Here is a 54,394-nt window from a genome sequence, read left to right on the forward strand (position 1 = left end):
GGTCCACCATTGCAGGGTGTAACCCATGAACTTCTGCTGCTTGCCCGGCTTGAGGGGCAAGCCTTGCAAACGCAGGTATTCGTACAAGTCGCTCTGCTACAACCGCACCAGGTATGGCGGTGCATCAGGCTGGGGCGCCTCGGCCTGGGCCGGCGACAGCTGGACATCGAGGGTCTTGCCCTTGGGGCTTTGCCACTGGCCCTGCCAGCCATTGGCAGTCTGCTGCAAGGTGAACCTGGGCAGCTGCGGCTGATGCTCGCCGTAGGATTCGTTCCCCTCACGCAACGCCAGCGACTGTCCCTGGCGCAGGCCGTTGAGCGCCAGGTCACGGTGATACTTGCGATAGAAGTAGCGGCCGGTGACCTGCTGGGCATCGCCGCGACTGATCTCCAGCACGATCGGCATCTTGCCCAGGGTGCCGCTGAAGACCTGTTGCGAGGACGAGGCCTGTACGCTCGACAGCAGGGCCGAGAACAGCAGGACGCCGACGATCTGGCGCATCAATCCTTTGAACATGGAAACTCCCTTGACTGAAAAGTCGGCACCGCCGCCAGCGAAGCCAGGGCCTTGCGCAAGCACTGGACAATTATGAACCGCAGATCCGCGACAATCGAGCCGCCCACCGTGACGCCCCTATCATTTCAGGCACATCGACAGCAGCACCATCAACAACAGGCCGACGTAAACCCGAGCATGCACGCGGTCAGGAATACGGCCGATCCAGGGCGTGGCCAGGCGTATGCCCAGCAACGAGCCGAGGGTCAGCAGCGAGAACGCCAGCAGGTCGACGTAACCGATGAACCAGGGCCCCAGATCGAATCGACTGAAACTCGCCAGGGCCATGTAGGTGGCAGTTCCCGCCAGGGCCACCGGCACGCTCAAGGGATTGGCCATGGAGGTGGCCTGGGTCATGCTCAGGCCACAGCGGCGCAGTAACGGGACGGTCATGACGCTGCCACCCACGCCGAGAAAGGTGGCGACCAAGCCTATGCCTGTACCCCCCAAGCAGGTTTCCCGGGCCCCCAGGCGACGCGCCGTCCGCCCTTCAGGCTGCTCAAGAAAGCCACGACGCAACAGGCAATCGACAATGGTGACCCCCAGGTAGGCGATAAAGGCATGGCGGATGACCTCACCACTGACCCACATAGCCACCGCCGCGCCGAGCATTGCTCCCAGGCCGATGTAACCGCCCAGTGGCCACAGGTAGTGACGAATGAGATTACCCGCACGCTGGTGCCGACGGCTGGCGACCAGGGCATTGACGATCATCACGCACGTCGAGGTGGCTACCGCGATGTGCATCGCCGACTGTCCCGCTGCCGAATCAGCACCCTGGCTGCCCAGCAGCATCCAGTACAGCAAGGGCACCACCACGAAGCCGCCGCCAAAACCGAACAGCACGGCGCTAATACCGGTCATGCAACCAAAGAGAGCCAGCAGCAGATAGAACATCGAGCAGCGTCCGTCGGGGAAAAGGTTGCCCACAATAGAACGCCCGCACTTGGCCGACTTCAGCAAGTTAGCCAATAATGTTTGCGTTTACGCCAGATAGGAGCCCTGTCGGCATGCGTAATATCTCCATCGAACACCTGGACCAGACTCCGCGCCCGGTGCTGGCCATCGGCACCGACTATGCCGACGGGCAGCGCCTGCCACGCCATCGCCACCGACGGGCGCAGTTACTGTATGGCGCCACCGGCGTCATGCAAGTGGGCACCGATCAGGGCAACTGGGTGGTGCCGCCACAACGTGCGGTCTGGATCCCGCCCGGGGTGGAGCATGAGGTACTGATGCTCGGGGTCAGCACCCGCAGCCTGTACATCGAGCCTCTCGCAGCGCCTCTGGACAGCAGCCAGTGCCGGGTCATCAACGTCTCGCCGTTGCTGCGCCAACTGCTTCTGGAGGCGGTAGAGATGCCTCTGGAATACGATCAGGACGGGCGCGACGGGGTTTTGGTGGCGTTGCTGCTGCACGAACTGCAGCGCAGCACCCCGTTGCCGCTGCACATTCCCTTGCCTGCTGCCGGCCCCCTGCTGGAGCTGTGCCAGGCCTTTCTCGCACGACCGAATATCCACCAGTCCCCCGAAGTTTGGGCAGACCGGCTGCACATCAGTGTGCGCACCTTCAACCGCTGGTTTCGCCAGCACACGGGTATGAGTTTCATTGAATGGCGACAACAGGCCTGCGTGATCCTGGCTCTGGCGCGGCTGGCGGCGGCGGAACCGGTGACACGAATCGCCCTGGACTTCGGCTATGACAGCCCCGGGGCATTCTCCACCATGTTTCGTCGCGTGCTGGGGCATTCCCCCAGTACCTACTTGAGTCAGGCGGACCCTGGCCGGGGCAAAACCTTGTGACCAAAGGCCCCCGCAAAGGCAAAAAATGAGTTTGATCCGGGACGCAAACAACTGTACAAATAACCAGTACAAACCCATTGCATTGCCCACCCTCCCGGAGAAAACCATGGCGTCTCTAGCGATGAAAATCACCCTGGAACGTATCGCCCTCTATCAGTTCACCCCGCAGCACTGTAGCCAGGCCCGCGACATGCTGGGCTGGGACATGGACCAACTGTCCCGCGAGTCGGCGGTCTCGGTGCAAGCCATCCAGCGCTTCGAGGCCGGTTACGAGGTCCGCGATGTCACCCGACTGGCCCTGGCATTCTGTCTTGAAGCCCGGGGCCTGGTGTTCTTCCCCGGCTTCACGCCTGGCCGGGGCATGAACATCAAGGGCGCCACCCCCAACCCTATGGAGCGCCCCGACTACGCCATGCTCGAGTGATCCAGCGCCTTGAGCAGTTGCTCACGCAGGGCCCGCACACCAAGGTCGGTCGAATCCAGGCGGATGACCGGGCAAACCAGGCTCTTGATCCAGGTTTCATGGCGACGCAGGCTGCGAGTCCCATGGCCCCCGGCGTCGTAACCTGCCGCCCAGTCGAGGAAAGCCTGGGTCGCGGCAAACCGCTCGCCGCCTTCGAAGATCTGCGCGCCGTAACGCTGAAACTCACGCGCACGCAAGCGTTGCAAACGGACCTCAGGGTCCAGCTGCACCAAGACTGCCAGGGTAAAGCTGGGAATCAGCAGGTCTCCCCAGCCACAGAGAGAGCCGGACAACACCCAGTCCGGCTCCACCAGCACCTGGGTCTGCAACCTGTGGACCCGTTCATCCCGGGGCCGCCGGCAACTGAAGGGCTGGGCGCTGGGTTGCCAGTAGAAATCGTCGGAATCAAAGTGCCGACAACGCAAGTGCTCGGCTAGCGCCCGGCCCAGGGTCGTGGTTCCAGACCCGGAGGCACCGAAGATATGAACTCTGTTGGCCATGAGGCAGCTCCGTGGCAGAGAACGTCCATCAGACTTCTACAGCCTTGGCCGATCCTTGCCCAGAGCACAAGCTTGCAAGCAGGATCAAGCGGACTCGACGCCCGCCTGCTCCAGTGCCCCCTCGACCTCCAGCCACCAGGCCCCTCCCCGCTGAGGCTGTGCCAGGCTGAAGGCCTCTCCCATCTGCGGCGTGGTGATGTTGATGCTGCGCTCCCAGGCCAGGGCCAGGATGCGGTCGAAGGGTTCATGCCAGGCGTGCATCGCCAGGTCGAAGGTACCGTTGTGGATCGGCAGCAGCCAGCGGCCTTGCAGGTCGATATGGGCCTGCAGGGTTTGCTCCGGCTGCATGTGCACATGGGGCCACTCGACGTTGTAGGCACCGGTTTCCATCAGGGTCAGGTCAAACGGCCCGTATTGCTGGCCAATGCGTTTGAAACCATCGAAATAACCGGTATCGCCACTGAAGAAGATCCGTGTCGGCCCATCGATCATGACCCAGGACGCCCACAGGGTGTGGTTGCCATCGAACAGGCCGCGCCCGGAGAAATGCTGCGACGGCGTGGCGACAAAACAGACGCCTTCGACTTCACAGCCTTGCCACCAATCCAGTTGCCGGACCTTGGCTGCCGGCACCCCCCACTTGATCAGGGTATCTCCCACCCCCAGAGGGGTCAGGAAGTGCCGAGTCTTGTTGGCCAGGGTCAGCACCGTCTGGTGGTCCAGATGATCGTAATGATCATGGGACAGGATCACCGCCTCGATCTCCGGCAGTGCTTGCAGACTGATGGGCGGCTGATGAAAGCGTTTCGGCCCGGCCCACTGCACCGGCGACGCACGTTCGGCAAATACCGGGTCGGTGATCCAGAACTTGTCGCGCATCTTCAGCAACACCGTGGAATGCCCCAGGCGGAAGACACTGTGATTGGGAGCCGCCAGCAACTGCTCGCGCGTCAGCGGCTGCACCGGGATGGCGCCCGCCGGACGGGTATTGCGTGGTTTGTGGAACAGCATGTTCCAGAAGATCCGCAGGGTCTTGCCAAAACCTGCACGACTCACCGGTGCATGATTGCGGTAGGCCCCCTGCTCCTGGCGAGAGGTTTGCGGGCGGGGAGCCTGGGCGGCTCGGGACGAAATAGTGGCCATGACTGAAATGACTCCATGGAACGCGGCAAGGTTCCTAGGTTGTTCTGCAAGAAGATCTATTGGCCAAGGCACGCAAGCATCAGCCGCCAATCGTCGTTTTCAAGATGAACTACACTACACAGTGTAGTTTCTACATTGCAACAGAATTAAGACGAAGTAGACTGCCGAGTGTTTTCACCGCCCACCCTCACCGAACCCAACTTATGACAGCTCCGAAGCGCCTCACCGACCGCAAGCGCCACGCCATCATCCAGGCGGCGATCAACGAATTCCGCAGCAGTGGTTTCGAAGTCACCAGCATGGACAAGATTGCCGCCACGGCCGGGGTTTCCAAGCGCACCGTGTACAACCACTTCCCCAGCAAAGAAGAGCTGTTCGCCGAAATCCTGCACAAGCTCTGGGCCAGCATCAGTGCTCAGCCAGACATCGTCTACCGCAGCGACCTGCCCCTGCGCGAACAACTGGGCAAGGTGCTCGGGGCCAAGTTGCAACTGCTTGCCGATGACAACTTCCTCGACCTGGCGCGAGTCGCCATCGCAGCAGCCATCCACTCGCCGGAGCGCGCGCAGAACATGGTGGCGCGCCTGGGCGAACGGGAAGAAGGGCTGATCCTGTGGATTCGCGCGGCCCAGGCCGATGGGCGCCTCAAGCCGGTGGACCCGGAGTTCGCGGCCCAACAGATGCACGGACTGCTCAAGGGCTTTGCCTTCTGGCCACAGATCACCCTGGGTCAACCGCCTCTGGAACCGGACATGCAGATCCGGGTCATCGAATCGGCTCTGGACATGTTCCTCCCCCACTACCAGGCTTGAGCCCGCACCGGCCTGGCTGGCCACCAGCCTGGCAGATTCCTCGAGCCACCGGTCCGGCGCTTTCGGCCACTGTGAAATGGCTTCGAAGGCCAGTGATTATTCTCACTGGAATAAATGACAATATTCACCAGACTGATCCGATAAACGGCCGAGCCGTAAAAACACCACAAGGTGTTTCAGTACAGAACCTGGTGCAGGAATTTATGGAAAACCAACGCGGCAAAGGGCTGTCATTTGCCCGACGCATTTATTGGCCAAGGATCATCGGCCTGGGTATCGGCGGTATCAGTGTCTTCGCCGCACTCTATCCCCTCGCACTGCCAGGCTGGACCTGGGCCTTGCTGCTGTTCCACGGTCTGCTCTGGCCCCATCTGGCCTATCAGCTGTCCACCCGCTCGGCCTTTCCCTACCAGGCAGAACGCCGCAATCTGCTGTACGACTCGATGCTGGGCGGGTTCTGGGCCGCTACCTTGCAGTTCAATCCCCTGCCGGCGGTCACCATCCTGTCGATGATGGCCATGAACAACGTGGCGGCGGGCGGCTTGCGCCTGTTCATTCGCGGCAGCCTTGCCCAAGGCATCGGGATACTGGCCTCATGGCTGCTGTTCGGAGCGCACTTCAACACCCAGATCAGCGCGCTGCAGATCTATGCCTGCCTGCCGATGCTGACCCTCTACCCACTGGCGGTGGGCATGGTCTGCTATCGACTGGCGATCAAGCTGTCCGAACACAAGCGAGCCCTGAGCGCCCTGAGCCGCACCGACAGCCTCACCGGCCTGCTCAACCACGGTTCCTGGAAAGACCTGCTGCACATCAAGTTCCACAAGTGCCAGCAGCGGCAAATGGAGGCCTGCGTCGCCCTGATCGATATCGATCACTTCAAGGCGATCAACGACACCTACGGACACATCATCGGCGATGCGGTACTGCGCCACCTGAGCAATGAATTGCGCCGCAACCTGCGCCACGATGACCTCGCTGGCCGCTACGGTGGCGACGAATTCTGCGTGATCCTGCCGCGCATGAACCCGCAACAGGCGCTGGACGTCATGGAGCGCCTGCGTCGAGTTTTCAGCCAGTATCGCCACCCGCAGGTACCTGAACTGAAAGCCAGCCTGAGCATCGGCCTGGCCACTTTCGACCCGGTCTACCAGGAACCGTCAAGCTGGCTCGACGCCGCCGACCAGGCCCTGTACCAGGCAAAAAACACCGGGCGCAATCGGATCGCCAGCAACGATGGGCCACTTCGTGTTTCACGAACGCAAATGGCATAAGGAACCAAAAAACTTATACAAAAAGGAAGTAAAAAACATTTTTGTACAAGTTTATTTGGCTTTGTTTTCGTAGTTGACATCATAATGCCGCCACTTCGGCGCAGCGCAAAAGCACCCCGGGCCACGCTGCCGTCGAAGCCAATCAACCCAACTAAATCGATTCGCAGTTGCCACGTCTCCTGTTGATACGGCCACTGACGCTCGCCCGAAGCGTTGGCCGCCTCACCACTGCGGATTTATCTGTCAGTCATGGAACGCTGACATTGAGCAGATAGTGCCGAATGCCGGGAGCATTCGGCATACCGGCGCACTCAATAGGGATCGACGCGACGTTTCTCCCATAGGGCACCAGCCAACATGCTATTCAACCGCCATAACAAAACCATCGATTCCCAGCAAAAGACCATCGCCGAACAATCCCGCCTTCTGGACGCCATCGACCGCTCCATGGCGGTGATCGAGTTCGACCTGCAGGGCTGCGTGCTGCGAGCCAACGACAACTTTCTCAAGACCATGGGCTATCGCGAAGAGCAGGTGCTTGGCCAGTCCCACCGTTTGTTCTGCACCGCAGACTATGCCCGCAGCAGCGACTACCAGCAGTTGTGGGCACGCCTGAAAAGCGGCCAGTTCGAATCGGGCACCTTCGAGCGCATCGGCAGCAATGGCCAGAGCCTGTGGCTGGAAGCCAGCTACAACCCTATCCGTGACGAGTCCGGTGCCGTGTACAAAGTGGTCAAGTACGCCCTCGACGTCACCGCCAGGGTGCAGGAGGAAGTGGAGGCCAGAAGCAAGCTGGAGGCCATCGACCGGGCCATGGCGGTGATCGAGTTCAACCTCGACGGCAGCATCATCAGTGCCAACTCGAACTTCCTCAGCCGCATGGGCTACAGCCTTGCCGAGATCAAGGGCAAGCATCACCGGATGTTCTGCAAACCCGAGCAGGCCAACAGCAGCGCCTACCAGGATTTCTGGAATCGCTTGAACAAGGGCGAGTTCTTCAACGGCCAGTTCGAGCGAGTCGACAAGCATGGCCGCACGCTGTGGCTGGAGGCCAACTACAACCCGGTGTACGACGCCAGCGGGCGCCTGTGCAAAGTGGTCAAGTACGCCGCCGATGTCACCTCGCAAGTGGAAAAACACGAGCAGGACGCCCAGAGCGCGAGCCAGGCTTATCACATCTCGGTCCAGACCCGTAAAGTCGCCGAGCAAGGCACCGGGGTGATCCAGCAGGCCGCCAGCGAAATGCGCCAGATCGCCAGCAACATCGAGGACTCCTCGTCGCTGATTGCCCGGCTCGGCGAGCGATCCGAGCAGATCACCGCCATCGTCAACACCATTCGTGCAATTGCCGACCAGACCAACCTGCTGGCCCTCAACGCGGCCATCGAAGCGGCCCGGGCCGGCGAGCAGGGCCGCGGCTTTGCCGTAGTGGCCGATGAAGTGCGCCAGCTGGCGGCACGCACCAGCGGCTCGACAGCGGAAATATCCAGCATGATCGAGATGATCCAGACCGAGACCCTGCAGGCCATCAAGAGCATGGACGGTACTCGCGAACGCGCGGCCATGGGTGTGCAACTGGCCGACCAGGCGGGCACGGTAATCCTGCAGATTCGCGACGGTGCCAGTGAGGCGGTGCAGGCCGTGAGCATGTTCGCCAGTGATCGCGGCGCACTCTGAGGGAGCATTTTCCCGACGTCGACATTGGCGTCGGGCGAAAGCCTGGAAGCTATAGTGGCCTGACGTCCAAGCGCCTGGCGGAGGCCATCATGAGTTCCAGCGACACCTCGAAGAAAACCACTCCGGTCATCGACCATCTGCGCTTTCACCGCGCCCACGCCCACCTGGCACCGACCTTTGGCAACGACAGCTTTGCCCTGAAGGCCGAGGCCTTTGCCCGGTTCTTTGGCACTCCAACCTTTCTCGGCGCACAGACCCTGATCGTACTGGTCTGGGTCGCCCTGAACCTGACCGGGGTGACTCACTTCGACGTCTACCCCTTCATCCTGCTGAACCTGGCCTTCAGCCTGCAGTCAGCCTACGCCGCGCCGCTGATTCTTCTGGCCCAGACTCGCCAGGCTGCGCGAGACAAGGCTCAGGCAGACGCCGATGCACAGCACCGTGAGGCCCTGGCCGTCGCCAACAGCGAGCGCCAGGCCCAGGCGGCCCAGACCACCAGCCAACTGCTCGAACTGCTGGAACAGAACACTCGCCTGACGGAAATGACCAAGCAGTTGACGGAACGCATCGAAAACCTCACCAGCGAGATGCACGCCCACTTCGTGCACAAGGAACAGCCACCGGCCTGAGGCATTCAGGGCCAGCGCAGATGGCACGCCAGTTCATCGAACAGCGTCACCACCGAACGCAGGGCCCGGCAGTCCGGGCGGGTCAGCAGCCACAGGGCGGTGTCATGCCCCAGCGGTTCACTCAAGGGCTCCAGCCCACCCTGGCCGATGAGAAAATCCGGCAGTGCGGCAACCCCGAGGCCGGCCCGCACCAATTCGCTCACCGAGAGCATGCTGTTGCAGCGGTAGCTGGGCTGCACGCCGGGCCATTGCTGACGGCGCCAGGCCACGGTGGGGTGATCGGGGAGAAAGTCATCCGGGGCCACCCAGGCCACCCGTGACAGATCGGCACAATCCACCCGCTGCCGATAGACCGGGCTGGCACAGACTCGATAGGCCACCTTTCCCAGGCAGCGCCCTACCAGATGTTCCGGTGGTGACGCGGTCAGACGCAGGGCGATGTCCGCATCGCGCCGGTTGAGGTTGGCAAAGTCGTTGGAGGTGCACAGCTCGATGACCAGGGCCGGGTAGTTCGGCATGAACTGCGCCAGGGCCGGCAACAACAGGCCTTGCAGCACCGAGTCAGTGCAGGTCAGGCGCACCGTGCCGCTGATCACTTCGCCGCCCTGGGCCACGCCAATGCGCGCCGCCTCAAGGGCCTGCTCCGCCTGTTCGGCCTGCAGTGCCAGGGCCTGGGCCAGGCTGGTGGGCAGGTAGCCAGCACGGCTCTTGTCGAACAACTGCCGGCCGAGCCCGGCTTCCAGTCGGCGCACTGCGCGAAACACCGTCGAGACATCGACCTTGAGCAGGGCGGCGGCGCGGGCCAGGGAGCCGCCACGGACCAAGGCCAGGATCAACGACAGGTCGGGATAGTCCAGCTGATAGTGCAGCGGTGCATTGATCACTTGGGTAAACGCCAATATTGATTGCGCAGACGCCAATCTATAGTGGCCCCAGGCAGGCGACAAGGCATTGCCATCACCGGAGAGCCCCATGCACGCACCAACCCTTCGCATCGCCCTGGTGGGAGACCAGGCCCCACAGATCACCGCGCACCAGGCGATTCCCCCAGCCCTGGAGCGGGCGGCGGCCGACATCGGGGCCAAGGTGAAATACCAGTGGCTGGCCACCCAGCAGTTGACTCACGCCGAACAGCTCGAAGGCTTCGACGGCATCTGGTGCGTCCCCGGCAGCCCCTACCGCAATATCGACGGTGCCTTGCTGGCCATCCGCATCGCCCGGGAGCGGCAGCGGCCCTTCCTCGGCACCTGTGGCGGCTTCCAGCACGCGGTGCTGGAATACGCCCGCCATGTCCTGGGCTGGGCCGATGCCGAGCACGGAGAGACCGCCCCCGATGCCAAGCGCGCGCTGCTGACCCCCTTAAGCTGTGCCCTGGTGGAAGAGCGCGACAGCATTGAACTGCACGCCGGCAGCCGGATCGCCCAGGCCTACGGCACACACAGCATCGAGGAAGGCTATCGCTGCCGCTATGGCGTCAACCCGAACTTTGCCAGCGCCTTGCTCAGCGGCGCCCTGCGCCCCTGCGGCCGGGACAGCGCCGGAGACCTGCGCGCCGTAGAGCTGCATGGCCATCCGTTCTTCGTCGCCACCTTGTTCCAGCCCGAGCGTGCCGCCCTGCAAGGGCGCACGCCGCCCCTGGTCAGCGCCTTGCTCCAGGCCTGCCTGGAGGTGCAGCAATGATCGGCCAGACGCCTGCCCCGCCCTACTACGCGGTGATCTTTAGCTCCCAGCGCCGCAAAGCCGACCCAGCCTACGATCAGGCAGCCGAGCACATGGTCGATCTGGCCCGCCAGCAACCGGGTTTTCTCGGGGTCGAATCGGCACGGGGAGCGGACGGCTTCGGTATCACCGTGTCCTACTGGAGCAGTGAAGCGGCGATCGTTGCCTGGAAGCAGCATGCCGAACACCGCGCAATCCGGGAGCGCGGACGTAGCGACTGGTATCAGCACTTTCATACCCGGGTGAGCAAGGTTGAAAGGGCCTACAGCTTTGGCGACTGAAGGTCATCCTGATAGATGCCCTGAACGGCCGTGAACAGCCGCTCAGGACCGCGGTCCCTCAGCCCTGCGCCGCCAGCAGGCTGCGCACGGCCTGGATTTCCGGCAGGTCGCTGCGGCGCATGTATACCCGCAGCGGTTCGCTGATGTTGATCCGGTCGTCGATGTTCTGGTCCAGCAGCAACTGGATCTGCTCGCGCTTGAGGCTCATGGCCTGGTCGGAAACCGGCGCCCAGACAAATTCATTGGCCGGCACTATGGCGTCATCGGCCACATCCATGCCGAAGGAGTCTTCGCTGAAGCGCACGATGTAGCGGCCGGTCTTGCGATTGAAGCCGACAAAACCCTTGAGCTGGTCGGCAGCCTGGCAGATGAGTTCGGAGGTGATGCTCATGGTAAACCTCACTGTAGGTCCCACAGGACTTGTGATCGATGGTCTACACGCGAGGCAAGGAAAGGGGTGTTTTCAGGCTTCCCTCTGACGGGGAAACTGCAGCGCCCAAGAGTACTGCAAAGCGCCGGAAAAAACCCTCAAACCTGCAAATGAGAGAGATTTATGTCGCTTCGCAGATAGCACAAGCGTCATCGAGTTGTTAAAAGATACCTCCTAGCCCCCGCCCCCACGAAAGGACCTCGAGCATGCCAGCGACCTTCACCCCTTGTACCCTGATGCTCGGCCTGATGCTCGCGTGCGGCCTGGCCCAGGCCGCCGAACAGCCTGACCCAGACGCCCTGGCCGCTCGCCAGGGGATTCCGCAGCCGGCGGTGATCGCCCACCGCGGCGCGTCCTTCGATGCCCCCGAATCCACCGCGGCCTCCTATCGCCTGGCCCGGGACCTGGGAGCCGACTACCTGGAGATGGATCTGCAGCGCAGCAAGGACGGTGTGCTCTTCGCCCTGCACGACAACAACCTGCAACGCACCACCGACGTGGCGCAAAAATTCCCCGAGCGCAAGGACAGCCCGGCCACGGCCTTCACCATGGCCGAGCTGAAAACCCTCGACGCCGGCAGTTGGTTCAACCAGGCCTATCCGGACCGGGCGCGGCCGGGGTTTGCCGGGCTGAAGATCCTCACCCTGGATGAGATCATCGACATCGCCCAGGGCAATGCGCAGCACAAGCCCGGGCTCTACATCGAGACCAAGGAGCCCCAGCTGTTCCCCGGCATCGAGCACGACCTCAAGGAAAAACTCCAGGACCGCGGCTGGCTGAGCCCGGCCGGTTCCACCCTGGCGAAAAGCGAGCTGGCGGTGGGTCAGGGCAAGGGCAAGGTGGTGCTGCAGACCTTCGATAAACACAGCCTGGAATTGCTGCACAAGGAAATGCCCAAAGTGCCCAAGGTCCTGCTGCTGTGGGTGGCCCCGGGCAGTATCGAGCCGGCCTCCGGCCAGAGTTTTGCCAGCAGCGGCGAAACCGACAAGGCGGCTTTCTATGCCAGGCAGCAACCCAAGGACCCGGCCGAGTTCAAGCGCTGGGTCGACTTCGCCAAGGCTCAGGGGGCCATCGGCACCGGCCCTTCCGCAGCACTCACCGCAGGCGGCGAGCAGAGCTATGCGGACCTGGTGCAGCCCTGGATGAATCAATACACCCACGATCAGGGCCTGCTGGTGCACGTCTACACCCTCGACGAAGCAGTGGATTTCAAGAAGGCCATGGACGCCGGGGTCGATGGCATCTTCACCAACCGCAGCGCCGAGCTGCTCAAGTACTTCAAGCGCCCGGCCAGCGCCAGCGTTGGCCAGTTGCTGGAGGCCAGCGGGTACTGAATGCCCGCCGTGCACTGGCAAGGCGAGCTCTGGCTGGGCCATGACTTCGGCCTGATCCACGGTGCCATGGGGCCCACCGCGCCCCATGCCCACTATGCCCACCAACTGATCATCGCCCCTGAGCAGCCGGTCACCGTGGAACTCGACGGCGTCCGCCACACCGGCCATTACCTGTTGATCGAAGCCCTGCGCCAGCACGCGATCATCCAGGCGCCAGGCCAGGCCTTCACGGTCTACGCCGAACCCCTGCTGATGGACGCAGCAAGCCTGCAGCGGAGCGTCAGCTGCAGCGAGCCCTCATTGCCCGGCCTGGAGGCGGCACTGCGCCGTTGCCCGCGCCAGCCGCTTGCCGACCGCCGGGTTGCCCGGGCGCTGGCGGCACTGGATGCCGCCCTGGGCGGCAAGGTCCCGGCCGCCCAACTGGCGGCCCAGGCCAATGTCTCCCTCAGCCAGTTGGAGCGGTTGTTCGCCCGTGACGTCGGCCTGCCCGTGCGCCGCCTGGTGCTGTGGCGGCGCCTGCGCCTGGCCATGGCCCTGTTGCTGGAGGGCCGGGCCATAACCGAAGCGGCCCATGGTGCGGGGTTCGCCGACAGTGCGCACTTCTCCCGCACCTTGAAGAGCCTGTTCGGTGTCACCGCCAGCCAGGCCCTGAAATCCCTCAGGCCCCGCCTGCTGGATTGACCGGGCGACGCAGGGCCTCGGGAACCTTGGGCTCAGCCTTGTAGCGCTGGGTCCTGAACGGCTCCAGCAACTGCGGCCAGTAATCGACGGGATAGTCCGGACGGCTGCCAATGCCCAGGTCGCCCTGGCGGATCGAGTAGTCGTGACGATAGAACGCCGTCCCCAGCAGCCAGTCCCAGAGGTTGAAGAACAGGCCGAAGTTCACGTCCCCGGCGCGGCCGTACTTCATGTGGTGGAAGCGATGCACCGGCGCCCAGGCAAACACATAACGCAACGGCCCCAGGCGCATGTCGACATTGGAGTGCTGCAGCAGCAACTGGATGGCGATGGCCAGGGCCAGCAATTGCGCCACCGGCAACGGGATGCCCAGTACCAGCAGCGGCAGCAATCCCGCCGAGGCTTCCAGCAACTGATGCAACGGATGCTTGAGCAGGCCATTGAAGCCATACAGGCGCACCACGCTGTGGTGCACCGCATGCAGGCGCCAGAGCCAGGCCCAGCGATGGCTGGCGTAATGGGCCAAGGTCACCCCGCAATCGGCAATCACGATCGCCAGCAGCAGTTGCCCCCAGAGCGGCCAAGCCTGGGGCCACAGCCCGTCGTGGGCCAGCAGCGCCACCAGGCCCGGCAACGCCAGCAGGCCCACGGCATTCAGGCTCTCATTGACCAGGGCATGCAGAATGTCCCGTAGCCGATCGCCCTGGGGGCGGTTCCAGGCGAGTTCATAGGGCAGGCTCCATTCCGCCAGGAACGACACCCCCAGCGCCGCCACGAACAGCAACAGCAACCCGCCCCAAGCCCCCTCCCCGGCCTCCATCAACCCCACACCGGCACCAATGAACCCGGCAAAAAACACCGGGGCATACAACCATCCAAGCACTCGTTTCATTTGCTCTGTCTCCTAAAGGGAAAACAGAGCGTGCGACACAATCCATGGACCCGGATTGAACAAACGGCGCAAAGCGTGACCTGTATTAAGGGTGAATTAAGTTGCAACGTCTAACCTGTGTCCATCGAAAGCCATCACCCTAAGGAAGCAACCCATGACCAAGTTCTCCGCTCTGTTCGCCGCTGCCGCCCTGACCCTGACCGCAGGCCTGGCCCAGGCCGATGTCCGCCCGGACCTGATCCCGGGCCTGCTCAAATCCGGTGCCATCATGGACCTGGAGAAACTCAACCAGGCCGCCCTGGCCCAGCACCCTGGCACCACCGCCGCCAACATCACCGACACCGAGCTGGAGCAGACCGCCACCGGCGCCTACGTCTACCAGGTGGAACTGCGTGACAGCAAAGGCATCGAGTGGGACGTGGACCTGGACGCCAAGACCGGCAAGGTCCTGAGCAACAAGCAAGACAAGTAAGCCCCACGGCACACACGGCCGCGCCCCCTTTCCAGGGGGCGCGGCCTTTTCGTGGGGGCAGGAAAACCGTCGCCGGCAACAAATTTTCCATCCGCCGCAGGTATCTGCCCCCGAGAGGCCCCCGGCTCGTTAGAATCTCCGGCAGTCGACGCGCCAGGGCGTCGACTGCCAAGGCAGAGACTGACATGGACCTTCTAGCAGCCGACATCGCCACCATTGGCCGGATCAGTGCAGTTCCGGCGATGCTTCAGGTCATCCGCGAAATGACCGGCCTGCGCTTTGCCGCGGTGGCCCGGGTCACCGAAACGTCCTGGCACGCCTGCGCCGTGCTCGATCAGCTGGACTTCGGCCTCAAGGTCGGCGGCGAACTGGATGTGGTGACCACCCTGTGCCACGAAATTCGTGCCGCCCATGTGTCGGTAGTGATCGACAAGGCCAGCGACGACCCGCTCTATCGCGACCATCACACTCCACGCCTGTATCGCTTCGAAAGCTACATCTCGGTTCCGGTGTTTCGCACCGACGGACGTTTCTTCGGCACCATCTGTGCCCTCGACCCCAGCCCGGCGGCGCTCAAGGCCAGTGCCATCCAGAGCACCATGGAAGCCTTTGCCCGGGTGCTGGCCCTGCAGATCGAGGCCGAGGAAAACCTGCAACAGACCGAGGCGGACCTGCAGCAGGAACGGCATACCGGGCAATTGCGCGAACAGTTCATCGCCGTGCTCGGCCATGACCTGCGCAACCCGCTGTTTGCCATCCAGGTGGGCGCCGAGCGCCTGTTGCGCAAGTACCCAAGTCCCGACACCGAGCCGCTGGTCCGGCACATCCTGACCTGCAGCAACCGCGCCTCGCGCTTGGTGGAAGACGTGCTGGACTTTGCCCGAGGCCGACTGGGCCCGGGCATTGCCCTGGACCTGGCGCCCTGTCCCGACCTGGAACCGGTGCTGCGCCATGTGATCGCCGAAGTGCAGAACGTGCACCCGCAGCGCTCCATCCAGTGCCGGATCGACAAGCTGCAAGGCATTCGCTGCGATCACCAGCGCCTCGCCCAATTGCTCTCCAACCTGGTGACCAACGCCATCAGCCATGGCACCGCGGATGGCGTGGTGGAGGTCGAGGCGCAACAACAGCCCGAACACTTCGTGCTGCGGGTGAAAAACCAGGGCTTGATCCCCGGGCACATCCTGCCCCAGCTGTTCCAGCCCTACTCGCGCCCGGCCAGCGATACGCCCCAGGCCGGGCTCGGCCTGGGGCTGTACATCGCCCAACAGATTGCCAGCGCCCATGGCGGGCAACTGCAAGTGATCTCCAACCCGCAGCAAGGCACGGTGTTCAGCTTCAGCCTGCCCCTGGGCCCGGCGGCTTAAGCCGTGGTGCTGACCAGCGATCCCGCGGCGCTGCCGTTGGAGTCCTGCAAGGCCTGGAGCAAGGCCGCGGTGGCCGTTTGCAACGAAGCACTGGTGCTGGCCACCTGAGCCTGGGCGGCGGCCACTTGCGCAGCCTTGGCATCGGCACTTTCCTGCTTGGCTTGCGCCGCCTGCAACTGCTGCTGTTGCTCCTGCAACTGCTTTTGCAGCTCGGCGATCTGCTTGCGCAGCGCTTTCACCGTATCGCTGCTGGAATCATCGCTGCCGGAACTCTCGCCCGCAGCCGCACCACCGGCAGCCGGGGCCTTGGTGGAATCGCTGGAAGCGGCACTGGAGGGCGGCGCGGTGGTCTCGCCGGCCACACTGTCCTGGCTGTCGCCGATGCGGGTCTTGCTCGAACTGACCTGGGCCTGGTTGATCGAGAGGGAACTGATGCTGACCATGATGGGTGTCCTGATGACGGGAAGATACCCGGTCATCGACACCCACCAGGGCCACTTGAGAGTGATCCTGTATCAGCCTGGTAAGCCAGCTGATACCGACTCGGCAGCCTCAGGCACTCAGGCGTGAGGTGACCTCGTTCAACTGCCCCGACAGACCATGCAGGTTACGGCTTGCCGCCTCGGTGCGCTGGACGTTGTCCATGTTGGTACTGGCGATGGTGGTGATCTCGGTGAGGTTGCGCGAAATGTCCTCGGCCACCGACGTCTGCTCTTCGGCGGCGGTGGCGATCTGACGGTTCATGTCACGGATCGCTTCCACCGCTTCGGTGATGCGCTCCAGCATGGCCCCGGCCTCGGTCACCTGCTGCACGCTCTGCTCGCTGCGGGACTGGCCGCTTTCAATCGCCTGGGCCGCATCCACGGCGCCGGTCTGCACGCTCTGGATGATCTGGTTGATCTCGATAATGGAAGCGGCTGTGCGTTGCGCGAGGCTGCGCACTTCATCGGCGACCACGGCAAAGCCGCGCCCGGCTTCACCGGCCCGGGCCGCTTCGATGGCCGCGTTGAGCGCCAGCAGGTTGGTCTGCTCGGCGATCCCCTGGATCACTTCCAGGACCTTGCCGATGCGTCCGCTGTCGGTTTCCAGGCGACGGATCACCGTGGCGGTGTTGGCGATCTCGCCGCGCATCTGGGTAATGCTGTGGATGGTGCTCTGCATCACCTGCTCGCCCTGCTGGGCCGACTGGTCGGCATCATCCGCGGCGCGGGCAGCATCGGCGGCGTGGCGGGCCACTTCCTGGGCGGTGGCGGACATCTCGTTCATCGCCGTGGCCACCTGGTCGGTGCGGCTGAACTGTTCGTTGGTGCCCTGGGACATCAAGGTGGCGATGGCGTTGAGCTCACCGCTGGAGCTGTCCAGGTCCGACGCGCTGCGCTGCAGGCTGCTGAAGGTCTGGGCCAGGAAATCACGCAGGGTATTGGCGGCCATCGCCAGCTTGCCCAGTTCATCCTGGCGCTCGCTGGCGACCCGCTGGGCAAACTGGCCACGGCTGAGCTGGGCGACATAGTCGATCAACTGGCGGATCGGCTGCACCAGGCTGCGGTTGACCAGCCACAGGCTGAGCAGGCCGATCAGCAGACCGGATCCGAGCATGACCAGAATCCCCAGCCAGACGGTGCGATCGGCCGCTGCGCTGATCTGCAAGGATTGCTGGTCGCCGTGCTTGCGCAACTCGCTGACCAGCTCGCTCATCTGTTCGCTGGTGGCCCGGTCCACGCCCTTGACCGCCCCATCCCCGGCACTCGGGTCGGCGCCCGCCGCCACGTAGGCGTCACGCCCCTTCTGGTAGGAAGCGCCGAGCAAGCGGTGCTCTTCGGCCAGGCGCTGGACCCGGCTCTTGAGCGTGCTGTCCAGTCCCGGGGTCTGGGCCAACTGCCCGAGGATGTTCTGCACATCCCGCTGACGGTCCTCGAACTGCTGCCAGTACTTGTTCATTTCCTGGGGCTGCTTGCCGCGCAACAGGACGTTTTTCCATTCCTGAACCTGGCTCTTGAACTGCAGGTTGGCTTCATCGATCAACTGCGAACTGTGCAGCGGGCCTTCGATCAATTCGCGGTAATTCTGCACGCCGCCAGACAGCAGATGAAAGCTCGCCAGGGCGATCAACAGCATCGCCAGCAGGCTACCGCTCAGCAGGGCAAGGACTTGCGCTCTCAGGGATTTTTGCAAGAACATCGAGGGGATCTCATGGCAGGGATAGAGCAGGCCCGCTGGGGGCATGCGTAGGTCCGGACTTCCCTGTCAGGTGCATTCGAAGAAGGTCGAATGCGTATTGCATGTGAGCGTGATCGGCTTTGGCCAGACAATCTTTAGCGCCGCCGACCGTCGGTATATCACGGCGGATTGTGCACTTTGAAACGTCACAAAACTGTCAAAAAGCCTTGCCATGATGGGGCACAAGTGAACCTGTGAAACCCGCGCCAGGCACTGCCCCCTCCGGCGAGACCCCATGAACCACAGCATCGACCAGAGTCACCGTGACGCCGACCTGTTCGGCCTGCTCTACGGCTTCAGCTTTCGCCCCGGCGAACGCGGCCGCGAACTGGATTCCGCCAAGGCCCTGCAAGCCCTGCAGCAACCCGAAGACAACGGTGAGTTTCTCTGGCTGCACCTGAACCTGGCCCACGCGGCCTGCGAACGCTGGATGAAGGCGCACCTGCAACTGCCCGAGGAGTTTTTCGAGGCGCTGCACGAAGGCTCGCGCTCGACCCGCATCGAACACGTGGACGCGGCCCTGCTGGCAGTGGTCAACGACGTGGTGTTCAACTTCAGCAGCATGGTCTCCTCGGACATCTCCACCCTGTGGGTCTGCGTCCGCAGCCGCCTGATCGTCAGTGCCCGCCTGCAGCCCCTGCACTCGGTGGACAAGCTGCGCTCCTCGGTCAAGGCCGGCGAGCGCTTTCGCTCGCCCCTGGAATTGCTGGTGCACCTGCTGCGCGACCAGGGCGAGGTGCTGACCCAGATCGTGCGCAGGACCAGCCTCAGTGTCGACCAGATCGAAGACCAGTTGCTGGCCGCCCGGGTATCCACCAACCGTGCCGAACTGGGGGCCATGCGCCGGGTGCTGGTGCGCCTGCAACGGCTGCTGGCCCTGGAGCCGGGCTCCCTGCTGCGCCTGCTCAACCGTCCGCCGCAATGGCTGCAGAAAGAAGACGTCAAGGAGCTGCGCAAGTCCACCGAGGAGTTCGCCCTGATCATCAACGACCTCACGGTGCTGGGGGAGCGGATCAAGCTGCTGCAGGAAGAAATCGCCGCCAACGTCAATGAGCAGACCAACCGCACCCTGTTCACCCTGACCGTGGTCACGGTGCTGGCGCTGCCGATCAACATCATCGCCGGCTTCTTCGGCATGAACGTCGGCGGCATTCCCTTTTCCGGCGACCCGGAAGGCTTCTGGATCCTTGTGGCGCTGGTGGCCACCTTCACCGTGATCGCCGGGCGCTGGGCCTTCCGCAAGCGTCAGGACTACTGAAACGCCCGCTGTAGGAGCTGGCTTGCCAGCGAAGGCGCCCGTCCAGGCGATGCAAGACTCAAGGGCCTCTTCGCCGGCAAGCCGGCTCCTACGCGATGATTGCGGTGATTGCGGTGATTGCGATGGCCGCAATGATGGCGGCGGGCGCGAACGGATCAACGGAGCCACTCAATCGCGCAAACCATGACTTGAGGCAGTCTCCTTGTAACAATTGGCAACGATCATGGGCGACACTCCTTCCAGCAACAGGATTGTCCAGCAATGGCCACCCCTTCCCTGACTGCCACCTCCCCCAACCTCGACGCCAAACCGCAGCTGGATAAAAAACCCGGCCCCTTCACCCTGGTGATGTTCTTCGCGGTATTGGCCATGGGCCTGCTATTCACCGCCTACAGCCTGGTGCACGACATGCACGAGCTGGGCACCACGGTCACCACCTGGACCCCCTTCCTGCTGCTGGGGGTGGCCTTGCTGATCGCCCTGGGCTTCGAGTTCGTCAACGGTTTCCACGACACCGCCAACGCCGTGGCCACGGTGATCTACACCCATTCGCTGCCGCCCCAGTTCGCCGTGGTCTGGTCCGGCCTGTTCAATTTCCTCGGGGTGCTGCTGTCCAGCGGCGCGGTGGCCTTCGGCATCATCGCCCTGCTGCCGGTGGAGCTGATCCTGCAGGTCGGCTCCTCAGCCGGTTTCGCGATGATCTTCGCCCTGCTGATCGCGGCCATCCTGTGGAACCTCGGCACCTGGTGGCTGGGCCTGCCCGCCTCGTCTTCCCACACCCTGATCGGCTCGATCATCGGCGTCGGCGTGGCCAATGCGCTGATGCACGGGCGCGACGGCACCAGCGGCGTGGACTGGAGCCAGGCGACCAAGGTCGGCTACGCCCTGCTGTTCTCGCCAGTGATCGGTTTCGTGTTCGCCGCCCTGCTGCTGTTGGCCCTGCGCCTGTTCGTCAAGAACCGCGCACTGTACAAGGCGCCCAAGGGTGATGCCCCGCCGCCGTGGTGGATTCGCGGCCTGCTGATCCTGACCTGCACCGGGGTGTCTTTCGCCCACGGTTCCAACGACGGCCAGAAAGGCATGGGCCTGATCATGCTGATCCTGGTGGGCACCCTGCCCATGGCCTATGCCCTGAACCGCACCATGCCCGCCGACCAGGCGCTGCAGTTCGCCGCCGTGGCTGAAGTCACCCAGCAGGCGCTGGTGAAATACGCCCCGCAACCGGCCCCGGCCGACCCGCGCCCGGTGCTCTCGGAGTACGTGCGCAGCAAGGAGGCGACACCGCTGCTGATTCCGGCACTGGCCGCCCTGACCGGCTCCATCGGCACTGAAGTGAAAGGCTACGGCTCACTGTCCAAGGTTCCCGCCGAAGCCATGGGCAACGTGCGCAACGACATGTACCTGACCAGCGAAACCATCCGCCTGATGGACAAGGGCCAGGTCGGCCGTTTCGACCAGGACACCCAAGACAAGCTGCAGCTGTTCAAGCAACAGATCGACAACGCCACGCGCTTCATCCCGCTGTGGGTGAAGATCGCCGTGGCCATCGCCCTCGGCCTGGGCACCATGGTCGGCTGGAAACGCATTGTGGTGACCGTCGGTGAAAAGATCGGTAAGACCCACCTGACCTATGCCCAGGGCGCATCGGCGGAAACCGTGGCGATGCTGACCATTGGCGCCGCCGACATGTTCGGCCTGCCGGTATCGACCACCCACGTCTTGTCGTCAGGGGTGGCCGGGACCATGGTGGCCAACGGCGGCGGCTTGCAGATGCGCACCATCCGCAACCTGGCCATGGCCTGGGTGCTGACCCTGCCGGCGGCGATCCTGCTGTCGGGCAGCCTGTACTGGCTGTTCACCCAACTGTTCTGATCGCCAGGTGGCCATCGAGGGCCTGGAAAGACCCTCGATGGCACGGCCCAGGCCGGCGCCTCCATCCGCCCCCTACCTCGGCACCAACGCTTGGCAGCGCAGCAGGGCCATCCTGCCCCGCCCCTCTGCCACCCTCGGCTCAGGTCGACTCCGGCAGCCCGGCGCGAAGGCCGCTGGACAATCCGGCCTGCAAGGCAAACGCCAGGAGCCCGGTCAGCGGTGCGGAAAAACTCGCCAGGCCGCCCCCGGCCCACATCAGCAGCAGACCCAGGGCAGTGCCGCCGAACCAGGCCGTCAGCCCCACCGGATTGAACGCCGGGGCGCCTTCGATCCCATCGCTCCGGGTGCGCCCCAGGAGGATCTGCGCCAGGGCCACGCCGACCCAGGCGACCACGAAGATCCCCTGGTAGGCCAGGGCCTTGAGCAGGTAGGCAAACACATCCGCCAGCATCAGGCCGTAGACGATGATCCCCACCGCCACCGCCCACATCAGGTACGAGCCGCGAATCCCGAAGCGGCTGAAGAACGCCTGCATGTTCAGGGTCGCCAGGTAGTAGTTGGCGGTGTTGATCCGGGTCTGCGTGGCCCAGACGAACAGCAGCCCCCACAGCCCCATCAACTGCAGGATGGCCATCACCACCGAGACCTCGTTCAACGCCCCTTCATGGGGAATGCTGCTGACCAGGTAGATGCCCGCCGCGCCGTTGAGCAGGAAGGTCACGGCATAGAACGGCATGCCGAAATTCCAGCGACCGTGGTAGGCCGCATCCTCGGGCTTGCCGAAACGCGCGTAGTCGAAGGTGAACAGCATCAGGATCCACACCCCCATGTACGCCACGAAGCAGTCCCACCATCCCCAGGCTCTGGGGCTCGCCGGGCCGAAATCCAGCCACTGCGGCTGATAGCCATAACGCGCGATGGACAGGCCCACGGCAAACAGCAGGCCGCCCAGGTACACCGGCAGCAGCACGCCGTTGAGCTTGTCCAGCCAGTGCTGCACGCTGCCCAGGATCAGCGGCACGCTGTACAGCACCACCAGCAGCGCCGCCAGTGGATAGAGCAATTGCGGGTACAGATGGTTGAGCGCCACGGCGATCACCGAGCCTTCGAACACTGCGTAGTAGATCGCCGTGGAGAAGAAGATCAGGGTCGCCAGGCAGGCCCCGGTGCTACCAAACAGCAGCCGCGAAAACAGCGCCACCGACAACCCGCTGCGCATGGCGAAGCGGCTCAGCACGCTGTTCACCAGACCGTAGCTGAGCACTGACAGCAGCATGCCGATCAGGGCATTGCGGGCGCCGTAGGACAGGGCCAGGGAAGCACCGACGACGATGTAGAACATCGCGCTGCACACCGCCCACCAGGCCATGGTCAGGGACAGCCGGCCCATGCGCGCGGCGCTGGGAACGGCGACGCTGGCCGGGGCCTGGCCGGTTTGCTGCGATTGCGATAAAGCTGCCATATGCGTGAACTCCAGAACCAGTCATAGGTTGAAGCGCGGGCAGCCGCCACCGCACCGAGGTGCGGCGTTGGCTTGCCGTTTGGCAGGGCCCGCGCGATGCGGCGGGCAGAATCAGGAAGAGAGCAGCTTGCTCAGGCAGCCCAGTTTCTTCTTATAGGAGCGCCGGGCTTCCAGCGCTTCTTCGAGGGTCACCGCAATGAAGCGGGCCTTCTGGTTGGGTTGCATCTGGCCGATCAGGTCGAGGTCGGCACTGATCACCGTGCCGATCATCGCGTAGCCACCACCGGACACCGCATCCCGGTGCAGGACAATGGGCTCCAGCCCGGCCGGCACCTGGATCGAGCCGATGGGGTAGCAGCTGTCGACAATGTTCGACGGATCGGAACCGGCGCCAAACGGCTGTTCCCGGGGCTGGAAGCCCAGGGCGCTGCCGCCCTTGAAGCGATAGCCGATGCGGTCCGCCTCCGAGCCTACGGTCCAGGGCTCGGCAAAGAAGCTGAGCTTGGCCGCTTCGCTCAGGCGCTCGTAGTACAGGCCGGGCACCACCCGCAGGCTGATTTCGCCGCCCAGGGTCTGACGCAGGGCCATGGGCAGGCTGGCGCCGGCGCGGCCCTTGCCACTGTCGGCACCCACCGGCAACTCGTCGCCGGCCACCAGCCGCCGGCCCTGGAATCCCCCCAGGGCGCCCAGGGCGTAGGTAGACCGGCTGCCCAGGACCAACGGCACGTCGATGCCACCGGCCACGGCCAGGTAGGCCCGGGCACCGGCCTTGGGAAAGTCGAAGCGCAGCACCTGCCCGGCCTTCACCGCGAACGCGGTATCCAGGTGCTGGTCGACGCCGTCGAGCTTGGGCGTCATGTGGGCCCCGCAGACCGCCACCAGGGCGTCCCGGGTGAATGCAAGCTCCGGCCCGAGCAGGGTGCACTCCAGCCCCGCAGCCCCGGCCGGGTTGCCCACCAACTGATTGGCGGCGCTCAGGGCGTACTGGTCCAGGGCCCCGGACGGCGGAATGCCCAGGTGATAGAAACCTTCGCGGCCCAGGTCCTGCACCGAGGTGGCCAGGCCGGGTTTGATGACCTTGATCATGCCAGCACCTCCTGCAACGACTTGGGATAGCCGACCGGGTCGGCAAGAAAGGCATCCAGGGAAAACTCCACCTCGCGGATGCGCAGGTCGAAATGCCCGGCCTCGACCTCGGCCACCGCCTGGTCATAGGCCTGGCGGTCGATGGGCTTGAACTGCACGATATCGCCCGGGCGGAAGAACACCATGTGCGCCTTGAGGTAGGCCAGTTGCTGCTGCGGGTCGTAGATCGGTGCCGGAGTGACGCCGAACATCTGGTAGCCACCGGCGCCACGCACCGAGTAGATGCAGCCGAAGCAGCCGCCATGGCCCAGGGTCAGCTTGGGGGTGTCGGTGCGTGGCCGCAGGTACTTGGGCACCTGCAACTGGCGCTCACGCTCGACCATCTGGAACATGAACGGCAGGCCGGCGACAAACCCCACCATCGAGACGAACCAGGGCGCGCCACTGTGGGCAGCGATGAACGCCTCGACGTCGGCCAGGCCGTTGATCCGGGCCGCGTACTCCAGGTCAGTGGCGCTGGGGTCCTGATGGCGATCGCGAAAACGCATCAGGGTCTCATGGGTCCAGGGATCGTTATAGAGCACCGGGATCTCGATGATCCGGGTGTGCAGGCTGCGTTCGGCCACCGCCCCCGCTTCTGCCTGCTGCACCGCCTCCAGCAGGTCCTGTGGAGCGATGCGGTCAGGGTCGAAACGGATCTGGAACGAGGCATTGGCCAGGCAGATGTCCAGCACCCCGTCCAGTTCCAGGCGCTCCACGGCGCGGGTCACCGCCATGCCCTTGAAGAAGGCCTGCAGCGACATGCTGTCGCTGACCTCGGCAAACAGATGCTCGTCGGCACCAAAGCTGTAGCGAATCGGCTGGCTCATGCGTCACCTCCGGCGCGGCGCTCGGCCAGCCAGGTTTCCAGGGTTCCCGTATGGAAGTCGGCCCGTTGCAGCCAGGGTTCGGCCAACAGCTCGCGGTGCAAGGGCAAGGTACTGGCCATGCCGGTCAGGGTGGTGTGCTCCACGGCAATTCGCGCCCGGGCCAACGCCTCGCCACGATCACGGCCGTGCACGATCAACTTGGCCAGCAGCGAGTCGTAGTAAGGCGGCACAGAATATCCCGGGTACAGGTGACTATCGACCCGTACCCCAGCCCCTTGCGGCCAGACCAACTGCTCGACGGTGCCCGGGCTGGGAAAGAAGTCGCGCGTCGGGTCCTCGGCGTTCAAGCGCATCTGCAAGGCCGCGCCATTGAGCTGGATATCGCTCTGGCGCAGGCCCAGGGGCTCGCCCCCGGCAATGCGCAGCATGGCCTGGACCAGGTCGATGCCGGTGATCAGTTCACTGATCGGATGCTCGACCTGGATCCGCGTGTTCATCTCGATGAAGAAAAACTCGCCGGTGCTGTCGTCATACAGGTATTCCAGGGTGCCGGCGCCCTGGTAGCCCAGGGCCTCGGCCAGGCGCACGGCGCTGCTGCAGAGTTGTTCGCGCTGGACGCTGTCGAGCACCGGCGATGGCGCTTCCTCGAAGATCTTCTGCCGCCGCCGTTGCAGCGAACACTCGCGCTCGAACAGGTGCACCGCATGCTTGCCGTCCCCCAGGACCTGGACCTCGATATGCCGGGCCCGGCCAATAAAGCGCTCCAGGTAGACCGCCCCATTGCCGAAGGCGGTCTGGGCTTCACGCTGGGCCCGGGGAAACTCCTCGGCCAACTGCGCCGCATTCTCGGCCAGGCGAATCCCTCGTCCGCCACCGCCGGCGCTGGCCTTGATCAGCAGTGGAAAACCCACGGCCTCGGCAGCGTCGAGCGCCGCGGCAAGATCGAACAGCTCACCGGCAGACCCCGGCACTACCGGCACGCCCGCAGCCTGCGCGGTACGCCGGGCTTCGGCCTTGTCGCCCATGCGGCGGATGGTCTCGGCACTGGGGCCGACGAAGATCGCCCCGGCATCGACCACCGCTTGGGCGAAGTCGGCGTTCTCCGAAAGAAAGCCGTAGCCGGGGTGTACCGCATTGGCACCGCTGGCCTGGAGGGCGCCGAGCAGCGCCTGGACATTCAGGTAGCTTTTGTCGGCCCGGGCCGGGCCGATGATCTGCACCTCGTCGGCGATCCGTGCGGCCATGGAGTCGGCGTCCGCCTCGCTGCAGGCGGCCACGGTGGGAATCCCCAGGGCCTTGGCGGCACGCAGGATGCGCACGGCGATCTCGCCGCGGTTGGCAACCAGCAGCTTGCTGATGGATTGAGTCATGATCCGGCCCTCACTGCGCGAGCGTCGCGACGACCTGGCCCGGCTCCACCGGGTCGCCGTCTTCCACCAGAAAGGCGCGGACCTGACCCGCGCTCCCGGCGGTCAGTTCGGAAAACTGCTTCATGACCTCGATCAGGCCGATCACGGTGTCGGCGCTGACGGTGTCGCCGACCTCGACGAAGGGCGCCGCCTCAGGGGTCGCCTTGCGATAGAACGTGCCGGGCAAAGGGGTGATGACGTTGTGTTCGGCCATGTCTGTTCCTCTTGGAATAGTTGTAGAAAGGCAGGCAAAAAATTCAAACCTGGGTGAAACCTGCATCTAGGCGCAGTGCTTCAGATCGGGCGCTTCAGCGCGGGGCACGGACCTCGATGCCGGCCTGGTCCAGGGCCTTGCGAGTGGCCTCCACCAGGTCCAGGGCCCCCGGGGTATCGCTGTGCAGGCAGATGGAATCGAATTCGATGGCCAGGTCTTCACCCTCCACCGTGCGTACCAGGCCGCTCTGGCAAGCCCGCAGCACCCTGGCCGCCACCGCCGCCGGGTCCAGGGCCCGTACCTGGCGGGTGAAGACAATGGAGCCGCTGAGGTCATAGTCACGGTCGGCGTAGAACTCGCCGATCACCGGCTGGCCCAGCTCCCGGGCAACGCGCCAGATCACCGAGTTGGGCATGCAATACAGCAGCAGTTCCGGTTCCAGGCGACGCAGGTTCTCCACCAGCAGGCGCGCCGCTTCCTCATCCCGGGCCAGGTGCATGTAGAGCGCGCCGTGGGGCTTGATGTGCTGCAGGGCAACGCCCTGGACCCGGGCCAGCTCACGCAGGGCACCGAGCTGGTACAGCATGTCGTCCACCAGCTCCTGGGCCGGGGCATTGATGTGTCGACGGCCGAAACCCACCAGGTCGCGAAACCCCGGGTGGGCGCCGATGGCCACGCCCAGGCGCTTGGCCTGTTCGACGGTGCGGCGCATGGTGCTGGGGTCGCCGGCGTGAAAGCCGGTGGCGATATTGGCCGAACTGATGAAGCCCATCAGCTCGTCGTCGACGCCATCGCCGATGGTCCAGGGGCCAAAGCTCTCGCCCATGTCCGAATTAAAATCCACTGCCTGCATCACTGTTGCTCCAACTTTCGTGACTTCGTGCCACGGAAATTAGAACCCTCTTGACCCCTTGGGAAGATCTATTATCAGATAGAGCATCTTCTGAAAAACAGATATCAAAGCTGAAAACATTGCCCCAGGCGGCTAAGCAAGACCCAGGATCGTCTGGCTGCAGAGAGGGTTTTCCAACCGAGGCGGTGCGCCCGTCGGCCACTTTCCACCGAAGCGGCGGAGGCGGTTTGCTCACCTGATGCTGGCGCGCGCGCCGAGGATGATTCCATGTCGTTAACCCTGCGCCAGGTGCGCTACTTCGTTGCCACCGCCGAGATCGGACAGATTTCCCAGGCGGCGATCCACCTCAATATCTCCCAGTCGGCGGTGACCACGGCGATCAAGGAACTGGAGGCGATGCTCGCCGTGCAACTGTTCGTGCGCTCGGCCCAGGGCATGAACCTGACCGATGCCGGGCGGCACTTTCTCAACCGCGCCTACGTGATCCTGCGCAGTGTCGAGGATGCGCTCAACAGCCCGCTGCCGGACTACCGGGCCAGCGGCGTGCTGCACCTGGCGGCCAGCTATACGGTGATCGGCTACTTCCTGCCGCACCACCTGCAGCGCCTGGAACACTGGCACCCGGATGTCACCATCGAGCTGCATGAACAGGAGCGCCAGGCCATCGAGCAGGGCTTGCTGGAGGGACGCATCGACATGGCCGTGGTGCTCACCGCCAACCTCACCCACCCGGACATCGTCTCGGAAACCCTGTTCAACTCCGAACGCCGGCTGTGGCTACCGGCGCACCATCCGCTGTGCGAACGGGCCAGTGTCAGCCTGGCGGACGTGGCCGAGGAGCCCTTTATCCTGCTCACCGTCGATGAAGCCGAACAAAGCGCCATGCGCTACTGGGAGCAGGCCGGCCAGCAGCCCAGGGTGCGGGTGCGCACCAGCTCGGTGGAGGCGGTGCGCAGCATGGTGGCCAATGGCAGCGGCGTGGCGATCCTCTCGGACCTGGTGCACCGGCCCTGGTCCCTGGAAGGCAAGCGCATCGAGACCCTGAGCCTGAGCGATGCGGTCACGCCCATGAGCGTCGGCCTGGCCTGGCACCGCGAGCGGGCCTTCACCCCGGCGATGCAGGCCCTGCGGGACTACTTTCACGACGCCTTTCTGGCGCCCCAGCAGCTCAGCGCCCGGCGCTGATAGCGGCAGATGAGCCGGCTCCGCTAGCGGCTGTCGAGGAAGGCTCGCCGGAACTTGCCTGGCTATCTGCGACGCGCCTCATCGTCTTTCACTACCCCTGTGCACCGCGGGCTCATCGCTCAAGGACAGCTCCAGCGCCGGGCGCTGGTGGCCATCTGCTCGGCCAGTTGGCCAATGGCCTGCTGGTGGGCCTGCACCAGGCTGCTCAGCTCGACACCTGCCGGCTGGCGGACCTGGCTGCTGCAGGTGAGGCTGCGGGCCGATTTGCCCTCCTCCCGCAGGCGCAGGCTCCAGACCACATCGATCAATGCGTATTGCCCGGGCAGGGACTCGAAGCGCCGGACATCGGTCTGCACCGCCAGCACCGGGCGCCCGGGCTGCTTGGGCAAACCTTCAAGGTTGCGGCTACCCAGTTTCGACTCCAGCTGGCTGGCCAGGGCATCGTGGAACTCATCCACCAGCGGCGCGCTCCAGCGCTGGGTCTCGAGGATCGCCAGGGTGCCGCTGTCCTGGCGTACCACCAATTGCGGCTGGTCGACCTGAACCGGGATGCGCACCGTCGACATCTCGAATTGGAACGCCGGCGGCGAGGTCGCGCTGGCCCCGGCGCTCACTGGCGGCATCAAGGTGTAGTAATGGGTCGGCGCGGAGCTGCAAGCCGCGAGCCCCAGGGTCAGGCTCAACATCAGGGCACGGGTTTTCATGGCTGGGATTCCGCTGCGGAAGGACGAACTGAAGTGGACGGCGACTGGTAGGCATCCGGTTGATTGTCTTTCAGGCGACCACGGATCAGCGCCTCAGGATGACGCCCGAGGAAATCGGTCAGCACCCGTACCGACCGGGCCGTGCGCTGCACTTCTTCCATGGCCTGGCTGAGCTTCTGGCGCTGCGGCGAGTCCTCGGAGAAGCTTTCGTTGGCATTGGCCAGGGTCTTCTTCGACTGCTCCAGGGTGTCGCGCATCTGCGGCAGCACTTCGCCATTGACCTGCTTCAGGGTCTTCTGCATTTCCACCAGGCTGCCATTGAGATTGGCGGCGATGCTGTCGATCGGCAGCTTGCTGATCTTGTCGACCACGGCCTGCAGTTGCTCCTGCAGCTTGTCCATGCTGCCCGGCACCGTGGGGATCTCCACCGGACGCGCGGTGACATTGAACGGTGCCGGCTTGGCCTCGGGGAAGAAGTCCAGGGAGATGAACAACTGGCCGGTCAACAGGTTGCCGCTGCGCGGCTGGGCCCGCAGGCCGCTCTTGACGAAGGCGCCGATCAACCGGGTTCCGTTTTCCTCGCTGCCGCCGCCCTGCTTGACCAGTTTTTCATGGGCCTTGCCCAGGCGCTCGGGGTAGATCACTGCGCCCACCACCGTTGGGAAGTACTTGCGCTGCTCGTCGTAGTCCAGGTCCATGGACACCACCTTGCCGATCTTCACCCCGAGGAACTCCACCGGTGCATTGAGGGCCAGGCCCCGCAAGGCCTGGTCGAAACGCATGCGGATGTAATAGGGCTCGCCATCAGGTGGCGCCAGGGCGGTGTCCTGGTCGGTGAACAGGGTGTACTCGGCATTCTCCTCGGCCGGCTTGGCATTGGGGCTGTACTTGGGCTCGACGAAGGCGATGCCCCCCGCGAGAATCGTCGACACCGATTCGGTGTTGACCTTGAGGCCCTCGGCCCCCAGGGTCACGTCCACTCCACTGGCATTCCAGAAACGGGTGTCGGTGGTGACGTATTTGTCATTGGGCGAGTTGACGAAGACTTCCAGGTCCACCCCTTTGCCGTTGTTGGCCAGGTGGTAGGACACCACCTGGCCCACCTCGATGCGCCGGTAGTAGAGCGGCGAGCCGACATCCAGCGAGCCCAGGTCGTCGGTGTGCAAGATGAAGCGCTTGCCCTTCTGGCCATAGGTGATGGGCGGTGGGGTTTCCAGGCCCTTGAAGCGGTCCTTGCGTTTGTCCGCCTTGCCGGCATCGGCGCCGATAAAGGCACCGGACAGCAGGGTATCGACCCCGGAAACACCGCTGGCGCCTATGCGTGGACGCACCACCCAGAAGTTCGAGTCCTCGGCGGTGAAGGGTTCCGCGGACTGATCCAGCTCGACCTTGGCAATCACCTTCTTGCGGTCGTCGCTCAAGGCGATCGCCGTCACCTTGCCGATCACCACGTTCTTGTATTTGACCTGGGTCTTGTTGGCTTCCAGGCCTTCGGCGGTCTGGAAACTGATGGAGATTTCCGGCCCCGCGGAAAGCGAGTTGTGGACCACCATCGACAACCCCACCAGGGCCGCGACTATGGGCACCAGCCAGACCAGGGAAACGTTGAAGCGCCGGTTGCGTATCGCCGGACTGCCCGGTGCGGCGGGGGCCCTTGAAGCGTTGGAACCTGGATGATCAGACATCTTCTACCTCTGCATCCCAGATAAGCCGGGGATCGAAACTCATGGCCGCCAACATCGTCAGCACCACCACCAAACCAAAAAACAGAATGCCCATGCGCGGGTCGATGGAGCTCAGGGCACGAAACTGCACCAGGGCCGCCACCACCGCTACCACCAGCACATCGAGCATCGACCAGTAGCCGATCAGTTCGATGAATCGATAGAGCCGTGCACGCTCGCGCTGGGCCCAGCGGCTACGGCGCTGGCAGGTCACCAGCAAGGTCCCGAGAACAAAGAACTTGATGCAGGGCACCACCACGCTGGCGATGAAAATCAGCAGGGCGATGTCCCAGGCGCCGGCTTTCCAGAACTCCACCACGCCGCTCATGATGGTGTTTTCACTGGCACTGCCAAAAATGCTGGTGTGCATCACTGGCAGCAGATTAGCCGGGATATAGAAAATCAGGCTGGCCAGGAGAAAGGCCCAGGTCCGAGCCAGGCTGTTGGGCTTGCGCTCATGCACCGGTGAATCGCAGCGCGGGCAGCGGTGCTCCGACAACTCGCAGGCGCGGCCGCAGGTGTGGCACAGCATCAATTGCAGGTCCCGGGCATAGGGCGGTGCGCTCATCAGTAGCGGCCCTCCAGGTCTTCCCACAGGCGGCGGATGTCCTTGCCGGAGATCAGGATGATCAGCACCGTCAACATCGACAGGGCCCACAACCCCAGCCCCGGGTGCACATCGAGCATGCCGGCCAGCTTGACGATCGCCACCAGGATGCCCAGCAGGCAGACCTCGAGCATGCTCCACGGACGCAGGTGTTCCAGGGCGCGCATGCAGGCCTTGAAACCCGGCGCCGCACGGTCGATGCAGGCAAACCCCAGCACCCAGCACAGCAGGATGATCTGCAGGCAGGGCGCGAGGATGATGGTCAGGCCGGTGACCGCGGCGATCAGGCTGATGCGCCCTTGGGCCAGGGCTTCCACCGACTGCCAGAGGGTCGCCTCGTTGCTCAGGCCTTCAAGGCTGATCTTGATCACGGGAAACAGGTTGGCGAAGACGAACAGCACCCCTGCCGTGATCGACAGCGCCAGCAACTGCTGCACGTTCAAGTGCCGCGCGCGCGCCAGCACGGCGCCGCAGCGGGCACACTGAGCGGTCTGGCCCTTGGCGAGCGGCACGGGCTCGTACACCGAATCGCAGTGTTCGCAAATGATCCAGTCGCGGGAAATAGTCATGGCCTTTAAAGAGTAGGAAAGTCGGTGAGCACTGAGGAAGGCTCTCACCGTCGGGCATTTTCAGCAAAAGTAGAGGATTGTGTCTAGTTTTATCCGAGGACTGGATACAACCATCTACGCCATAATAGGCGCCCCCGGGAAACTTCGCCGACCATGATCGACTCCACGCCCTCCTCCAGCCGACTCCAGCGCACCCCCAAGCAGATCCGTGGCCGCCAGCGCGTCACGGCGATTCTCCAGGCCTGCGCACGCCTGCTGATCTGCCAGGGCGCGTCGAGCCTGACCATGCACGGCATCGCCCGGGAGGCCGGCACCTCCATTGGCTCGCTCTATCACTTCTTCAACGACAAACAGCAGGTGCTGGAAGCCCTGGGCCAGTGCCATGTCGCCGCCTTGAGCGCAATCGTCGAGCCCTTGCAGGCGGTCGATGAGAGTCATTGGCAGGGCCTGAGTTCCCGAGAGGTGATCGAGCAGATGATGTTGCCGATTCTGGAGTACCTCGAGCAGCACCCGGATCTGTTGCAGATGATCAACCCGGGGTTTGCCCTGGGCCCGCTCAAGGCCCCCGACCTGCAGGCGCAGATCCACCGCGCCTATGAGCGGATCCTGGCGGTGCGCATGCCCCAGGCCAGCGCCCTGCAACGACAAGCCTACGGGCTGGCGATGCTCGGGCTGCCCATCGGCCTGTTCCAGCGGGCGCAGGAACATCCGCAGTTCAAGCGGGCGCTGCTGCTGGAAGAGGTGCCCCGCGCCCTGGAGGCCTACCTGGAGGCCATCGAACGCCTGCACCCCCAGGTCTGAAGCCGGCCCTCAGTGGGCCAGCCGCTGTTGCAGCCACTTGTCCCGCAGGACGTCGTAGCCCCAGTGGTAGACGTAGGTGTACGGCAGGAAGAACAACAGCACGCCGATGTCCAGGATGAACGCCTGCAGCAGGCTGATGTTCAGCCACCAGGCAATCAGCGGTACCCCGAAGGCCACCAGCCCGCCTTCGAACATCAGGGCATGCAGGACCCGGGTCCAGCCGTTGCGCGCAAGCTGCAAACGGCTCAGCAGTCGATCGAACAAGCCGTTGAACACCACGTTCCAGGCCAGGGCCAGAAGGCCGATGCCGATGGTCACCAGGCCCATGTCGGCCATGGGCTTGTCCATGATCCAGGACAGCAGCGGGGTGCAGATCAGCACCGCCAGCAACTCGAAACCTACAGCCTGGAAGACACGTTCGGTAAGGGATTTTTGAAGGCTCATGGCCTGCTCCTTGAGTGAAGATGCTGGCAATCATCCAGCAGCAGGCCGATACTTCATAATCAATAACCATCGATCAAGGCGATAGTTCATGGCCTCACATGAAGTGCTGCTGGCGTTCGTCCAGGCCGCTACCCAAGGGTCGTTCTCGGCTGCCGCACGCAAGCTGGGCAAGAGCCAGTCGACCATCAGCGCGGCGGTGGCCAGCCTGGAAATCGACCTCAATGTGCAACTCTTCGACCGCGCCAGCCGCAAGCCCGCGCTGACCCCGGCCGGGCACGTGCTGCTGCAGCGCGCGGAAGACATCCTCGCCGCCACCAGCCGCCTGGAAATGGCCGCCAGCCAGTTGTCCCAGGGGGTCGAGGCAAAACTCACCCTGGCGCTGTCCGACACCTATCAGTCGGATCGTTTCGAAAGCTGCCTGAGCGCCTTCGAGCAACGCTACCCGGACCTTGAGCTGGAATGCCTGATCGCCGAATGCGAGGACCTGATCGCCCTGGTGCAAAGTGGTCGGGCGCAGATCGCCTTTGCCGAGATGCAGACCGACTACCCGGCGGACCTGGATCACCGGACCATGGATGAACAAGGCGAAATCTCCCTGTTCGTCTCCCACAAGCATCCCCTGGCCCAACTGGCCCGCGTCGATCAGGAAGCCCTGCGCCAGCACCGGGAACTGCGCCTGGCCACGGTGCTCAACCCCTACGACAGCCGCACCCAGGGCCGGGTATGGTCGGCCCCCAGCTACCTGATGCTGCTGGAAATGGCCCAGGGCGGCTTCGGCTGGGCGCCGTTGCCGCGCTGGCTGGTGCAAGGCTTTGGCGCAGGCAAACTGCAGGAGCTGAAGATCCGCGGCTGGCCACGCCCGGTGGTGGTCGACGCACTCTGGTCGCGCCTGCACCCACCAGGGCCGGCGGGCAGCTGGTTGCTGCAACGGATGCTGGAGTGAAAGCGTTCGCGCCGCCTGCCATGGCCTTCGACAGCGCGCCGCCTCGAAGACGGCCCACTATCGCCGAGCACGACCGCCGAGCCGCCGATCAGACCTGCAACCGGTGCGCCTGGAAATACTCGTGCAAGGTCCGCAGGGCTGCCGACTCCAGCGCCTGCGCGGCGTAGCACAGGCCAATGCGCCGGCTCGGCGCCGGCAGTGGCAGGGCCCGGCTCACCACCCCCGCCCGCCCCTGCACCAGGGAGGCCGGCAACATGGCCACGCCAATGCCCGCCGCGACCATGTTCAGCGCCTGCTGCAAGCTGCCGGCGTGCCCCGCCGGGCCCTGCGACGAGCGCCCATAGAGCGCCATCAGCCGCTGGTGGGAAGCATGTTGCGGGCAGGTGATCCAGTCTTCCGCCCGCGGCTGGGCACTGGCATCGGCCACCAGCGGGTGATCCACCGACACCGCCAGCACATAGGGTTCTTCCCACAGCGGCAGGAACAGCTCGTCCTCGCAGCACAGCTCCTCCACCGCCAGGCGCGCATCGCCGACACAGCCTTGCTGCAGGGTCAGCAACAGGTTGGGCAGCGCCTGGTGAGCCATGCGCACAAAGGCGGCAATCTGGCTGTCGGCAATATCGCCTTCCACGCCCAGCTCCAGCGCGACCCGGGTGTGGTCTTCACGAAACAGCCGGCTCATGACCTCGGCTTCGGCCACCATGCGCCGCGCCTGGGGATACAGCACCCGCGCCGCAGCGCTGACCTCCACTCCCCGAGGCTGGCGCAGGAACAACTGCGCCCCCAGCTCTTCCTCCAGTTGCCTGACGGTCACCGACAGGGTCGGCTGGCTGATGCACAGGCGCTGAGCCGCCGCGGTGATGTTGCGCTCCTCGAACACCGCGAGAAAGGCCTTGAGATGGCGAATATCCATAGGAAATACCGATGACAGACAGAGGAATAAGGCATTTTTCAGAGAGTTTCGGCCTAAATATACTTCCCCCCAAGCACAGCCATCCGTTTTTCTTATTCCTGGAGTCCCTTCATGAGCAAGCCTCTTGTCATCGTCACCGGCGCCAGTTCAGGCATCGGCGAAGCCACCGCTCGCCTGCTGTCGGCGGCCGGCCACCCGCTCCTGCTGCTGGCCCGACGCATCGATCGCCTGCATGCACTGAACCTGCCCAACAGCCTGAGCCGCGCAGTCGACATCACCGACCGCGCCGCCCTGGTGGCCGCGGTGCAGGAAGCCGAGCAGCAGTTCGGTCCGGCCGATGCCCTGATCAACAACGCCGGGGTCATGCTCCTGGGGCAGATCAGCCAGCAGGCCCCCGAGCAGTGGGAACAGATGCTCGACGTCAACGTTAAGGGTCTGCTCAACGGCGTGCACGCCGTGGTGGCCGGCATGATCGAGCGCCGCCACGGCACGCTGATCAACATCAGCTCGGTGGCCGGACGCAAGACCTTCCCCAACCACGTGGCCTATGTCGGCACCAAGTTCGCGGTGCATGGCCTGTCGGAAAACCTGCGTGAAGAACTGGCGCCGCACAATGTGCGGGTGATCACCATTGCCCCCGGCGCGGTGGAAACCGAACTGTTGGGCCATACCACCGACGACAGCATCAAGGCCGGCTACCAGGCCTGGAAACAGGACATGGGCGGCACCGTGCTGAGCGCCGAGGATGTGGCCGCGGCCATTGCCTTCGCCTACCAGCAACCGCAGCAGGTGTGCATCCGCGAGATCGTCCTGGCGGCCACGCGCCAGCAGGCCTGAGGCGTCTAACGAGCGTCGAGCTGGGCCAGGCGGCGTTCGAGAAAACGCCGCTCGGTGGTTTGCCGGGCCAGCGCCAAGGCGCGTTGATAGGATTCCCTGGCGGCCTCGACCTGCCCCAATTGCCGACAGAAATCGGCACGGGCGGCATGGGCCAGGTGGTAATCCTGCAAATCACCGCGCTGCAGGATCAGCTCCACCTGCGCCAGGCCGGCGGCCGCGCCGTCCCGCTTGGCCAGGGCCACTGCGCGGTTGAGTTCGATCACCGGGGAAGGCTGGCGGCTCAGCAGGACATCGTACAGGCCGACGATCTGCGCCCAGTCGGTAAGTTCGGCACTGGGCGCCTCGGCATGCACCGCGGCAATCGCCGCCTGCAGGCAATAAGGCCCTGCGCGCCCGCCGCGCAAGCCCCGCTCCACCAGCCCACAGCCTTCGTCGATCAATGCCGATTGCCACAACGAGCGGTCCTGCTCATCCAGCAGGATCAGCTCGCCGTCGTCGGCAATCCGCGCCTCGCGCCGCGACTCATGCAGCAGCATCAGCGCCAGCAGGCCCATCACTTCGGGCTCCGGCAGCAGCTCCAGAAGCAGGCGCCCCAGGCGTATTGCCTCGCGGGTCAGGTCCTCACGGGTCAACTCCGGGCCCATGGACGCCGAATAACCTTCGTTGAACACCAGGTAGATCACCCGCAGGACGCTGTCCAGGCGCTCGGGCAACTCGTTCAGCGCCGGCACCTGGTAGGGAATCCCGGCATCACGGATCTTCGCCTTGGCGCGCACGATGCGCTGGGCAATGGTGGCGGGGCTGGCGAGGAAGGCCCGGGCGATTTCCTCGGTGCTCAGGTCACAGATCTCCCGTAGGGTCAGGGGCACCTGGGCATCCGCCGCCAACGCCGGGTGACAGCAGGTGAAGATCAGCCGCAGGCGATCGTCTTGCACATCCTCAAGGCTCCAGTCGTCCTGTTCGAGTTGTTCCAACTGGCTGGCCAGGGCCGCCTGGGAAGCAGCGAAACGGGCCCGCCGGCGCAGGGCATCAATGGCCTTGAAGCGCCCGACGGACACCAGCCAGGCCCGGGGATTGTCCGGCACGCCATCCACCTGCCATCGCTCCACCGCAACGAAGAAGGCCTCGTGCAAGGCTTCTTCGGCCAGGTCGAAATCCCCCAGCAGGCGAATCAGGGTGGCGAGGATCCGCCGCGATTGCTCGCGGTAGACCTGCTCCACCAACGCCGTCAGCCCCGCCCCGGATGGCCCCGGCATCAGTCGGGCATGCCCCGGGTCACCAGGGCCACCAGGCGCTCCAGGCTCTGCCCCCAGCCCTCATGGAAGCCCATGGCTTCGTGGGCTTGCCGGTCGGCTTCGGTCCAATGCATCGCCCGCGCGGTGTAGAGGGTCTTGCCGCCCTGCTCCTCGAAGGTCACCTCGGCGGTCATGAAAGGTTTGCCCGAAGGAATCCAGCCGGGTACATAAGCGTCGGTGAACACCAGTCGCGACGGCGCATCAATCTCCAGAAACACCCCCATGGTCGGGTACTCGGCACCGTCCGGGGCCCGCATCAGGGTGCGAAACTGGCCACCGACCCACAGGTCCATTACACATTCCGGGGTGGTCATGCCATGGGGCCCCCACCATTGCACCAGCAGGGCCGGTTCGGTCCAGGCGCGGAAGACTTTGCTGCGGGGCGCGTCGATCAGTTGGCTGATGGACAGTTCATGCTCGGCGGGCACCCGGCCCGCAGTCTGGAAGGTCATCGCGAAACTCCTGCTTGTGGTTGTTATCAGGGATTCAATTCACGTACCGGACGTACTTCAACACTGCCCACCCGGGCCGCCGGGATGCCGGCGGCCAGCTGGATCGCTTCATTCAAGTCGCGGGCCTCGATCAGGTAGAAGCCGGCCAGTTGCTCCTTGGTTTCGGCGAACGGGCCATCGGTGATCGCCAGCTTGCCGCCCCGCATGCGCACCGTGGTGGCGGTCTGCACCGATTGCAGGGCCTCGGCGGCGAGCATCCGCCCACTGCCCTGGACCGCTTCGGCGTAGGCCTGGCACTCGGCATCCCTGGGGCTGTCGGGCAGGCTGTGCAACAGCTGTTCGTCGCTGTAGACCAGGCAGAGGTATTTCATCGGCTTCTCCGAAAAACGGGCTGATCAACTATGGTTGCTGTTTGCCACTTTGGCGAACCGTCCGACGCTCAGGGCTGCAGGTCGAACCGGGTGGTTCCGGTGAGCATGTCGAAGGGCGCCGACCAATGCTCGTGCACCACCTGCCACTGGCCATCGCGGCATTGATAGGCGACGGTCACCCGCATCCAGCAGGCCTTGGTCACGCCCTGGGCATCGGTGCCCCCGCAATGGGCCAGCCAGTGGGCAAACGCCAGCTCCTCGCCGGCCACCACCCGCAATTGCTCGAACTCGAAAATCCCCGCCCCGGGACAGACCTGCATGCAGGCTTCCCAGTGCGCCCGGTAGGCCGCCTTGCCCTTGAATTGCAGGGCGCCGACAGCGTCGAAGGAAATGATGTCATCCGCGTAGTGACTGACGATACGCTCGATATCCCTGGCGATCACCGCCTGTTTCCATTGGTCGATCAGCGCACGCACCTGGGTTTCATTGGATCGGCTAAGCATGGCGAAACTCCTCGAGAGTGGAATGGACCCGGACTGAGCCGTCCCCGCCATGGGGCGCTGAAAGTACTCAGTTCACCCTTAGTCGTCTGGGCCCAGGCCCCTTCGACAGCCTGCACAAAAATATTTTCCAGCCCGGCAAAATCGTTAGAATTCGCCCTCTCCCCTCACCCGACAGCGCTCCCCCGTGGCCACTCGTCTCGTGCCTTACGAACAACTCGACAGCCTGCAGCACGCACGCCTGCTGCAGCTGCAAGTGCAGCCTGGACAACAGGCCTTTTCCGGGGATATTCACGGCGCCCTGCATACCCTGATGAATGCGCCCGAAGGGGCTGTCAAAGGCCTGGCCCTGCTCGCTGACGAACTGCCGGTGGCCTTCCTCCTGCTCAAGCGTCCGCCCTGCCTGCCGGCCTGGGCCGATGCCGACAGCGCCACCCTGCACGCCCTGCAAGTGGATCGAAAGGTCCAGGGGCAGGGGTTCGGCCGTGCCTGCCTGCAAGCCCTGCCCGCCGCCGCACGGCAGTTCTGGCCGGAGCTCAAGGGGCTGATGCTGGCGGTGGATCGCGACAACCAGGTAGCGCTGGGGCTTTATCTCAAGCTGGGCTGGGTCGAGAGCGGCGATGCCTACAGGGGCCGGGTCGGCTATGAGCGCAGGATGGCTCTGGTGTTCTGAGCCCGGGCCCTGGCGAGCGATAGCCCACACCTGGCCAATTCACCGGCATGGACAAAGCCCAGCAGCTGTGGCCTCTGGATCATTGCCGAACCAGGCTGAGCATCATTTCGTGCCAGGCCATGCCGCCGTGGTCCGACTCGGAGGCCTTGAGGTAGACGAAACCAAAACGCTGGTACAGCGGCACATGGCGTTCCTTGCACATCAGGTGGATCCGCGCCTTGCCCAGCGAGGCCATGCGCGCGATGAAGGCCAGCAGCAGTTGCCGGGACAGGCCCGTGCCCTGATGGTCCGGGTGCACCACCACCGACATGATCACCACCTCGGACCCCGCCGGATCGTGGCCGATCAGTTCCTTGAACGCTTCATCGGCCATCTGCACTTCGAAGGTGGCGCCGGCGTTGATGAAACCGGCCACCACGCCTGCCACTTCGGCAACGATGAACCCCTCGGGCCAGGTGGCGATGCGGGTGGCGATCTTCTCCCGGGTCGCGGCTTCATCCCCCTCATAGGCCTGGGTCTCGATGGCAAAGCAGCGGTCCAGGTCCCTCGGCAGGACGGTGCGAATCAGTGGGGTCGAAGCGGTCATGAGCGCGAACCTGAGGTCGGTGAACGAGGGGCGATTCTATCAGCAGCGGCGTCCCGGGGCGGACTTGCGTATGCATTGCATAGGGATCGCCGAGGCGTCCGTAAAGCTTGCATATAAGCCCTGGCGCCGGCAACGCCAAGGGCTTATCTATCAGGTCCCGACGCCCCGGCGCCCGCGCGTCCGGCCTGCGCGTCTTGCCTAAAGGACCTGCACCATGAGCAATACCCAGATCGGCCTGCTGTTGCTGTTCGGCATCAGCGCCTTCGGTTGCATCACCCTGTACATCGATTTTCTGCATGAGCGCCGTGACCGCAAGAACCGCTGACGCCCCCTGCCCCTGAGCCTTGGCGCAGCGGGCTCACAGCCCCACCAGGCGATAGCCCACCTGCAGCTCGGTGATCAAATGCTGGGGTTGGGCCGGGTCGGCTTCGAGTTTCTGCCGCAGGTGGGCCATGTGCACCCGCAGGTAATGGGCACGGTCGACATAGTCCAGGCCCCAGACCTCCAGCAGCAGCTGGCGATGGGTCAGGACCCGGCTCTGGCCACGGATCAGCGCGCAGAGCAGGCGGTACTCGATGGGCGTCAGGTGCACCGCTTGCCCCTCGCGGCGCACTTCATGGGTGGCCAAGTCGACCTCGATGGCGCCAAAGGCCACCTTGCTGGTGGCGGCCGCGGCACCGCTCTGGCCATGGCGCCGCAGTTGCGCGCGAATCCGCGCCAGCAGTTCAGGCACGCCGAACGGCTTGGCCAGGTAATCGTCGGCCCCTGCATCCAGGGCCGCGACTTTCTCCTCCTCGCGGTCCCGAGCCGATAGCACCAGGATCGGCACCGCCAGCCAGCCGCGCAGCTCACTGATCAGTTGCTTGCCGTCGCCGTCCGGCAGTCCCAGGTCGACGATTACCAGGTCCGGCTGGCGGCTGGCGGCATGGATCAGGGCGCGCTTGACGCTGTCGGCCTCGAACACCTGGAACCCTTCGTCCTCCAGGGCAATGCCGACAAAGCGGCGGATATTGGCTTCGTCCTCGACAATCAGGATGCGTGCGCTGCTCATAGAACTTCCATCGAAGGCGGTTGGCCCGCCGGCAAGGTGATGACAAAACTCAGCCCGGCATCGGCATGAGGCTGGGCCTCGATGCGCCCGCCATGGGCTTCGACGATACGCTTGGCCAGGGCCAGCCCCAGGCCGATACCGGCCACCGCGGACTCTTGCTGTCCACGGCTGAAGGCGTCGAACAGGCTCTGCGGCGAACTGCCCTTGGGACAGCCCGGGCCGGCGTCGCTGACCTGCAGGACGATCTGCTGATCGACCTGGCGCGCCGTGATCTGCACCAGGGTCCCGGCAGGCGTGTACTTGGCGGCGTTGTCCAGCAGGTTCACCAGCACCCGTTCCAACAGCAAGGCGTCCACCTCCACCAGGGGCAGTTGCGGCGCCATGCTGATTCGCAGTTGATGTTCGGCCAGAGGCTCGCGCAACTGGCGCAGGGCACTGCCGACAATCTCTTCCAGGGAGTTCCATTGGCGGTTCAGGCGTACTCCGCGCTCCTGCATCCGCGCCATGTCCAGCAGGTTCTCGATCAGGCGTTGCATGGACGAGGCCTGGTCGTGGATGCCCCCCAGCAACTGGGTCAGGGGGTCTCCTGAAGCGTGGCGCAGCGCGGCGTCGGCAGCACCGATGATGGTGGTCAGCGGTGTGCGCAAGTCGTGGGAGATTGCCGCCAGCAAGGTGTTGCGCATGCGTTCGCCCTCCATCTGCACCACGGTGCTCTGGGCCACTTCGACGTAGTGCACCCGCTCCAGGGCAATCGCCAGCTGGCTCATGCAGGCCTCCAGCAGGCGCTGTTCCTCGGGCGCCTTGAGCCGTTCGGCGTCCGTCAGTTCCAGCACCAGCACTCCACGCACGCGCATCGGCGCTTTGAGCGGCAGGTAGCACCCCTTGGCGGCCGCCAGGGTGTCGGTGCCCTGCCCCGCCGGCTGAGCGTGGTCATAGGCCCACTGGGCAATGCTCTCGTCGATGGCCAGGGCGTTGGCACTCAAGGCCCGGACGCGGTTGTCGGCATCCGGCAAGGCCAGCCCGACCCGGGCCTCGAACACCCCGCTGAAGGTGCGCAGGGCCATGGCGCAGATCTGCTCCTCGGTCAGCGCCGCCGACAACTCCCGCGCCAGACCGGCCAGGGACGTGGCGCGGCGCTCGCCCTCGGCGGCGGTGCGCGCTTCATGGCGCAGGCGCGCGGTGAGCTGGCCGGTGATCAGGGCAATGCCGAGCATCAGGGCGAAGGTGAAGAAATACTGGGTGTCGTTGACCGTGAACGACCACACCGGCTGGACGAAGAAGAAGTCGAAGCACAGCACCGCCAGCATCGCCGCCCACACACCCGGGCCCCGTCCGAAGCGCAGGGCCACCAGGACCACGGTGAGCAGGAACAGCATGACCACGTTGGCCGGGTCGAAGACCTTCAGCAGCAACGCCGCCACCGCCGTGGAGGCAAAGCATGCCAGGCTGGCCCACAGGTAGGCCGGCGCACGGCTCACAGGCAGGCTGGCTTCAGGTTTGTCCGCCAGCCGCGGGCTACGACGCATTGGGCCGTTGGCGATCACGATCTGATCGATTTCCGGATGCTGGCGGCTGATCCGGTCGCCCACCGATTGATGCCACAGCTGCCACACCTTGCGCGGGTAATGCCCCAGTACCAGGCGATTGGCGTTGTGCTCGCGGGCGCAGGCCACCAGGGCTTCGGCCACGTCCATACCGGGCAGGGTCGCGGTCTCGGCGCCGAACTCGGCAGCCAGGGCCAGGGTCTTCATCGCCGCGGCATAACGGCTGGCGCCAGCGCCACGGCGCTGGGCCGAGGCCACGTGCACCACGATCCAGTCGGCTTCAAGCTTCTGTGCCAGGCGTGCAGCCTCACGCACCAGGCGCTCGTCCGCCGGGTCGCCGGCCACGCCCACCAGCAGCCGCTCCCGGGCCGGCCACAGGGCATTGATCGAACGTTCGCGGCGGTAATCGCGCATCTGCGCATCGACCCGGTCGGCGGTACGGCGCAGGGTCAGCTCACGCAGGGCCAGCAGGTTGCCCTTGCGAAAAAAATTGCGTGAAGCACGCTCGGCCTGGGGCCCCATGTAGACCTTGCCGTCCTTGAGGCGGCGCAGCAGGTCATCGGGCGGCAGGTCGATCACCAGCACTTCGTGGGCTTCATCGAACAGGTGGTCGGGCACCGTCTCGCGCACGCGGATGCCGATGATGCCGCTGACGATGTCGTTGAGGCTTTCCAGGTGCTGGACGTTGAGGGTGGTCCAGACATCGATGCCGGCCCGCAGCAACTCTTCCACATCCTGCCAGCGCTTGGGATGGCGTGAGCCAGGAACGTTGCTGTGGGCCAGTTCGTCCACCAGCAGCACCGCCGGGTGGCGCGCCAGGGCGGCGTCCAGGTCGAACTCCGGCAAGGCGCAGTCGCGGTGCATCAGGCTATGGCGCTCCAGCACCTCCAGCCCCTGCAGCAGCTCGGCGGTTTCCCGGCGTCCGTGGGTTTCCACCACCCCCGCCACCACGTCGCGGCCCAGGGCCACCTCGCTGCGGGCAGCGGTGAGCATGGCGCAGGTCTTGCCCACCCCAGCGTTGGAGCCGAAGTAGATGCGCAGCTTGCCGCGCCGGGCCGCCTGTTCATCCTGGTGCAGTTTTTCCAGCAACGCGTCGGGGTCGGGACGACCGTCGCGGGGCGGGTGTTGAGCATCGTGCACAGCCATGAGCGTCCTTAAATGCACAACGCGGCGCTTGAAAAGCGCCGCGTTGGTTCAGTCCTGTCAAACCAGGCCGAGGCCGGCCAGCAGCATATCGATCAGCTTGATCCCGGCAAAGGGCACCAGCACCCCGCCCAGGCCATAGATCAGCAGGTTGCGGTTGAGCAGCGCCGCAGCGCCGATGGCCCGGTACTTGACCCCTTTCAACGCCAGGGGGATGAGGAACACGATGATCAGGGCGTTGAAGATCACCGCGCTGAGAATCGCCGAGTTCGGGCTGTGCAACTGCATCACATTCAGCGCCCCCAACTGCGGGTAAGTGGCGACGAACGCGGCCGGTACGATAGCAAAATACTTGGCCACGTCGTTGGCCACGCTGAAGGTGGTCAGGGAGCCGCGGGTCATGAGCATCTGCTTGCCCACTTCCACCACCTCGATCAGCTTGGTCGGGTTGCTGTCGAGGTCGACCATGTTGCCGGCTTCCTTCGCCGCCTGGGTGCCGCTGTTCATGGCCACCGCCACGTCGGCCTGGGCCAGGGCCGGAGCATCGTTGGTACCGTCGCCGGTCATGGCCACCAGCTTGCCCTGGGCCTGGTAATCGCGGATCAGTTGCAGCTTGTCCTCGGGCCGGGCCTCGGCGAGAAAATCGTCGACCCCGGCCTCCACCGCAATCGCCGCGGCGGTCAAGCGGTTGTCGCCAGTGATCATCACGGTCTTGATGCCCATCCGCCGCAACTCGGCAAAGCGCTCCTTCATCCCGCCCTTGACCACGTCCTTGAGCTCCACCACCCCCAGGGCCTGGGCGCCGTCGCTGACCACCAGCGGCGTGCTGCCGCGGCGGGAAACTTCATCGACCTTGGCCTGCAGCGCCGGCGGGAAGCTGCCGCCCAGGGCCTCGATGTGCCGGCGGATGGCATCGGCTGCACCCTTGCGGATGCTGCGGCCGTGCGGCAGGTCGACGCCGCTCATGCGGGTCTGGGCGGTGAACTGCACGAAACTGGCGCCCAGGGCCTCTACGTCGCGCCCACGGATGTCGAACTTCTGCTTGGCCAGCACCACGATACTGCGGCCCTCCGGGGTTTCGTCCGCCAGGGAAGCCAGTTGCGCGGCGTCCGCCAGTTCGCTGTCCTTGATCCCCGGAGCCGGCAGGAAGGCGCTGGCCTGGCGGTTGCCCAGGGTGATGGTGCCGGTCTTGTCCAGCAGCAGCACGTCCACGTCCCCCGCCGCCTCCACCGCGCGCCCGGAGGTGGCGATGACATTGGCCGACATCATCCGGCTCATGCCCGCCACGCCGATGGCCGAGAGCAGCCCACCGATGGTGGTGGGGATCAGGCACACCAGCAAGGCCACCAGCACCGTGGCGCTGATCACGCTGCCGGTGCCGCTCATGGCCACGGCGAAGATCGAATACGGGCTCAGGGTCACGATCACCAGCAGAAACAGCAGGGTCAGGCCCACCAGCAGGATGGTCAGGGCCACCTCGTTGGGGGTTTTCTGGCGCTTGGCCGATTCCACCATGGAGATCATGCGGTCCAGGAACGACTCGCCGGGGTTGACGCTGATGCGCACCACCAGCCAGTCCGACAGCACCCGGGTGCCGCCGGTGACCGAGGAAAAATCGCCCCCGGCCTCGCGGATCACCGGCGCCGACTCGCCGGTGATGGCGCTCTCGTCCACCGTGGCCACGCCTTCGATGACCTCGCCATCCAGGGGCACCAGGTCACCGGCCTCGATCAGCACCACCATGTCCTTGCGCAGTTCACTGGCGGCCATGGGCAGCCAGGCCGCGCCATGGCGGGGCTGTTGCAGCAGCTTGGCCAGGGTCTGGCGCTTCATCCCCTTGAGGCTCGCGGCCTGGGCCCGGCTGCGGCCCTCGGCCAGGGCCTCGGCGAAGTTGGCGAACAGCACGGTGAACCACAGCCACAGGGCAATGCTCAGGATGAAGCCACTGGAGGCCTCGCCCTCGCCACCCAGGGACTGCAGCCACAACAGCGTGGTGAGCAGGCTGCCCAGGTAGACCACGAACATCACCGGGTTCTTCCACTGCGCCTGGGGCAGCAGTTTCTTCACTGAGTCCAGGCAGGCCGTGAGCAGCAGCCCACGGTCGAACAAAGGTGTACGAGCGTTATTACTCATGATCGCTGTCTCTTACTCACTGGCCGCAAGCGGCGAGGCATGCACGGGTGCCAAGGCATCCAGCGCGAGGTTCAGTTGCAGCACATTGACCCGGGGCTCGCCCAGCAGGCCGAAGGTGCGGCTTTGGCTGTGGTCCTGCAGCAGTGCTTCCAGGTCTACCCGGGCCAGGTGCCGCAGGCGGGCCACCCGGTTCAGTTGCAGCTGGGCATTGGCCAGGGAGATGTGCGGGTCCAGGCCGGAAGCCGAGGCGGTCACCGCGTCCACTGGCACCGGCATGTCCGCCGCCAGGCCGTTGAGCTGGCGGTAGGCGCTGACCCGCGCCGCCACGCTGTCCAGCAGCTTCTGGCTGGTGGGCCCCAGGTTGCTGGCGCCACTGGCCCCGGCGTTGTAGGGCTGGGGCACGCTCTTGCTCGGGTCCAGCGGATCGCTGCCCAGGGTCATGCTCGGACGGCCCTGGAAATACTCCGGGCGGTCGAACGCCTGGCCGATCAGCGCCGAGCCCACGACCCGGCCATCACGCTGCACCAGGCTGCCCTGGGCCTGGAACGGAAACAGCAGGTTGGCCAGCACGGTGGTGGCCAGCGGGTAGGCCACGCCGGTCAGCAGCATGAAGAACACCGCCGCCACCAGCACCGGGCGCAACAGGCCCTTGAACAGCACCGTGCGGGTGCCTTGGCTTTGCATTTGCGTCGTCATCACAACCCCTTACTTGTAGGTCTGGCCGGCCAGCAACTGCAGTTGCTCCACCAGCGGGCCGAGCGCGAGGGCCGGCAGAAAGGTCAGGCCACCGACCACCAGCACCACGAACACCACCAGCAACATGAACAGCGGCGTCGCGGTGGGAATGGTGCCGGCCCCGGCCGGGATGTTCTTTTTCGCCGCCAGGGAGCCGGCCACGGCGAGCATCGGCAGCATGGTGAAGAAGCGCCCCATGAGCATCGCCAGACCGATGGTGGTGTTGAAGAACGGCGTGTTGGCGTTCAGGCCGGCAAACGCCGAACCGTTGTTGGCGGTGCCCGAGGCGTAGGCGTAGAGCACCTCGCTGAAGCCATGGGGGCCAAGGTTGTTGAGGCTGTTGAGGGTGCCCGGCCACAGCGCCGCCAGGGCAGTGAAGCCGAGGATGCAGATGGGGTGTGCCAGGACCGAGAGCATCACCAGCTTGATCTCCCGTGCCTCGATCTTCTTGCCGAGGAACTCCGGGCTGCGGCCGATCATCATGCCCACCAGGAACACCGTCAGCAGGGCGTACTGGATCAGGTTGATAAAGCCCACGCCGTCACCGCCGAACACGCAGTTGAGCATCATCTGCGCCAGGGGCACGAAGCCGCCCATGGGGGTCAGCGAGTCGTGCATGGCGTTCACCGAGCCAGTGGTGGCGCCGGTGGTGGTGGTGACGAACAGTGCGGTGTCGGCGATGCCGAAGCGCAGTTCCTTGCCTTCCATGTTGCCGCCGCTCTGGGTCGCCGAGAGTTGCTGGTCGGCACCGGCCTGGGTCAGCAGCGGGTTGCCGCCCTGCTCCGCGCTGAACACGATGGCCAGGAAGCCGATGAACATCACCAGGAAGGTACCGAAGAACACCCAGCCCTGGCGCCGGCGCAACAGCATGCTGCCGAAGGTGTAGGTCAGCGCCGCAGGGATCAGCAGCATGCTGAGGATGTGCAGGACGTTGGTCAGCGGCGTCGGGTTCTCGAACGGATGGGCCGCGTTCATGCTGAAGAAGCCGCCACCGTTGGTGCCGATGTGCTTGATCGACTCGAAGCTGGCCACCGCGCCGACGATCAACTGCTGCCGGGTGCCTTCCAGGGTGGTGGCCAGGGCCTCGGAGTTCAGGGTCTGGGGCATGCCCTGCCAGACATAGACCAGGGCCATGATCAGGCACAGCGGCAGCATTACCCGGTACAGGACGCGGGTGAAGTCCACCCAGTAGTTGCCGATATCGGCCGAGCTGGAACGGCTCAGGCCGCGAATGAAGCCGGCCGCGGCGACAACGCCTGCGGTAGCGCCGACGAACATCAGGAAGGTGATCACCGCCATCTGGCTGAAGTTCGACAGGCTGCTCTCCCCCGAGTAGGCCTGCCAGTTGGTGTTGGTGATAAAGGACGCGGCGGTGTTGAACGCCAGGTCCGGGGTCTGCGCCGCCAACCCCAGGGGGTTGAGGGGCGTCAGCCCTTGCAGGCGCAGCAGCAGGTAGCCCAGCAGCATCATCGCCGCATTGGACAGCAACAGCGCCGAGCCATAACGGGCCCAGCCCATGCCTTCGCCGGGGTCGATGCCCAGCAGGCGGTAGGTGGCCCGCTCCGGCAGGGCGTGGGTGCGGGCGCTGAAGACCCGGGCCAGCCACTTGCCCATGAGCACGGTAAGCCCGGTCATCACCCCGAGAATCACCGCGTATTCCAGCACAGTACTCAACATGTCGATGCTCCGTTCAAATCTTGCCCATGGCGACAATGACCAGGGCCGTCAATCCAAAGAACCCCAGGGACAGGCCCACGAAGATCAAGTCGTACATGGCGGGTTTCCTTTCTCGAAAAAGCCCGGGTGGGCGAATGCAGCGGCAGGGAAAACACGGCGTGCGCTCATCAGATGTGCTCGGCACGGATCAGCGCGTAACCCAGGTAGGCGAACAGCAGCACGGCGCAGAAACCACAGGCGCCATAGATGAATTGCAGTGTCAGCAAGGCAGTTCCCCTTTATCCATTAGGGCCGCGCCTGGACCATCGACAGCGGTCACGGGCACAGCCGTTCAGGGCGCCCGCAAAGGGGCGCCGCCAGGGAAGCGTGGCCGGCATGGCGCCACGCTTCTCTGCGCCACGCAGGTTAGGTGACGGCGCATCAAGGTCGGGCACTGATTGCGGGGGGCGGTATTAAGACGGCGTATAGAAGGGGGAACTGCGCGGGCCTGTTGCAGGGTATGGCGCGCCAGGCAAAGTGCCGGGGGCGGGCCAACGCCCCCGGCGCCGTCAGTCGCTTTTGAGCGGGAGCCAGATCTCCAGCACTCCGCTGCCGGTGTCCGGGTTGAAGTCGGCGCTGTAGCGCTCGAACCCCGGCGCATCAACGGCCTGGCGACCGGATCGAGGCAGCCAGGTGTTCCAGATGTAGTCGAAGGTCCGGGGCAGGTCCTGCAGGGCACCGCTGTGCTCGAACACGGCGTAGTGCTGCGGCTGTATTTCGATCCAGCGATAGCTCTCGGGCAGGTCGTCGAGCTTGCTGATCTCGACCCCGGCGATGTATTCGAAACCACCCTGGTCGTCGGGGTTGCAGCAGATGCCGTAGGTCATTTCATCGACCTGTCCCGGCACCTTGCCGATGTGGGGAATGAAACGTTGCCACAGCAGGCCGATGTCCTGGCGGGTCTCTGGAGTAAACCGCTGGCCAAGGCCGGCAATCAGCAGAAAACGCTCCCTTTCGAAGCGCGGCTGCGGACCGGCGCCCTGTTTTTGCTCATCCATGAAAGCCACTCCTGCCGCTGAAAGATAGGTTCGGCACAGAGTATAGAAGCCAATCGCCAATCCCAGGATCAGAGCGCCGGAAGGTCCGCTACCCCGGCGCCAACGATGAACTCCTGATAACCGGATAGGATCACGTAGACCGCGAAATAGCAGAAGATCGCCGCCGATGCCAGGTAGGAATAGCGCAAGAGCCTATCTCCCAGCAGCTTGCCGCCCTGGGTCGCGACCAGGCACAGGCCCATGGTCCAGACCAGCCCGGCACTGAAGAAACCGGCCAGGAACAGCCCGGAATCGGCGATCGAGCCGCCCCCGGATCGGGCAATCAGGGTGCCGCCCACCGCAGCGAACCAGAGGATCGCACTGGGGGAGGACATGGCCAGGAAGATCCCGCGCAAGAACTCCTTGCGTGGCGAGCCGTGGTCCACCTCGCCGGCCTCGGCGAGCACCGCACTGTGGTGGATCGCGGCGTAGATCATCTTCGCCGCAAAGTACGCCAGCAGCGCCGATCCACCGATCCACAATACCCAGCGCACGCTGTCGTACTGCAGCAGCACGCTCATTCCGGCCAGGGCCAATACGGCATAGACCAGGTCGCCGACGCAGGTCCCCAGGCCCAGGCAGAAACCCTGGAAATAGCCCCGCTGCATGGCCAGGGTGATCATCGCGATATTGGCCACGCCGATGTCCAGGCACAGTGAAAGGCTCAGCAGAAAGCCGCTGGAAAACTCCATCATTCATCCCGTTTGAGGTTGTTGTTCGAAGAGGTGGCGACCCGTTGCCCCCCCGAAAAGGCCACGGGCAGAGGATCGTCGCTGCCGGTGCAGGCAAGAAGCGTGCACGTTATATCGGCAAAGCCCCCGGGCTCGCAAATCCCCCGGCGCCACCACCGGTGCCCGGCAGAATATTTTCCAGGGCCTCTGGACAAGCCCTTGCCGGCGCCCTTATCGTCTGCCCCGCAGGCCACCGCAGTGGCCAACGTCGCTCGGACGGTTCCGGGCGCTTACGTCTTTTCGAGGCAACAATGGCCGAACAAGGTTCGCCGCGCCGCTTTGCGCGCATTGATCGACTCCCCCCCTACGTTTTCAATATCACTGCCGAGCTGAAGATGGCTGCGCGTCGGCGCGGCGAAGACATCATCGACTTGAGCATGGGTAACCCCGACGGCCCCACGCCGCCGCATATCGTCGAGAAACTGGTCACCGTCGCCCAACGCGAAGACACCCACGGCTACTCCACTTCCAAGGGCATTCCGCGGCTGCGCCGGGCGATTTCCCGCTGGTACAAGGACCGCTACGAGGTCGACATCGACCCGGAAAGCGAAGCCATCGTCACCATCGGTTCCAAGGAAGGCCTGGCGCACCTGATGCTCGCCACCCTGGACCAGGGCGACACGGTGCTGGTGCCCAACCCCAGCTACCCGATCCACATCTACGGCGCGGTGATCGCCGGAGCCCAGGTGCGCTCGGTGCCGCTGATCCCCGGCGTGGACTTCTTCGCCGAGCTGGAGCGGGCGATCCGCGGCTCGATCCCCAAGCCGAAGATGATGATCCTCGGCTTCCCGTCCAACCCCACCGCACAGTGTGTGGAACTGGACTTCTTCGAACGAGTGATCGCCCTGGCCAAGCAGTACGACGTGCTGGTGATCCACGACCTGGCCTACGCCGACATCGTCTACGACGGCTGGAAAGCCCCGTCGATCATGCAGGTGCCGGGGGCCAAGGACATCGCTGTGGAGTTCTTCACCCTGTCCAAGAGCTACAACATGGCCGGCTGGCGTATCGGCTTCATGGTCGGCAACCCGGAACTGGTCAGCGCCCTGGCGCGGATCAAGAGCTACCACGACTACGGCACCTTCACCCCGTTGCAGGTGGCGGCGATTGCTGCCCTGGAAGGTGATCAGCAGTGCGTGCGGGACATCGCCGAGCAGTACCGGCAACGACGCAATGTGCTGGTCAAGGGCCTGCACGAGCTGGGCTGGATGGTCGAGAACCCCAAGGCCTCGATGTATGTCTGGGCCAAGATCCCCGAGGCCTATGCCGCGATGGGCTCCCTGGAGTTCGCCAAGAAGCTGCTGGCCGAGGCCAAGGTCTGTGTCTCGCCGGGCGTCGGTTTCGGCGAATACGGCGACGATCACGTGCGCTTCGCCCTGATCGAGAACCAGGACCGCATTCGTCAGGCCGTGCGCGGTATCCGTGGCATGTTCCGCGCCGATGGGCTGGTCAGCAAGACGTCCTGAGCGCCGATGACCAGGCACAAAAAAACCGCAGCCATGCGGTTTTTTTGTGCCCGTGTTGCAGCGGTGAGCCTTACACCACCAGCGACAGCAGCAGGATAAAGATCAGGCCCACCACCGAGAGGATGGTTTCCATCGCGGTCCAGGTCTTGAAGGTCTCGGCCACGGTCATGTTGAAGTACTGCTTGACCAGCCAGAAACCGGCGTCGTTGACGTGGGACAGGATCAGCGAGCCGGCGCCGGTGGCCAGCACCAGCAGCTCGCGGTTGACCCCGGGGATCATCCCCACCACCGGCACCACGATGCCGGCACCGGTGATGGTGGCCACGGTGGCCGAACCGGTGGCGATACGGATCACCGCGGCTACCAGCCAGGCCAGGAGGATCGGCGAGATCTGCGCGTTGACCGCCATGTGGCCGATCACATCGCCCACGCCGCTGGTCACCAGCATCTGCTTGAAGCCGCCGCCGGCGCCGATGATCAGGATGATCGCCGCAGTCGGCGCGAGGCTTGCGTCCAGCAGCTTGAGGATCTGCTTGGAGCCGATGCCCTGCTTGTGGCCGAAGGTGTAGAGCGACAACAGCAAGGCCAGCAGCAGTGCGCTGATCGGGTGACCGATCATGTCCATCCAGATGCGGAAGAAATGCCCGTCGGGCAGCACCACGTCAGCGAAGGTCTTGAGCAGCATCAGGAACACCGGCAGCAGCACGGTGGCCAGGGTCACGCTGAAGCTTGGCAGGTTGGTGTTCTCGTTTTCCCGCGCCAGCTGGTCCACCAGTTCCTGGGATGGGTGGCCCGGGATGTACTTGGCAATGAAGGTGCCGTAGATCGGACCGGCAATGATCGCGGTCGGCAGGGCGACGATCAGGCCATAGAGAATGGTCTTGCCGATGTCGGCGCCGAACACGCCGATGGCCAGCAATGGCCCCGGGTGCGGCGGAACCAGGCCGTGCACCGCCGACAGGCCGGCCAGCAGCGGGATGCCGATCTTGATGATCGAGACACCGGTGCGCCGGGCCACGATGAACACCAGGGGGATCAGCAGGACGAAACCGATCTCGAAGAACAGCGGGATGCCCACCAGGAACGCGGCGAACATCATCGCCCATTGCACCCGCTCCTTGCCGAACGAGCGGATCAAGGTCTGGGCGATCTGATCGGCGCCACCGGACTCGGCCATCATCTTGCCGAGCATGGTGCCCAGCGCGAGGATGATGCCGACAAAACCCAGCACCCCGCCGAAGCCGTCCTGGAACGCCTTGATGATCTTGTCCACCGGCATGCCCGAAGTCAGGCCGAGAAAGCCTGCAGCAATGGTCAGGGCAATGAAGGGATGCAGCTTGAAACGGGTGATCAGTACGATCAGCCCGATGATGGTGACCACTGCATCAACCAGCAGATAGGTCTCTTGGGACATGCCAAACATGGGGGGTGCCTCCGGTTTGTTGTTTTTATTAAAGCGTTAAAAACAAGGGCCGAGTGGGATAGCGCTACCTTTTTCCAGCCAGCACTTAATGTGAAGATTCAGAGTCATGCTCCAGCCACCATTGATCGGCCAGTTCGGCCAGGCGCTGGACACTCAGGGTGCTGGCATCCAGGGCCAGGGTGAGCGGCTCCCCCACCGGGGATTCGAGGGTGGCGAACTGACTGTCGATCAGGGTCGACGGCATGAAATGCCCTGGCCGATGCGCCACGCGGTCGGCGGCGACGGCGGGCGTCAGTTCGAGAAACACGAAACCCAGGCCCGGCGTCGCGGTGCGCAGGCGCTCGCGGTACTTGCGCTTCAATGCCGAGCAGGTCAGCACCGGACGCTGGCCGGCAGCCAGGGCACGACGCAGTTCATCGCACAGGCTGTCGAGCCAGCCGGCGCGGTCGTCGTCGTCGAGGGGAATACCGGCACTCATCTTGGCGATGTTCGCGGCAGGGTGGAACGTATCGCCTTCAATGGCCGTGGCGCCATTGCGCTGGCACAGGGCCTGGCTGACGCTGGACTTGCCGCAGCCGGCGACACCCATGATGACCAGGGCGGTAATCGATTGACTCATGTAACACCTCAGCGCGCAGACAGCGCTACCTTCGCTAGTTCTAGTTCTAGTACAAAAACAGTGTCTGCCGACGCCTTCTTGTCATTTTTGTGGGTTGCCGCGTATATAGTCCGCCAAACCAAAGAGCGAGGGTCAGGCACACCTCGCTCACGCATTGCAGCTGTCTCAGGACAGCGCTACCTTAGTGACTTGAATTTTGTTTGGCAAGCCGTCTGATGACCACTCATAAAAACGACAAAAACACCCGCACCACGGGGCGCCCCACCCTCAATGAAGTGGCACGCCTGGCTGGCGTCAGCCCGATTACTGCCTCCCGGGCCCTGCGCGGCATCAGCAGCGTGGCCACCGACCTGGTGGAAAAGGTGCAGAAGGCCGCGCTGGAGTTGAACTACGTGGTCAACTCCGCCGCCCGCGCCCTGGCCTCGGCCCAGAGCCAGTCGGTGGTGGTGCTGGTGCCGTCGCTGTCGAACCTGCTGTTCATCGAGACCCTGGAAGCCATCCATCAGGTCCTGCGGCCCAAGGGCTTCGAAGTGCTGATCGGCAATTGCCACTATTCCCGGGACGAAGAAGAGAACCTGCTGCGCAACTATATGACCTATCAGCCGCGGGGCCTGCTGCTGACCGGTTTCGACCGCACCGAAAGCGCCCGGCGGATGATCGAGGCGAACAATATTCCCTGCGTCTACATGATGGACCTGGACTCCGGCGCCGGGCTCAACTGTGTCGGCTTCTCGCAACTGAACGCCGGCGAGACGGCCGCCCAGCACCTGATTTCCCGCGGGCGCAAGCACCTGGCCTACGTCGGCGCACAGCTGGACCAGCGCACCCTGCTGCGCGGCGAGGGGTTCCGCCGTGCCCTGCAGCAAGCCGGGCTGTACAACCCCGACCTGGAGCTGCTGACCCCGCGCCCATCGTCGGTCGGCC

General features: G+C 64.6%; 56 protein-coding genes and 1 pseudogene (2 of these 57 running past the window's edge). 21 read left to right on the top strand and 36 right to left on the bottom strand.

Annotation, left to right across the window (positions count from 1 at the left end; translation table 11 throughout):
- Together ACZ5BO_RS26620 and ACZ5BO_RS26625 are read right to left on the bottom strand one after the other, a co-directional pair.
- Window positions 1-516 (bottom strand): annotated as a pseudogene (locus ACZ5BO_RS26620) (hypothetical protein); it reaches 684 nt to the left of the window's first position.
- A gap of 120 nt (window positions 517-636) precedes the next feature.
- Window positions 637-1,452, bottom strand: coding sequence for a sulfite exporter TauE/SafE family protein (locus tag ACZ5BO_RS26625; RefSeq protein ID WP_464696985.1), 816 nt, complete (start codon window positions 1,450-1,452; stop codon window positions 637-639).
- Window positions 1,453-1,565: 113 nt separating this feature from the next.
- On the opposite strand from ACZ5BO_RS26625, the gene ACZ5BO_RS26630 reads away from it, so the two are divergent.
- A complete protein-coding gene (locus ACZ5BO_RS26630) occupies window positions 1,566-2,357 on the top strand; it encodes an AraC family transcriptional regulator (RefSeq protein WP_464696986.1) in 792 nt (263 codons plus the stop codon).
- A gap of 106 nt (window positions 2,358-2,463) precedes the next feature.
- Window positions 2,464-2,781 carry an XRE family transcriptional regulator gene (locus ACZ5BO_RS26635; protein WP_464696987.1) on the top strand — a complete coding sequence of 106 codons (318 nt, stop codon included), beginning with the start codon at window positions 2,464-2,466 and terminating at the stop codon, window positions 2,779-2,781.
- Here the strand turns inward: ACZ5BO_RS26635 and ACZ5BO_RS26640 are convergent.
- Both ACZ5BO_RS26640 and ACZ5BO_RS26645 read right to left on the bottom strand, forming a co-directional pair.
- Window positions 2,763-3,320, bottom strand: a complete 558-nt coding sequence (locus tag ACZ5BO_RS26640; RefSeq protein ID WP_464696988.1) for an AAA family ATPase — start codon at window positions 3,318-3,320, stop codon at window positions 2,763-2,765. The genes ACZ5BO_RS26635 and ACZ5BO_RS26640 overlap by 19 nt on opposite strands.
- An 84-nt stretch (window positions 3,321-3,404) precedes the next feature.
- A complete protein-coding gene (locus ACZ5BO_RS26645; RefSeq protein ID WP_025126929.1) occupies window positions 3,405-4,463 on the bottom strand; it encodes an MBL fold metallo-hydrolase in 1,059 nt (352 codons plus the stop codon).
- Between the two features lie 203 nt (window positions 4,464-4,666).
- On the opposite strand from ACZ5BO_RS26645, the gene ACZ5BO_RS26650 reads away from it, so the two are divergent.
- The 4 genes from ACZ5BO_RS26650 to ACZ5BO_RS26665 all read left to right on the top strand — a co-directional run bounded on the left by ACZ5BO_RS26650 (window position 4,667) and on the right by ACZ5BO_RS26665 (window position 8,855).
- Window positions 4,667-5,275: a TetR/AcrR family transcriptional regulator gene (locus tag ACZ5BO_RS26650; protein ID WP_025126928.1), complete on the top strand. Its 609-nt coding sequence runs from the start codon at window positions 4,667-4,669 to the stop codon at window positions 5,273-5,275.
- Window positions 5,276-5,478: 203 nt separating this feature from the next.
- Entirely contained in the window at window positions 5,479-6,549 is a 1,071-nt protein-coding gene (locus ACZ5BO_RS26655) for a diguanylate cyclase (RefSeq protein ID WP_464696989.1), read from the top strand.
- A gap of 357 nt (window positions 6,550-6,906) precedes the next feature.
- Entirely contained in the window at window positions 6,907-8,226 is a 1,320-nt protein-coding gene (locus ACZ5BO_RS26660) for a methyl-accepting chemotaxis protein (RefSeq protein ID WP_464696990.1), read from the top strand.
- 89 nt (window positions 8,227-8,315) lie between these two features.
- Window positions 8,316-8,855 carry a DUF1003 domain-containing protein gene (locus ACZ5BO_RS26665; RefSeq protein WP_025126925.1) on the top strand — a complete coding sequence of 180 codons (540 nt, stop codon included), beginning with the start codon at window positions 8,316-8,318 and terminating at the stop codon, window positions 8,853-8,855.
- A gap of 5 nt (window positions 8,856-8,860) precedes the next feature.
- On the opposite strand, the gene ACZ5BO_RS26670 is transcribed toward ACZ5BO_RS26665, so the two are convergent.
- Entirely contained in the window at window positions 8,861-9,829 is a 969-nt protein-coding gene (locus ACZ5BO_RS26670; protein ID WP_177330226.1) for a LysR family transcriptional regulator, read from the bottom strand.
- Here ACZ5BO_RS26670 and ACZ5BO_RS26675 point away from each other — a divergent pair.
- Together ACZ5BO_RS26675 and ACZ5BO_RS26680 are read left to right on the top strand one after the other, a co-directional pair.
- Window positions 9,828-10,535, top strand: a complete 708-nt coding sequence (locus tag ACZ5BO_RS26675) for a CTP synthase C-terminal region-related (seleno)protein (protein WP_464696992.1) — start codon at window positions 9,828-9,830, stop codon at window positions 10,533-10,535. The two genes, ACZ5BO_RS26670 and ACZ5BO_RS26675, sit on opposite strands and share 2 nt — an antisense overlap.
- Window positions 10,532-10,855 carry an antibiotic biosynthesis monooxygenase family protein gene (locus ACZ5BO_RS26680; RefSeq protein ID WP_025126922.1) on the top strand — a complete coding sequence of 108 codons (324 nt, stop codon included), beginning with the start codon at window positions 10,532-10,534 and terminating at the stop codon, window positions 10,853-10,855. The genes ACZ5BO_RS26675 and ACZ5BO_RS26680 overlap by 4 nt, the downstream gene beginning before the upstream one ends.
- A gap of 58 nt (window positions 10,856-10,913) precedes the next feature.
- On the opposite strand, the gene ACZ5BO_RS26685 is transcribed toward ACZ5BO_RS26680, so the two are convergent.
- Window positions 10,914-11,246 (bottom strand): DUF2025 family protein, encoded by a 333-nt coding sequence (locus ACZ5BO_RS26685; protein WP_025126921.1) that lies wholly within the window; start codon window positions 11,244-11,246, stop codon window positions 10,914-10,916.
- Between the two features lie 245 nt (window positions 11,247-11,491).
- On the opposite strand from ACZ5BO_RS26685, the gene ACZ5BO_RS26690 reads away from it, so the two are divergent.
- Both ACZ5BO_RS26690 and ACZ5BO_RS26695 read left to right on the top strand, forming a co-directional pair.
- Complete coding sequence (locus ACZ5BO_RS26690) at window positions 11,492-12,619, top strand: glycerophosphodiester phosphodiesterase (RefSeq protein ID WP_464696993.1); 1,128 nt, start codon at window positions 11,492-11,494, stop codon at window positions 12,617-12,619.
- Window positions 12,620-13,300: a helix-turn-helix transcriptional regulator gene (locus tag ACZ5BO_RS26695; protein WP_025126919.1), complete on the top strand. Its 681-nt coding sequence runs from the start codon at window positions 12,620-12,622 to the stop codon at window positions 13,298-13,300.
- On the opposite strand, the gene ACZ5BO_RS26700 is transcribed toward ACZ5BO_RS26695, so the two are convergent.
- Window positions 13,278-14,189, bottom strand: a complete 912-nt coding sequence (locus ACZ5BO_RS26700) for a sterol desaturase family protein (protein WP_464696994.1) — start codon at window positions 14,187-14,189, stop codon at window positions 13,278-13,280. The genes ACZ5BO_RS26695 and ACZ5BO_RS26700 overlap by 23 nt on opposite strands.
- A gap of 154 nt (window positions 14,190-14,343) precedes the next feature.
- On the opposite strand from ACZ5BO_RS26700, the gene ACZ5BO_RS26705 reads away from it, so the two are divergent.
- A complete protein-coding gene (locus tag ACZ5BO_RS26705) occupies window positions 14,344-14,661 on the top strand; it encodes a PepSY domain-containing protein (protein ID WP_025126917.1) in 318 nt (105 codons plus the stop codon).
- A gap of 185 nt (window positions 14,662-14,846) precedes the next feature.
- Window positions 14,847-16,028: a GAF domain-containing sensor histidine kinase gene (locus ACZ5BO_RS26710; protein ID WP_464696995.1), complete on the top strand. Its 1,182-nt coding sequence runs from the start codon at window positions 14,847-14,849 to the stop codon at window positions 16,026-16,028.
- On the opposite strand, the gene ACZ5BO_RS26715 is transcribed toward ACZ5BO_RS26710, so the two are convergent.
- Together ACZ5BO_RS26715 and ACZ5BO_RS26720 are read right to left on the bottom strand one after the other, a co-directional pair.
- Window positions 16,025-16,471 carry a hypothetical protein gene (locus tag ACZ5BO_RS26715; RefSeq protein WP_464696996.1) on the bottom strand — a complete coding sequence of 149 codons (447 nt, stop codon included), beginning with the start codon at window positions 16,469-16,471 and terminating at the stop codon, window positions 16,025-16,027. The genes ACZ5BO_RS26710 and ACZ5BO_RS26715 overlap by 4 nt on opposite strands.
- A 109-nt stretch (window positions 16,472-16,580) precedes the next feature.
- Complete coding sequence (locus ACZ5BO_RS26720) at window positions 16,581-18,206, bottom strand: methyl-accepting chemotaxis protein (RefSeq protein ID WP_464696997.1); 1,626 nt, start codon at window positions 18,204-18,206, stop codon at window positions 16,581-16,583.
- 274 nt (window positions 18,207-18,480) lie between these two features.
- Here ACZ5BO_RS26720 and ACZ5BO_RS26725 point away from each other — a divergent pair, with 274 nt between their 5' ends.
- Together ACZ5BO_RS26725 and ACZ5BO_RS26730 are read left to right on the top strand one after the other, a co-directional pair.
- Window positions 18,481-19,503, top strand: coding sequence for a transporter (locus ACZ5BO_RS26725; protein WP_025126913.1), 1,023 nt, complete (start codon window positions 18,481-18,483; stop codon window positions 19,501-19,503).
- 261 nt (window positions 19,504-19,764) lie between these two features.
- Entirely contained in the window at window positions 19,765-21,375 is a 1,611-nt protein-coding gene (locus ACZ5BO_RS26730; RefSeq protein ID WP_025126912.1) for an inorganic phosphate transporter, read from the top strand.
- A 139-nt stretch (window positions 21,376-21,514) separates the two neighbouring features.
- On the opposite strand, the gene ACZ5BO_RS26735 is transcribed toward ACZ5BO_RS26730, so the two are convergent.
- From ACZ5BO_RS26735 to ACZ5BO_RS26760, 6 genes are all read right to left on the bottom strand, one after another.
- Window positions 21,515-22,837 (bottom strand): purine-cytosine permease family protein, encoded by a 1,323-nt coding sequence (locus tag ACZ5BO_RS26735; protein ID WP_464696998.1) that lies wholly within the window; start codon window positions 22,835-22,837, stop codon window positions 21,515-21,517.
- Window positions 22,838-22,948: 111 nt separating this feature from the next.
- Entirely contained in the window at window positions 22,949-23,923 is a 975-nt protein-coding gene (locus ACZ5BO_RS26740; protein WP_464696999.1) for a 5-oxoprolinase subunit C family protein, read from the bottom strand.
- Window positions 23,920-24,792: a 5-oxoprolinase subunit B family protein gene (locus tag ACZ5BO_RS26745; RefSeq protein WP_025126909.1), complete on the bottom strand. Its 873-nt coding sequence runs from the start codon at window positions 24,790-24,792 to the stop codon at window positions 23,920-23,922. Before ACZ5BO_RS26745 ends, ACZ5BO_RS26740 begins: the two co-directional genes overlap by 4 nt.
- Window positions 24,789-26,162: an acetyl-CoA carboxylase biotin carboxylase subunit gene (locus ACZ5BO_RS26750; RefSeq protein WP_464697000.1), complete on the bottom strand. Its 1,374-nt coding sequence runs from the start codon at window positions 26,160-26,162 to the stop codon at window positions 24,789-24,791. The genes ACZ5BO_RS26745 and ACZ5BO_RS26750 overlap by 4 nt, the downstream gene beginning before the upstream one ends.
- 10 nt (window positions 26,163-26,172) lie before the next feature.
- Entirely contained in the window at window positions 26,173-26,415 is a 243-nt protein-coding gene (locus ACZ5BO_RS26755) for an acetyl-CoA carboxylase (RefSeq protein ID WP_464697001.1), read from the bottom strand.
- Between the two features lie 94 nt (window positions 26,416-26,509).
- On the bottom strand, window positions 26,510-27,268 hold the full coding sequence (locus ACZ5BO_RS26760; RefSeq protein WP_464697002.1) for a 5-oxoprolinase subunit PxpA: 759 nt from the start codon (window positions 27,266-27,268) through the stop codon (window positions 26,510-26,512).
- 267 nt (window positions 27,269-27,535) lie between these two features.
- On the opposite strand from ACZ5BO_RS26760, the gene ACZ5BO_RS26765 reads away from it, so the two are divergent.
- The gene (locus ACZ5BO_RS26765) at window positions 27,536-28,453 is read left to right on the top strand and encodes a LysR family transcriptional regulator (RefSeq protein WP_025126905.1); all 918 of its coding nucleotides are present in this window, start codon (window positions 27,536-27,538) and stop codon (window positions 28,451-28,453) included.
- Between the two features lie 119 nt (window positions 28,454-28,572).
- On the opposite strand, the gene ACZ5BO_RS26770 is transcribed toward ACZ5BO_RS26765, so the two are convergent.
- The 4 genes from ACZ5BO_RS26770 to ACZ5BO_RS26785 are packed head-to-tail and all read right to left on the bottom strand — an operon-like array spanning window position 28,573 to window position 32,057.
- On the bottom strand, window positions 28,573-29,157 hold the full coding sequence (locus ACZ5BO_RS26770) for a PqiC family protein (RefSeq protein WP_025126904.1): 585 nt from the start codon (window positions 29,155-29,157) through the stop codon (window positions 28,573-28,575).
- Window positions 29,154-30,842: a PqiB family protein gene (locus tag ACZ5BO_RS26775; protein WP_025126903.1), complete on the bottom strand. Its 1,689-nt coding sequence runs from the start codon at window positions 30,840-30,842 to the stop codon at window positions 29,154-29,156. Before ACZ5BO_RS26775 ends, ACZ5BO_RS26770 begins: the two co-directional genes overlap by 4 nt.
- Window positions 30,835-31,449, bottom strand: a complete 615-nt coding sequence (locus ACZ5BO_RS26780; RefSeq protein ID WP_025126902.1) for a paraquat-inducible protein A — start codon at window positions 31,447-31,449, stop codon at window positions 30,835-30,837. Before ACZ5BO_RS26780 ends, ACZ5BO_RS26775 begins: the two co-directional genes overlap by 8 nt.
- Window positions 31,449-32,057, bottom strand: a complete 609-nt coding sequence (locus ACZ5BO_RS26785) for a paraquat-inducible protein A (RefSeq protein ID WP_025126901.1) — start codon at window positions 32,055-32,057, stop codon at window positions 31,449-31,451. Before ACZ5BO_RS26785 ends, ACZ5BO_RS26780 begins: the two co-directional genes overlap by 1 nt.
- A 153-nt stretch (window positions 32,058-32,210) precedes the next feature.
- Here ACZ5BO_RS26785 and ACZ5BO_RS26790 point away from each other — a divergent pair, with 153 nt between their 5' ends.
- Window positions 32,211-32,858 (top strand): TetR/AcrR family transcriptional regulator, encoded by a 648-nt coding sequence (locus ACZ5BO_RS26790; RefSeq protein WP_025126900.1) that lies wholly within the window; start codon window positions 32,211-32,213, stop codon window positions 32,856-32,858.
- Window positions 32,859-32,867: 9 nt separating this feature from the next.
- Here ACZ5BO_RS26790 and ACZ5BO_RS26795 read toward each other — a convergent pair whose 3' ends face one another.
- On the bottom strand, window positions 32,868-33,302 hold the full coding sequence (locus ACZ5BO_RS26795; RefSeq protein ID WP_025126899.1) for a multidrug/biocide efflux PACE transporter: 435 nt from the start codon (window positions 33,300-33,302) through the stop codon (window positions 32,868-32,870).
- A gap of 88 nt (window positions 33,303-33,390) precedes the next feature.
- On the opposite strand from ACZ5BO_RS26795, the gene ACZ5BO_RS26800 reads away from it, so the two are divergent.
- Window positions 33,391-34,245 carry a LysR family transcriptional regulator gene (locus ACZ5BO_RS26800; protein WP_025126898.1) on the top strand — a complete coding sequence of 285 codons (855 nt, stop codon included), beginning with the start codon at window positions 33,391-33,393 and terminating at the stop codon, window positions 34,243-34,245.
- An 88-nt stretch (window positions 34,246-34,333) separates the two neighbouring features.
- Here the strand turns inward: ACZ5BO_RS26800 and ACZ5BO_RS26805 are convergent, their stop codons facing one another.
- Entirely contained in the window at window positions 34,334-35,158 is an 825-nt protein-coding gene (locus ACZ5BO_RS26805) for a LysR family transcriptional regulator (protein WP_025126897.1), read from the bottom strand.
- 111 nt (window positions 35,159-35,269) lie between these two features.
- On the opposite strand from ACZ5BO_RS26805, the gene ACZ5BO_RS26810 reads away from it, so the two are divergent.
- Window positions 35,270-35,995 (top strand): SDR family oxidoreductase, encoded by a 726-nt coding sequence (locus ACZ5BO_RS26810; protein ID WP_464697003.1) that lies wholly within the window; start codon window positions 35,270-35,272, stop codon window positions 35,993-35,995.
- Between the two features lie 5 nt (window positions 35,996-36,000).
- Here ACZ5BO_RS26810 and ACZ5BO_RS26815 read toward each other — a convergent pair whose 3' ends face one another.
- The 4 genes from ACZ5BO_RS26815 to ACZ5BO_RS26830 form a co-directional block, all read right to left on the bottom strand.
- On the bottom strand, window positions 36,001-37,251 hold the full coding sequence (locus ACZ5BO_RS26815) for an RNA polymerase sigma factor (protein ID WP_464697004.1): 1,251 nt from the start codon (window positions 37,249-37,251) through the stop codon (window positions 36,001-36,003).
- The gene (locus tag ACZ5BO_RS26820; protein WP_025126894.1) at window positions 37,251-37,742 is read right to left on the bottom strand and encodes an SRPBCC family protein; all 492 of its coding nucleotides are present in this window, start codon (window positions 37,740-37,742) and stop codon (window positions 37,251-37,253) included. Before ACZ5BO_RS26820 ends, ACZ5BO_RS26815 begins: the two co-directional genes overlap by 1 nt.
- Window positions 37,743-37,768: 26 nt before the next feature.
- Complete coding sequence (locus ACZ5BO_RS26825) at window positions 37,769-38,113, bottom strand: YciI family protein (RefSeq protein ID WP_025126893.1); 345 nt, start codon at window positions 38,111-38,113, stop codon at window positions 37,769-37,771.
- Window positions 38,114-38,181: 68 nt separating this feature from the next.
- The gene (locus tag ACZ5BO_RS26830; protein ID WP_025126892.1) at window positions 38,182-38,616 is read right to left on the bottom strand and encodes a YybH family protein; all 435 of its coding nucleotides are present in this window, start codon (window positions 38,614-38,616) and stop codon (window positions 38,182-38,184) included.
- Window positions 38,617-38,800: 184 nt separating this feature from the next.
- Here ACZ5BO_RS26830 and ACZ5BO_RS26835 point away from each other — a divergent pair, with 184 nt between their 5' ends.
- Window positions 38,801-39,286, top strand: coding sequence for a GNAT family N-acetyltransferase (locus ACZ5BO_RS26835; protein WP_025126891.1), 486 nt, complete (start codon window positions 38,801-38,803; stop codon window positions 39,284-39,286).
- Between the two features lie 79 nt (window positions 39,287-39,365).
- On the opposite strand, the gene ACZ5BO_RS26840 is transcribed toward ACZ5BO_RS26835, so the two are convergent.
- From ACZ5BO_RS26840 to ACZ5BO_RS26880, 9 genes are all read right to left on the bottom strand, one after another.
- Complete coding sequence (locus ACZ5BO_RS26840; protein WP_025126890.1) at window positions 39,366-39,872, bottom strand: GNAT family N-acetyltransferase; 507 nt, start codon at window positions 39,870-39,872, stop codon at window positions 39,366-39,368.
- A 358-nt stretch (window positions 39,873-40,230) separates the two neighbouring features.
- Window positions 40,231-40,923: a response regulator gene (locus ACZ5BO_RS26845; RefSeq protein WP_025126889.1), complete on the bottom strand. Its 693-nt coding sequence runs from the start codon at window positions 40,921-40,923 to the stop codon at window positions 40,231-40,233.
- On the bottom strand, window positions 40,920-43,613 hold the full coding sequence (locus tag ACZ5BO_RS26850) for a DUF4118 domain-containing protein (protein WP_464697005.1): 2,694 nt from the start codon (window positions 43,611-43,613) through the stop codon (window positions 40,920-40,922). Before ACZ5BO_RS26850 ends, ACZ5BO_RS26845 begins: the two co-directional genes overlap by 4 nt.
- Before the next feature lie 57 nt (window positions 43,614-43,670).
- On the bottom strand, window positions 43,671-45,743 hold the full coding sequence (gene kdpB, locus ACZ5BO_RS26855; protein WP_464697006.1) for a potassium-transporting ATPase subunit KdpB: 2,073 nt from the start codon (window positions 45,741-45,743) through the stop codon (window positions 43,671-43,673).
- 12 nt (window positions 45,744-45,755) lie between these two features.
- The gene (gene kdpC / locus ACZ5BO_RS26860) at window positions 45,756-46,439 is read right to left on the bottom strand and encodes a potassium-transporting ATPase subunit KdpC (protein WP_464697007.1); all 684 of its coding nucleotides are present in this window, start codon (window positions 46,437-46,439) and stop codon (window positions 45,756-45,758) included.
- Between the two features lie 9 nt (window positions 46,440-46,448).
- A complete protein-coding gene (kdpA, locus tag ACZ5BO_RS26865) occupies window positions 46,449-48,155 on the bottom strand; it encodes a potassium-transporting ATPase subunit KdpA (protein WP_464697008.1) in 1,707 nt (568 codons plus the stop codon).
- A 167-nt stretch (window positions 48,156-48,322) separates the two neighbouring features.
- Entirely contained in the window at window positions 48,323-48,421 is a 99-nt protein-coding gene (locus ACZ5BO_RS26870; RefSeq protein ID WP_464697009.1) for a potassium-transporting ATPase subunit F, read from the bottom strand.
- A gap of 282 nt (window positions 48,422-48,703) precedes the next feature.
- Window positions 48,704-49,192, bottom strand: a complete 489-nt coding sequence (locus ACZ5BO_RS26875; protein ID WP_025126883.1) for a GyrI-like domain-containing protein — start codon at window positions 49,190-49,192, stop codon at window positions 48,704-48,706.
- A 68-nt stretch (window positions 49,193-49,260) separates the two neighbouring features.
- Window positions 49,261-49,923 carry a LysE family translocator gene (locus tag ACZ5BO_RS26880; RefSeq protein WP_025126882.1) on the bottom strand — a complete coding sequence of 221 codons (663 nt, stop codon included), beginning with the start codon at window positions 49,921-49,923 and terminating at the stop codon, window positions 49,261-49,263.
- Between the two features lie 290 nt (window positions 49,924-50,213).
- Here ACZ5BO_RS26880 and alaC point away from each other — a divergent pair, with 290 nt between their 5' ends.
- On the top strand, window positions 50,214-51,428 hold the full coding sequence (gene alaC / locus ACZ5BO_RS26885; RefSeq protein WP_464697010.1) for an alanine transaminase: 1,215 nt from the start codon (window positions 50,214-50,216) through the stop codon (window positions 51,426-51,428).
- Window positions 51,429-51,498: 70 nt separating this feature from the next.
- Here the strand turns inward: alaC and ACZ5BO_RS26890 are convergent, their stop codons facing one another.
- The gene (locus tag ACZ5BO_RS26890; protein WP_025126880.1) at window positions 51,499-52,851 is read right to left on the bottom strand and encodes a GntP family permease; all 1,353 of its coding nucleotides are present in this window, start codon (window positions 52,849-52,851) and stop codon (window positions 51,499-51,501) included.
- Between the two features lie 85 nt (window positions 52,852-52,936).
- The gene (locus ACZ5BO_RS26895; RefSeq protein ID WP_464697011.1) at window positions 52,937-53,470 is read right to left on the bottom strand and encodes a gluconokinase; all 534 of its coding nucleotides are present in this window, start codon (window positions 53,468-53,470) and stop codon (window positions 52,937-52,939) included.
- A 215-nt stretch (window positions 53,471-53,685) separates the two neighbouring features.
- Between ACZ5BO_RS26895 and gntR the strand changes: the two genes are divergently transcribed.
- Window positions 53,686-54,394, top strand: the 5' portion of a protein-coding gene (gene gntR, locus ACZ5BO_RS26900) for an HTH-type transcriptional regulator GntR (protein WP_464697012.1). Its footprint extends 323 nt past the window's final position; 709 of the gene's 1,032 nt are visible here — the first part of the coding sequence; its start codon is at window positions 53,686-53,688; the stop codon falls past the right edge of the window.

The sequence above is a fragment of the Pseudomonas sp. FFPRI_1 genome (assembly GCF_055384485.1).

Coding starts and splice junctions, on each gene's coding strand:
- ACZ5BO_RS26695 (WP_025126919.1), top strand. CDS start 12,620: ATGCCCGCCGTGCACTGGCAAGGCGAGCTCTGGCTGGGCCATGACTTC.
- ACZ5BO_RS26630 (WP_464696986.1), top strand. CDS start 1,566: ATGCGTAATATCTCCATCGAACACCTGGACCAGACTCCGCGCCCGGTG.
- ACZ5BO_RS26640 (WP_464696988.1), bottom strand. CDS start 3,320: ATGGCCAACAGAGTTCATATCTTCGGTGCCTCCGGGTCTGGAACCACG.
- ACZ5BO_RS26845 (WP_025126889.1), bottom strand. CDS start 40,923: ATGAGCAGCGCACGCATCCTGATTGTCGAGGACGAAGCCAATATCCGC.
- ACZ5BO_RS26730 (WP_025126912.1), top strand. CDS start 19,765: ATGGCCACCCCTTCCCTGACTGCCACCTCCCCCAACCTCGACGCCAAA.
- ACZ5BO_RS26745 (WP_025126909.1), bottom strand. CDS start 24,792: ATGAGCCAGCCGATTCGCTACAGCTTTGGTGCCGACGAGCATCTGTTT.
- ACZ5BO_RS26650 (WP_025126928.1), top strand. CDS start 4,667: ATGACAGCTCCGAAGCGCCTCACCGACCGCAAGCGCCACGCCATCATC.
- ACZ5BO_RS26810 (WP_464697003.1), top strand. CDS start 35,270: ATGAGCAAGCCTCTTGTCATCGTCACCGGCGCCAGTTCAGGCATCGGC.
- ACZ5BO_RS26890 (WP_025126880.1), bottom strand. CDS start 52,851: ATGTTTGGCATGTCCCAAGAGACCTATCTGCTGGTTGATGCAGTGGTC.
- ACZ5BO_RS26680 (WP_025126922.1), top strand. CDS start 10,532: ATGATCGGCCAGACGCCTGCCCCGCCCTACTACGCGGTGATCTTTAGC.
- ACZ5BO_RS26655 (WP_464696989.1), top strand. CDS start 5,479: ATGGAAAACCAACGCGGCAAAGGGCTGTCATTTGCCCGACGCATTTAT.
- ACZ5BO_RS26880 (WP_025126882.1), bottom strand. CDS start 49,923: ATGGAGTTTTCCAGCGGCTTTCTGCTGAGCCTTTCACTGTGCCTGGAC.
- ACZ5BO_RS26660 (WP_464696990.1), top strand. CDS start 6,907: ATGCTATTCAACCGCCATAACAAAACCATCGATTCCCAGCAAAAGACC.
- ACZ5BO_RS26830 (WP_025126892.1), bottom strand. CDS start 38,616: ATGCTTAGCCGATCCAATGAAACCCAGGTGCGTGCGCTGATCGACCAA.
- ACZ5BO_RS26635 (WP_464696987.1), top strand. CDS start 2,464: ATGGCGTCTCTAGCGATGAAAATCACCCTGGAACGTATCGCCCTCTAT.
- kdpA (WP_464697008.1), bottom strand. CDS start 48,155: ATGTTGAGTACTGTGCTGGAATACGCGGTGATTCTCGGGGTGATGACC.
- ACZ5BO_RS26710 (WP_464696995.1), top strand. CDS start 14,847: ATGGACCTTCTAGCAGCCGACATCGCCACCATTGGCCGGATCAGTGCA.
- ACZ5BO_RS26750 (WP_464697000.1), bottom strand. CDS start 26,162: ATGACTCAATCCATCAGCAAGCTGCTGGTTGCCAACCGCGGCGAGATC.
- ACZ5BO_RS26735 (WP_464696998.1), bottom strand. CDS start 22,837: ATGGCAGCTTTATCGCAATCGCAGCAAACCGGCCAGGCCCCGGCCAGC.
- ACZ5BO_RS26740 (WP_464696999.1), bottom strand. CDS start 23,923: ATGATCAAGGTCATCAAACCCGGCCTGGCCACCTCGGTGCAGGACCTG.
- ACZ5BO_RS26685 (WP_025126921.1), bottom strand. CDS start 11,246: ATGAGCATCACCTCCGAACTCATCTGCCAGGCTGCCGACCAGCTCAAG.
- ACZ5BO_RS26820 (WP_025126894.1), bottom strand. CDS start 37,742: ATGACCTTCCAGACTGCGGGCCGGGTGCCCGCCGAGCATGAACTGTCC.
- ACZ5BO_RS26785 (WP_025126901.1), bottom strand. CDS start 32,057: ATGACTATTTCCCGCGACTGGATCATTTGCGAACACTGCGATTCGGTG.
- ACZ5BO_RS26825 (WP_025126893.1), bottom strand. CDS start 38,113: ATGAAATACCTCTGCCTGGTCTACAGCGACGAACAGCTGTTGCACAGC.
- ACZ5BO_RS26665 (WP_025126925.1), top strand. CDS start 8,316: ATGAGTTCCAGCGACACCTCGAAGAAAACCACTCCGGTCATCGACCAT.
- ACZ5BO_RS26625 (WP_464696985.1), bottom strand. CDS start 1,452: ATGTTCTATCTGCTGCTGGCTCTCTTTGGTTGCATGACCGGTATTAGC.
- kdpB (WP_464697006.1), bottom strand. CDS start 45,743: ATGAGTAATAACGCTCGTACACCTTTGTTCGACCGTGGGCTGCTGCTC.
- ACZ5BO_RS26760 (WP_464697002.1), bottom strand. CDS start 27,268: ATGCAGGCAGTGGATTTTAATTCGGACATGGGCGAGAGCTTTGGCCCC.
- ACZ5BO_RS26795 (WP_025126899.1), bottom strand. CDS start 33,302: ATGAGCCTTCAAAAATCCCTTACCGAACGTGTCTTCCAGGCTGTAGGT.
- ACZ5BO_RS26705 (WP_025126917.1), top strand. CDS start 14,344: ATGACCAAGTTCTCCGCTCTGTTCGCCGCTGCCGCCCTGACCCTGACC.
- ACZ5BO_RS26700 (WP_464696994.1), bottom strand. CDS start 14,189: ATGAAACGAGTGCTTGGATGGTTGTATGCCCCGGTGTTTTTTGCCGGG.
- ACZ5BO_RS26765 (WP_025126905.1), top strand. CDS start 27,536: ATGTCGTTAACCCTGCGCCAGGTGCGCTACTTCGTTGCCACCGCCGAG.
- ACZ5BO_RS26815 (WP_464697004.1), bottom strand. CDS start 37,251: ATGCCGGGGCCATCCGGGGCGGGGCTGACGGCGTTGGTGGAGCAGGTC.
- ACZ5BO_RS26675 (WP_464696992.1), top strand. CDS start 9,828: ATGCACGCACCAACCCTTCGCATCGCCCTGGTGGGAGACCAGGCCCCA.
- ACZ5BO_RS26720 (WP_464696997.1), bottom strand. CDS start 18,206: ATGTTCTTGCAAAAATCCCTGAGAGCGCAAGTCCTTGCCCTGCTGAGC.
- ACZ5BO_RS26755 (WP_464697001.1), bottom strand. CDS start 26,415: ATGGCCGAACACAACGTCATCACCCCTTTGCCCGGCACGTTCTATCGC.
- ACZ5BO_RS26775 (WP_025126903.1), bottom strand. CDS start 30,842: ATGTCTGATCATCCAGGTTCCAACGCTTCAAGGGCCCCCGCCGCACCG.
- ACZ5BO_RS26895 (WP_464697011.1), bottom strand. CDS start 53,470: ATGAGTCAATCGATTACCGCCCTGGTCATCATGGGTGTCGCCGGCTGC.
- ACZ5BO_RS26875 (WP_025126883.1), bottom strand. CDS start 49,192: ATGGATGAGCAAAAACAGGGCGCCGGTCCGCAGCCGCGCTTCGAAAGG.
- ACZ5BO_RS26780 (WP_025126902.1), bottom strand. CDS start 31,449: ATGAGCGCACCGCCCTATGCCCGGGACCTGCAATTGATGCTGTGCCAC.
- ACZ5BO_RS26850 (WP_464697005.1), bottom strand. CDS start 43,613: ATGGCTGTGCACGATGCTCAACACCCGCCCCGCGACGGTCGTCCCGAC.
- ACZ5BO_RS26715 (WP_464696996.1), bottom strand. CDS start 16,471: ATGGTCAGCATCAGTTCCCTCTCGATCAACCAGGCCCAGGTCAGTTCG.
- ACZ5BO_RS26770 (WP_025126904.1), bottom strand. CDS start 29,157: ATGAAAACCCGTGCCCTGATGTTGAGCCTGACCCTGGGGCTCGCGGCT.
- ACZ5BO_RS26800 (WP_025126898.1), top strand. CDS start 33,391: ATGGCCTCACATGAAGTGCTGCTGGCGTTCGTCCAGGCCGCTACCCAA.
- ACZ5BO_RS26840 (WP_025126890.1), bottom strand. CDS start 39,872: ATGACCGCTTCGACCCCACTGATTCGCACCGTCCTGCCGAGGGACCTG.
- ACZ5BO_RS26805 (WP_025126897.1), bottom strand. CDS start 35,158: ATGGATATTCGCCATCTCAAGGCCTTTCTCGCGGTGTTCGAGGAGCGC.
- ACZ5BO_RS26645 (WP_025126929.1), bottom strand. CDS start 4,463: ATGGCCACTATTTCGTCCCGAGCCGCCCAGGCTCCCCGCCCGCAAACC.
- alaC (WP_464697010.1), top strand. CDS start 50,214: ATGGCCGAACAAGGTTCGCCGCGCCGCTTTGCGCGCATTGATCGACTC.
- ACZ5BO_RS26790 (WP_025126900.1), top strand. CDS start 32,211: ATGATCGACTCCACGCCCTCCTCCAGCCGACTCCAGCGCACCCCCAAG.
- ACZ5BO_RS26690 (WP_464696993.1), top strand. CDS start 11,492: ATGCCAGCGACCTTCACCCCTTGTACCCTGATGCTCGGCCTGATGCTC.
- kdpC (WP_464697007.1), bottom strand. CDS start 46,439: ATGACGACGCAAATGCAAAGCCAAGGCACCCGCACGGTGCTGTTCAAG.
- ACZ5BO_RS26670 (WP_177330226.1), bottom strand. CDS start 9,829: ATGGGGCTCTCCGGTGATGGCAATGCCTTGTCGCCTGCCTGGGGCCAC.
- ACZ5BO_RS26725 (WP_025126913.1), top strand. CDS start 18,481: ATGAACCACAGCATCGACCAGAGTCACCGTGACGCCGACCTGTTCGGC.